Here is a 57,671-nt window from a genome sequence, read left to right as displayed (position 1 = left end):
CAGGGGGCGACCTGCATCGAGACCTGTCTGCGCCACCTTGCCGGGGCGAAGGAGATCACTCACGGTAAAGCCGGTGCCGGAGGCCTTCAGGCCGAGACCGGCGAAGCTTTCGAAGACGATACGGGCAAGGTTGTTCCAGTTGCCGATGATATAGGCGAAGACGCCGACGAAGAGTGTCTTCTTGACGAGCCGGGCGATGATGTCCTCGTCGGCGCCCCAGGACCAGAAGAGGGCTGCCAGCGTGACGTCGATGACGATCAAGGTGGTGGCGATGAAGCCCACCTCGGGACGGAGCAGTCCGAAACCGCCATCGATATAGCGGGTGAAGACCTCGAGAAAATGATCGATGACGCCAGTATTGCCCATGGTCAGCGCGCTCCATTCTCAGGCGACGACGGCTGCGGGCCTGGAGCTGCGGAGGCTGGCTGGCCGAGGAAGCGGCGGCGGTTCTCCGCCCATGCCTTCAGGCAAGCCGGATCGCGGCTTCCGGATTCGCCAATCCCGCTGCATCGGGCAAGCTCGCCATCGAGCGGGTCCGGCCTCGGGGCGGATGGCGGAAAGGTCACGGACGCATCTTGAGACACATCGCGGCGGTTCATCTCTATCGCTGTCGCGATGATGGCGACGGCCACGAAAATCACGGCCGCGAGACGCGCGAGGGTCTTGCCGTCCATCATGTCGCCCTCAATCGCCGTAGAACATCTGGGCACTGCCAGCCTGATAACCGGAGCCCGGCGTCAGGAAGCGGCGGCGTTGTTCCCGGCCTTGTTCGGCTGCGGCGGCTTGTTCGGCCGATTGCAACGCCTGTGCCCGCCCATTGGCGGCAACGACCGCCGTGAGATCGCTCAGTTGCTGGGCCTGAAGGGCGAGGAGCTGGTTTCCGGCCTGTGTCGCTTGCAAAGCGCCAGTGGCGGACTGGCTGGCGCCGACGAGAGATGACATCTCGGTGCGGTTGGTGTCGATATTGCCGACGACGGTGGCCTGCACGCGCATGGCGTCCTGAAGGCCGCCGACCGTGTTCTGCCAACGGGTCTTGGCATCTGAAACGAGTTGCGCATCGGAGGCCGACATGGAGACATTGGCGTACTGGGTCTGGAAGGCCTGATCGATCGCTTGCACATTGTAAGCAATGTTCTGGGCCTGGCCGAGAAGCTGTTGGGTGCGGCTCACCGATTGCTGGAGCTGTTGCAGCGACGAATATGGCAGGCTCGCCAGATTGCGCGCCTGGTTGATCAGCATCTGTGCTTCATTCTGAAGCGAGGTGATCTGATTGTTGATCTGTTGAAGCGCCCGCGTCGCGGAAAGCAGGTTCTGCGCATAATTGGTCGGATCGTAGACGATCCATTGCGCCGACGCCGGTGTTGTCAGGATGGGCGATGCCGAGAGCGGGATGGCTAGGGCGGCGGCGATCATCACCGCGCGGGTGTGGCCCGGGAAATGACGAAGCGTCATGGCAGTGTCTCCAGGTTGGTGAGGTTTGGGATGAGGTCGGCAGCCCAATCGACGCCACGATGGCGCAACCAGGCGTCGAGGAAGCCATCTGCGCCATGCTCGGCGACGATCTTCGCGATGGCCGCCTGATCGGTCTTGGAAGATGCGGCGCAAAGCGCCAGCGCCACGTCCGACAAGCCCAGCTCGAACAGCCGGTTGCCACGCCGCGACTGGCAGTAATAGTCGCGCTTCGGCATGGCGCGGGCGAGGATCTCGATTTGGCGATCGTTGAGGCCGAAGCGGCGATAGATGGCGGTGATCTGCGGCTCGATGGCGCGCTCGTTCGGCAGCAAAAGTCGGGTCTGGCAACTTTCGATGATCGCGGGTGCGATGGCCGAGCCATCGATGTCCGACAGGCTTTGCGTCGCGAAGATGACCGACGCGTTCTTCTTCCTGAGCGTCTTCAGCCATTCGCGGAGCTGGCTGGCGAAGCCCTCGTCGTCGAGCGCCAGCCAGCCTTCATCGACAATGATGAGGGTCGGCGAACCGTCGAGCCGGTCTTCAATCCGGTGGAAGAGATAGGCGAGCACAGCGGGTGCCGCGTCCGTGCCGATCAGCCCCTCGGTCTCGAACGCCTGGACCGTTCCGGTGCCCAGATGTTCGATTTCGGCATCGAGCAACCGGCCCCAGGCCCCGCCGATGCAGTAGGGGCGTAGCGCCTGCTTCAGGTCATTGGACTGCAAGAGAACGCACAGGCCGGTGATGGTGCGTTCCTCCAGAGGTGCAGAGGCCAGCGAGGTCAGCGCCGTCCAGAGATGTTCCTTCACCTCCGGCGTGATGGCGACGCTCTCGCGGGCGAGGATCACGGCGATCCAGTCGGCGGCCCAGGCACGTTCTGCGGCGTCATCGATGCGCGCAAGCGGTTGCAACAATACGCTGTCGGCGCTGCCCTCGGTTAGACTGCCGCCAAGATCGTGCCAGTCGCCGCGCATGGCGAGCGCCGCAGCACGAATGCTCCCGCCGAAATCGAAGGCGAAGACTTGTGACCGCCGGTAACGCCGAAATTGCAGTGCCATCAGGGCCAGCAGGACGGATTTGCCGGCGCCGGTCGGGCCGACAATCAGTGTATGGCCGACGTCGCCAACATGGAGAGAAAACCGGAACGGGGTCGAGCCCTCGGTCTTGCCGAACAGCAATGGGGGCGCTGCAAAATGCTCGTCCCGTTCCGGCCCCGCCCACACGGCACTAAGGGGGATCATGTGGGCGAGATTGAGCGTGGAGATCGGCGGCTGCCGGACGTTGGCATAGACATGCCCTGGCAACGATCCGAGCCAGGCATCCACGGCGTTGATGGTCTCTGCCATCGCCGTGAAGTCGCGGCCCTGAATGACCTTCTCCACGAGGCGTAGTTTTTCGTCGGCGATGCGCGGATCGGCGTCCCACACCGTCACGGTGGCGGTGACATAGGCGATCCCCGCATAGTCCGCGCCGAGTTCCTGAAGCGCGAGATCGGCATCCGCTGCCTTGTTCGACGCATCCGTGTCCACCAGCGCGGATTGCTCGTTGGTCATCACCTCCTTGAGGATCGCGGCGATGGACTTGCGCTTGGCGAACCATTGCCGCCGGATCTTCGTCAACAGCCTGGTCGCGTCGGTCTTGTCGAGCAGGATGGCGCGGGTGGACCAGCGATAGGGAAAGGCCAGCCGGTTCAACTCGTCGAGCAGGCCCGGCGTCGTCGCGGTCGGAAATCCGGTGATGGTGAGCACGCGCAGATGCTGATAGCCCAGGCGCGGCTCCAGCCCGCCGGTCAGCGGCTGATCGGCGAGCAGCGCGTCGAGATAGATCGGGGTTTCGGGGACGCGGACACGGTGCCGGTGGGTGGAAACGCAGCCGTGCAGATAGGTCAGCGTCTCGCCGTCATCAAGCCAGCGGCATTCCGGCATGAAGGCTTCGATCAAACGCAGCAGCCGGTCGGTGCGATCGGCGAAGCCGGTCATCACCTCATGGGGATCAATGCCGGTCTTCTCCCGGCCCTCGTAGAGCCAGGTTTCGGCGCGGGCGGCGTCCTCGGCGGGTGGCAAATAGGTGAAGGTCAGGAAATAGCTGGACTCGAAATGGCTGCCTGCTTCTTCAAAGTCTGCTTTCCGCTCGGCATCGACCAGTGCCGACGCAGAATCCGGGAACACGCTATCCGGATAATGCTGCGCCGCATGCCGAACGGCATCGACGAAGATCGCCCAGCCGGAGCCGAGACGGCGGAAGGCGTTGTTCAGCCGGCCCGCCACGGCGACCAGTTCGGCGGGTACGGCCGAATCCAGATCGGGACCACGAAACCGCGCCGAGCGCTGGAAGCTGCCGTCTTTGTTGAGCACGATGCCGGAACCGACCAGCGCCACCCAAGGCAGGAAGTCAGCGAGCCGGGTGTTTTTGTTGCGGTATTCGGCGAGGTTCATCATGGCCGTCTTCCCTCAGACCGTGAGATGTGCCGGGATGCGCAGATGGCGGCGACCGACCTCGACGAAGAGTGGGTCGCGCTTGGCTGCCCACACCGCCGCGAAATGCCCGATCGCCCAGATGAGGATGCCGACCAGCCAGAGGCGTAGACCAAGACCGACGGCGCCGGCGAGCGTGCCGTTCAGAATCGCGATGGCGCGTGGCGCGCCGCCGAGCAGGATCGGCTCGCTGAGCGCCCGGTGGACCGGCACGGTGAAGCCTGGAACATCGTCGCCAGCGGTCATCATCAGACCAGCGCTCCGCCGCCGAACGAGAAGAAAGACAGGAAGAAACTCGATGCCGCAAAAGCGATCGACAGGCCGAACACGATCTGAATGAGACGACGGAACCCGCCTGACGTGTCGCCGAAGGCCAGCGTCAGGCCCGTGGTGATAATAATGATGACGGCGATGATCTTGGCGACCGGGCCTTCGATCGATTGGAGGATGGATTGGAGCGGCGCTTCCCATGGCATGGACGAGCCGGAGGCGTGAGCGGGCGCGGCCATGATCACTGAGAGCGTAGCGACCGATACGGTCATGACGAAACGTTGGCGCAGCTGGCGCAGGCCCTCGAGGCGGGAAGGCTGAACAACAGGCATCATTGGGAGGTTCCTTCTTCTGGCTGGTGGAAAATAGTGGCGGAGACGATGCGGTAGTCGCCATCCGGGCCGAGGCCCTCGACGCGGGCGAGTTCGGTGAGCCGACGCGCGGACCCGCGGCCGGAGAGCACGGCCACGAGATCAATCGTTTCGGCGATCAGCGCGCGAGGGACTGTGACGACGGCTTCCTGGATGAGCTGTTCCATCCGTCTCAGTGCGCCAATGGCGCTGCCGGCGTGGATCGTGCCGACACCGCCTGGATGGCCTGTGCCCCAGGCCTTCAACAGGTCCAGCGCCTCGGCCCCACGCACTTCGCCGACCGGGATGCGGTCGGGGCGCAGGCGAAGCGAGGAGCGGACGAGATCGGAGAGCGATGCGACGCCATCCTTGGTGCGCATGGCGACGAGGTTCGACGCAGCGCATTGCAGTTCGCGCGTATCCTCGATGATGACCACGCGATCGGTGGTCTTGGCGACTTCCGCCAGCAGAGCGTTGGTCAGCGTGGTCTTGCCGGTCGAGGTGCCACCGGCAACGAGGATGTTGGCGCGAGAAGCCACGCCTTCGCGCAGCGTCTCTGCCTGTGCCGCCGACATGATCCCGGCGGCGACATAATCATCGAGCGTGAACACCGCCACGGCGGGCTTGCGGATGGCGAAGGCGGGGGCTGCGACCACGGGCGGTAACAATCCCTCGAACCGTTCGCCTGTCTCGGGCAGTTCGGCCGAGACGCGCGGGGCGCCTGAATGGACTTCGGAGCCGACGTGATGGGCGACTAGACGCACAATGCGCTCGCCGTCGGCGGGCGACAGGCGTTCCCCCGTATCTGATAACCCTTCAGAGAGACGGTCGATCCAGATGCGTCCATCAGGGTTCAGCATCACCTCGACGACGGAAGCGTCTTCCAGAAACCGGGCGATGGCCGAGCCAAGCGCCGTGCGCAGCATACGCGCGCCGCGTGCAAGACCTTCCGAGTTGTGATGTGAAGCGGCCATCCGATCCCCATTTCTGCCGGGAGCGAACAAACGCTTTCGGCACGGGGATGATTAAGAGAGCCAGATTTTGGGCGGGCTCAACAGATTTTCGTCGTCGTAGGGGTGTGGCGTGCAAATACAGGAGAACGGCGGACCTGTGTGCCTCTTGTTTTCGGGAGGCGCCTCATCAAGGATGAGCTATGGTCGCCTTCGGCTATCTCGTCCTCGCCATCTTGAGCCTTGCGAAGGCCGTACGTACAAAAATGTGCCCGATATAAACTTCATAAAGGCGTTTTGTGACGTCCATAGCGGTCATTCATTGAAAATTCGAAGATTATGTGTTATGTGCCTTTTATATCAGGCATGAAGGATATTCATGACCGGCATAAGAGGCAAAATTGATGGTTTCCACCATTCGAACCTATTCGCGCGCAACGCAGGAAGCGCTCGTCCTTATGGGCGGGCAGATCAAGCTTGCCCGCAAACAGCGCAAGATGTCCGAAGCCGATCTTGCTGAGCGCATCGGCATTGCCCGCAGCACCTTGCAGATGATTGAAAAGGGAAGCGCCAAAGCTGAAATCGGCCTGGTGTTCGAGGCGGCTCATCTGGTTGGCGTGCCGCTGTTTGTCAGTGAGCCATCAGCCCTTGCTGCTCAAGTTGCCCGCGTCGGGGACAAGCTTGCGCTGCTGCCGCAGTCTATCCGCCGCCCGCGAACGGAGGTGAAAGATGACTTCTGAGCGCAAGACAGGCGACCGGCAAAGGTCAAGACCGCTGCCGCGTGACGCCTATGTCTGGATCTGGTTGCCTGGAAGCACGGAACCTGTCGTCGCCGGACGTCTTGCCCGCGATGGCGACCTTCATGTTTTCAACTACGGCCGGTCCTATCTGGAACGCCCCGACGCCATCCCGATCTATCTGCCGGAATTGCCGTTGCAGCGCGGCGCGCTCGTCCCGCAGGCACCGCTCGACATGGCGGGCGCCTTGCGCGACGGATCGCCCGATGCCTGGGGGCGCAGGGTCATCATCAACCGGCTAACGGGCTTGAAGGGCGTTGACGCACAAGCGGTCGAATTCGATGAGTTGACCTACATGCTGAATTCCGGCTCCGACCGCATCGGTGCTCTGGATTTCCAGGTGTCGCCGGATCGCTATGAGCCACGCGAAGCCGAAAATGCAACGCTCGAAGAGTTGCTGGAAGCGGCCGAGCGTGTCGACCGGGGCGAGCCAATTCCGCCTGCTCTCGACAAGGCCTTGTTTCATGGCAGTTCCATCGGCGGCGCCCGCCCGAAGGCATTGATTGCCGATGGCGAAGACAAGTTCATCACCAAATTTTCCGCGACGAACGACACCTATGCCATCGTTAAGGCGGAATATGTGGCGATGCGTCTGGCCGATGTGGCAGCCGGACTCAATGTTGCCCCCGTCAGGCTGGTCAAGGCCAGTGGCAAGGACGTGCTGCTGGTCAAGCGCTTTGATCGCGCGCGTACAGAAAAAGGATGGACGCGGCGCGCGATGGTCTCGGCGCTAACCATGTTTGGCCTGTCCGAAATGCAGGCACGATATGCCAGCTATCGCGATCTTGCCGACATCATCCGCGCGCGCTTCACCGATCCAAAAGAAACGCTGAGGGAATTGTTTGGGCGTATGGTGTTCAACGTGCTCTCGGGCAACACCGACGATCATGCGCGCAATCACGCGGCCTTCTGGGATGGCACCTCGCTGTCGCTTACGCCCGCCTACGACATCTGCCCCCAGCCGCGCACCGGTCGCGAGGCCAGTCAGGCTATGCTGATAGGGGAGGAGGATCGGCGTAGCCGCCTGGAAACCTGCCGTGCCGCAGCATCCGCCTTCCTGTTGGGTGCCGCGGACGCCGATGAAATCATAGACGCACAGGTCGAAGGTATCCGAGCAGCTTGGGGCGACATTTGCAATGAAGCCGAACTCAGCGCTGTTGATCGGGCGTTTCTTTGGGAACGACAGTTCCTGAACAACTATGCCTTTGAAAGATAGAGATCGAAGATTGCTCGTTGACTTATGGTTGTAATTGCTGCTTTGATATAAACCAGACGAATGTCTCTAGAATGGCGAGAAGCAAACACGAGTTTGGGTTCGATGGGACGGTTGACCGTCGCGATAGTTTTGTGGAACTGATTCAATTGACGTTGCACTTTGCGCTTCTTAGGTAACGCAATGGAGTTGGGGGCAAAATGCGGATACGCCTCGACCAGATCACGGTCAGAAATTTCAAACGGATTGAAGAGCTCACCATAGATTTAAAGCCCGTCACAGCACTAGTCGGAGGGAACACAAGCGGAAAGAGCAGCGCGTTACAAGCAGCGCAACTCGGTGTGTCAATCCTGCAGGCTTCGTTGCGTAGGCTTCGTGGCGACGGTACGCCCGAATTCGCTAGTACAGTATCGAACGACGCAGTCTTGTTTCGGCCGACCGAAAATCTTTTGGATCTGCGCCGGGGTGATCCGGCAACGCAGAGTCTCGGATACTCCATCACCTATAGCGGGGTCGATCTAGACACGAACGTCATAAAAGAGATGACAATAGAGGTCAAACGGGGAAAGAACGCTAACATCGCGATCAACCGTGTCGGCAACGACGACTTGGCGGCTGTGCTTGCCGATTCCGACCGACCATTCTCGATCTTGACGCCTGGTCTTTCTGGCATACCGATGCGCGAGGAATGGCGCACAAAGGGCGCTATGGACGCTGCCGTCATGCACGGTGATGCGAATCTGTACCTTCGCACCGTGCTCGACCACTTGTTCACCCGTGACCTGGATGAAATGGCAAGGACCTCATGGACAAACACACGCAACATAGGGGGGCTTCCTGAGAGCGGTTGGAAGACGTTCTCTACCCTCCTTGACCGTTGCTATCCCGGTGCGCGCGTCATCGTGGCGCATGACCAACACCGCGACCGCTATGTAAGAGTCGAAGTCGAGGGTACGGATTCACGAGTGACGATCGACATGGCTTCCACGGGCATGTTGCAGGTGATCCAGATTATTGCCTACGCTTGCTTTTACGCGCCCCCGCTTTTGCTACTTGACGAGCCGGACGCCCATCTTCACGCTGACAGTCAGTCGAGATTGTACGAAGCGCTGCGTGGCGTTGCCGCGGAGACCCAAACGAGGGTCCTGTTTGCCAGCCATTCCCCGCAATTGATTCAGCGCCTTATGTACGACTCCGACGCCGCTGTCATCTGGATGAGCGGGGGCGTTCAAGTACCTGTCGACGATGCCCAACGGCCAGCGCTTCCGATTCTCATGACTCTTGGTGCGCTATCGGCCGGTGCCGACGCCTTTGACCCCGCCCGCCCCGTTCTTTTGATGACCGAGGATAAGCGCACCAAACCAGTCACCGCGTTGGCGCTAGCCAACGGGGCACCACAAAACCTCGCCGTCATCTCCTACAATGGATGCGGCAATCTGCCGGCCGCCCGTCTGCTCGCCAGCATGATTACTGACATGAGACCCGACGCCCGGATTATCCTCCATCGCGACCGCGACTTCCGCACTCAGCCCGAGATGGATTTCGAGATCGCGACCGCGGCTGCCGAACGGCAGCGGAATGGAGTCACTCGCGTCACTGAGGTGTTCACGCCTCTCAACGACGTGGAGCATTCCTTCGCCCAGGCGGAGCACCTGAAGGCTAAGTTCCAACAGATCGCGCCTGACGTGATTGATGCTGCGATTTCCGATGTGTCGGCTTTCAAGCGCGACCAACTCGTCGCCGCCGCGCACACGGCACGCGGCCAAATCCGGATGACAGTCTACGACAGCCCACGCAAGCGCGGGAAACCCGAATGGGCACAGTGCGGCATGCCTGCGGATCCGCCAGCGAATGCCAACTTCGTGCCCGCAAACGGCCTGATCCCAGTTGCCTTCGAGCACAGCCATGGCAAGATGCTAATGGATGGCATCCGTCCGCGCATACATGAACTCGTGGGCGGAGCGACACAGGATTGCGAGAATAGAATCTACTCTTCTTCAGAGCATCTCATCGCTCCAAGCTGGATAAATGCGTTTAATCCTCCTCCAGTGTAGTGGCCGTGGTTACGCTATTGCTGTTGGTCTACGTTAAATTATCGAAAGACCGCTTTCAAAATCTATTTTGGCTGAGAATATATCCAATGTGATGGTGTGGAACAGCCGCGGGGTGGGCGGTTATCCTGGCAATCACAACTGGCCATTAAAGACGATCATTCTTGGCCGCATAATCTCACTCACCCACATCCTCTGAAATCTCCTGCCGGAGTTGCGGCCCCTTGGCGAGCCGCCGTCCGAGCGCGGTGATAAAGGCATCGTAGCGTTCGCCAGTCTTGGCGCGGGCAGCTTGCGCAGCGGGTTCCGGCAGGGCCGGGGTTGTCGACAGCCAAAAGCGAACGAACACCGCAAGGGTTTCGACGGAAATCCCGACATCGCGTTCGAGGCGCGCGATGCGACGATCGATCTGATCGAGACGCTTGGTGAAGGCTGCTTCCTGACGCTCGGCCGCGTCAGGTGAGAGGAAGGATTCGATCGCCGCTTCGGCAATGAGAGACCGGGACTGGTCCCGTCGCGCCGCATGTTCGACGAGACGTTTCATGACAGCGGGTTCGACATAAACGGAAAGGCGTTGCTTGCGGGGTGATTTCGTCATGTGCGCCTCACAGGTCCATGCCGTCGTCGGGATCAAGCGAGACCTGACGCGCCACGCCCTGCATGACACGGGACAAGCGGCTATTGCGGACGGCGTCTTCATCCGTGTCATCCGGCAGGTCGATTTCAAATTCGTTGCTGATCGGGGCTTTCTTCTCGACCGGCGTGATGCGGTTGAGTTCAGGCTGATGCCGGCGTTCGGACTCGGTCGGATCTTCGTCGCCTTGATCGCCGTTTGGCAAATGAGGTGCGGAAAGCTCAGGCCTGTCAGGTACCGGCAGGCTGGTCCAGTCGTCGCGCCGTCCAACCGCTGAAGCGGTGAGCTTGGGCGGGGGCAGCAGGCGTTCCTTGAAGCGGGCGTCCTCGTAATACCGGGCCTTTTTCGCGCGGATCGGCGCTAGGCCCGCCGCCATGACGATCTCGTCGGTCGGCGGCAGTTGCATGATTTCGCCGGGGGTCAGAAGCGGGCGCGCCGTCTCGGAACGAGAGACCATCAGATGTCCGAGCCAGGGCGAGAGCCGGTGTCCGGCATAGTTCTTCATCGCCTTCATCTCGGTGGCGGTGCCGAGCGCATCGGAAACGCGCTTGGCAGTCCGTTCATCATTGGTGGCAAAGCTGACACGGACGTGGCAGTTGTCGAGAATCGAGTTGTTCGCGCCATAAGCCTTTTCGATCTGGTTCAGCGACTGGGCAATCAGGAAGCTCTTGAGGCCGTAGCCCGCCATGAAGGCCAGTGCGCTCTCGAAGAAATCGAGCCGCCCAAGCGCCGGAAACTCGTCGAGCATCAGAAGAAGGCGGTGCCGTCCGGCCTTGGCCTGCAAATCCTCGGTCAGGCGGCGCCCGACCTGATTGAGGATCAGACGGATGAGCGGTTTGGTGCGGGCGATGTCGGACGGCGGGACGACGAGATAGAGGGTAGCCGGATGTTTTGCGGCGACCAGGTCCATGATCCGCCAGTCGCAGCGGCGTGTGACCTCAGCGACGACCGGATCGCGGTAGAGGCCGAGAAACGACATGGCGGTGGAGAGCACGCCCGAGCGCTCGTTGTCGGACTTGTTGAGCAGTTCGCGTGCTGCGCTGGCAATGACGGGGTGCGGGCCGGCTTCACCCAGATGCGCGGTTTTCATCATGGCGGCGAGCGTCGACTCTATCGGGCGGCGCGGATCGGAGAGAAAAGCAGCGACGCCGGCCAGCGTCTTGTCGGGCTCGGCATAGAGGACATGGAGGATGGCGCCGACCAGCAAGGCGTGGCTGGTCTTTTCCCAATGGTTGCGCTTTTCAAGGGAGCCTTCGGGATCGACGAGGATATCGGCGATGTTCTGGACGTCGCGCACCTCCCATTCCCCGCGGCGAACCTCCAGCAGCGGATTGTAGGCTGAGGATTTGGCGTTGGTCGGATCGAAGAGCAGAACGCGGCCATGCCGGGCGCGGAAGCCGGCCGTGAGCTGCCAGTTTTCGCCCTTGATGTCATGAACGATGGCCGAGCCGGGCCAAGTCAGAAGCGAAGGCACGACGAGGCCGACACCCTTGCCGGATCGTGTCGGGGCAAAACACAGGATGTGTTCGGGGCCGTCGTGGCGCAGATAGTGCTCGTCATAGCGGCCGAGCACGACGCCATCGTGCCCCAATAGACCTGCCGCCTTCACCTCGTCGGGCTCAGCCCATCGGGCGGAGCCGTAAGTCTCAACCTTCTTGGCCTCACGCGCCCGCCAGACCGACATGCCGATGGCGACGGCTGCCGCGATCAGCCCGCCGGATGCGGCGATGTAGGCACCTTCCACAAATATCGATGGTGCATAGGCGTCATAGGCGTACCACCACCAGAAGAAGGCGGGCGGCAGGTAAAATGGAAAACCTAACAGCCGAAACCAGGGCTCACCTAGCTCCGGTTGGAAGGCCAGCCGCCAGGCCACCCATTCGGTCGCACCCCAAATGCAGATCAGAACAATCGAAAGAACGGTGAGGATCTGGCCCCAGAGAATTTTGGTTGCAGACATCGGTTTCGTCTTTCGTCAAAAGTTCAAAGGCCAATCCCGCGCTTGCGGGCAAAGCTCCAGTCGATGCCGCCATCGGCGCGGGCGATCCCGGAGACATGGCGGTCGAGATGCTTTTCGAGTGAGGGCGTCCAGGGCACGAGCTGGAAGCCAAGGCCGTCATCGATCATGGCGAAGCGGCCGGAGGCGAGCGTAAGTCGACGGCGATAATCGCCGGTCACATAATCGCCAGTCCCTGAAGCTTTGAGCGGTCGGCCGGTCTCGGCTGCGATCGCCTGACCTGCCTGTTCAAGTTCCTGGTTTCGCAGGGTCTCGATCAGGCCGCGCGGAAACATCACCTGGCTGCCACGACGCTCGGCAATGCCCTGCGCGACAAGATGATCGGCGCGCGCATGCAGGGCATGACGCACCTCCGCGCCGAAGCCGCCGTCAGAAAGCGCATGCTGATCACGGGCGATGTTTTGGCGATCCAGCCAGGTCGCGCCGGACGCGGTGATCTGTCGATCGAGGTCGTAGTCCGAGCGTACCGCGAGCGCCACGCGGCGCTGGCCGTTGGCGTCATCGAATTTGCGCAGTTCGACGATGGAACCGGGCGTGCTGTCACCAGCAGCGTCGAGGTTGGAAAGCTTGATGTGATGGGTGCGTCCATCAACGCCATCGACCACCGCATAGGCGGTGCCCTTCAGCTCGTCATCAAGGCCGCGGGCGACGAGTCGCCCGACAATAGTGTCATCAAGACTTTCACCAGCGAGGATGAAGCTCGCCGACCCGCGTTCAATGCCGTGATCTGTCAGCGCCTGGTGCATGCGCTTGATGATGTCGCCGCGCTCGCCAAGCGCTCGCAAGGTGGCTTCTGCCTTGTCGTCAATGATCCATTGCCCCGCGCCAACCTCATGGGCGAGGCCGAGGGTTTCGAGCTTGCGCAGTCGACCAACTTTCTGGGCGTGAAACTCGTCGGGCCGCTCGGCGTTGGCCGGCGCCACATCGACGATGCCATGGGCGTCACGATCACGGGACAGCTGGCGATCGAGCTGGGTCCAATGGTCGGCGTCAATCTGGGTGGTCAGGCTGCGGCGGATATCGAGGTCAGTGCGCGGCCCCAGCTCCTGGGTGACGAGGTCGGCCGCGCGGGCGCGCATCCCATCTTTGATATAGTCGCGTGCGATAACGAGGTCCCGGCCATCGTCAGCGCGTCCATGCAGAATGACATGTACATGCGGATTGTCGGTGTTCCAGTGATCGACGGCTGCCCAGTCGAGCTTGGTGCCGAGATCCTTTTCCATCTGGCCCATCAGATCGCGGGTGAAGGATCGCAGATCGGCCATGTCCGCAGCGTCCTCCGGCGATACGATGAAACGGAAGTGATGACGGTCGCCGTCCGCGCGTTCGGCAAAGGTCTGCCCATCCACCTCTGTCTCTCCAGGACCGAAGAGATGTGCCTTTTCCCCGTCTCGGGTCACGCCGTCGCGGCGCAGATAATTGAGGTGGGTGGTGAGTGGTGTTGCGCGAGCGCTTTGGCGGACTACGCGGGTCTTGATAACAACGACGCGGGAACGGCCGGTCAGAAGGTTATTGGCGCGCACGCTCGCCGTCCGGCCGCGGCCAAAGGTCGAGCGGGTGCCGGCGCTGATGCGGCCAGAGCGGGACACATGGCCGCCAGCCTTCTGGGCCGCTGCCAGGGCCTGCGCGATGAAGGGCCGCGTGGCTTGCGTGCCGGAACTGCGCACGCGGCCAGGACGGATACGAAAGTCCTCGTCGCCACTCATCGCAAAGCTCCAGCACATCGCGACAACGCATTGAATTTACGAAAATAATGGCAGGTCTGCGAGGTGCTACACTTCATCGCACCTCGCAAAAGTGATGCATAACCCACTGAAAATAAACGACCGACCAAGCCCGCACCTCGCGGCCTTTTATCTCGCCATCCTTCGGTCGTGTTGCCAGGCCTCAACCTCTGCGCACGCTTCTCTACGCCGGTGTCCGCTATCGTGCGATCAGGAACCCGAGTGCTCATGGTGTGCGTCCTGCACTGGCGCGGGCGACAAACAGGCCATCAGACTGTGGTTCGATGGCGGAGACATCGCGCACTTCCGTTGTCGCTTGAGCCTCCGAAGACGGGCGCTTTTCCGGTATGGGAATGGCGGTCTGGCGGGTGGCGTTCTGCGCGACGAACAGCGGCGCCTGTGTCCAGGTGACGGCATTCGAGGGAGCCGCCAAGACGCTGTCCGATGGTCCTTTGGCATCGAGCGATTGCGCTACAAGCGCGACATAGGCGCGGGTTTCACTGGGCAGCGTTCGGCCCTTGAGCGAGGCTTCATAGCGCCCTGGGCCAGCATTATAGGCGGCGATCCAGCCGGGCGAGCCGTAAAGGTCAAACAGTTCCCGGATATAGGCGGCGCCTGCGATGATGTTGTCATGCGGATCGTAAGGATCGGTGCCCAATCGGTGCCGCACACGCAGGTCTTTCCAAGTCGCGGGCATGATCTGCATCAGGCCCATTGCGCCCTTGGGCGAGCGCGCTCGGCGGTCGCCAGCGCTTTCTGCCTCCAGCACGGCACTGATCCAGCGCGCGGGAAGCTCAAACCGTGCAGCGGCCTCGGCGATATGATCGGCGTAGGCACCACCGGGCGATTGCGCAACCGGCGTCAGCGGATCGGCAATCGCAGGGCTTGGCGGTGGGCTCAGAAGAACGATGCCGGAAAGGAGAAGAGGGAGCAGGCGCATGGCGTCAGTCCCGTCCTTCGCGCTTTTGCGGACGGTTCCAGTGCAGAGACCAGGCGTGACCGGCGTCGTCGTCGCGGAAGAGATTGGCGCGGATCGGCTGCGGTAGCAGCGGGTCATCGAGAATCAAGGCGATGAATTCGCCAGCGCGTTCGCCGGTGCGTTTCCATCCGGCCCCGGCTTCCGGGCCATCCTGGGTATCGAGGTGGACACGGTAGTCCGGCGCGCCCCCCGTGTCGGACGGGGGAATGGCGACAATCACCAGCTCCGCGCTCAGCATGAGCGTGCGGATGTGACCGGAAAAGCCAGAAGGGTTGCGCGTAAACTGTCCGATCTGTGTCATGGAAACCTCCTTGGAATGGTGGAAGAAGACGGCAACGTGGGCGCTCACGGCGCTATTGCGCGCCAGGTGAAGTGGCCTGTTCCGGTCGTGTCGGTGTAGAGAGGCTGCGCCTTGCCGAGCACGTCCATGACCTGCATCGCGCCGAAATAGCGGCTATCGAGGCTGTCGCGGGCGGCGGGGTTGAGCAGAAAAACCGCGTTAGGAGCGATGTGCTGGCAGCCCTGCCAGACCGGCAGGTCTCGACCGCGCCTGTCGCGGTCGAGTGCGGCGGCGGCGAAACGTCCATCGATCATGATGTCGCGGCCGATCCGGCAGACCTGTTGCCCGGACAAGGCCGCGATGTGTTTCAGGAGGGGGACGCCACGACCGATATAGCCGCGCTCGACCATGAAACCTTCGAGCGCCTCGTCTGGTCTGACGACCACCAGATCGCCGATCTGAAGCTTGCTGGCCGGACCAACCGAATAGAGGCCAATGGGCGCACTGGCGGTGGCGTTCCAGAGCAGTTTCATCGGCATAGCGGAAAGGGTGGTGACGCCGAACCCTGCAAGGGCCGTGGCTGCCGCCAGAAGATAAAGGATGCGCTTCATTGGCTGACCTCGTGTCGTTTGAGCCATGCCCGATGACGCGCCAGCGTGTAGGGGCGTGGCGGTTCGCCGGTCGCGAGGCGATTGTGGAGATGACGCCAGTGATCGGGTGCGACGGCGCACGGGTCGATCCGCAAGGCCTCAATGGCGTCGATGTGGCTCAGAACCCGCTCGACCTTCGGCCAACTCGCCACGTGCAGCAGGATCTCGCCGCCGGGTGTCACGGAAGGCACAGTTTGGAATCCGCAGCCGGGTCGCACGGTGCGCACGACGTAGAGATGCGAACTCACCGTGCCGAACCTGTTCGCCGCCCAGCGGATGAGCGCGAAGACGCTCTCCGGCGCGAAGCTGACGCAGCGCCGGCGGCGGTCGATCAGGCGTTCGGAGGTCTCATGGCCGAAACGTATCCAGTGTTCGATCTGCTTTTCGATCCACACCAGCTCGACCTCGGTGAGTTCTGTGGCCTGCGCAGATGCTGGCCCAGCCTGGCGGATCGCTTGCTTGTCCGTCATCACGCTCATGACGGCTCTCCGGCGTCGGCTGGAAACTCCCGCGCGAGGAGATCGCGCAGCATGTCGGCAACGGTCATGCCCCGGCGGAAGGCGGCGATCTTGATGCGCCCGCGCATGTCCGGCGTAACGTCGATGGTCAGACGTGCGGTGTTGAGGGAGGTGTCAGCGCCGCGCGTTGGCGCATCAGGCGCCTTGATCCAGCTCTCCGGATCAGCTGGCCGGGCCGCGAAGCCGCGACGGGACGGGCGCTCAGTCATGACGATCCCTCCCGGCAGCAAGGCTCATGATGTCATCGGCGAGCCGGGCAATTTCTCGCGCGGCAGGTCCGTCGGGATCGAGTTCCTGCGCCAGCTGCCCGGATTGGGCGGCGGCGGCAAAGACGATGCGCTGGCCGATGGTTGCGCCGAGCACCGGCGGGTCATGGTCGGCAAGACCGTCAGCCGTTTCACGGGCGAGTATGGTGCGCGCCGCACAACGATTGAGGACGAAACGGGCGGCAAGGTCCGGACGATAGATGCGGGCTTCCTTGAGCAGGGCGAGCATTTCGGCGGAGGCCCAGCCGTCGAGCGGTGACGGCTGCACGGGGATAAGCACCAGGTCCGCAGCCAGAAGGGCCGAGCGCATCAAGCCGGCGACACGGGGCGGACCGTCGATGACGACGTGGTCGGCGCTGCGGGCGAGTTCCGGCGCTTCACGGTGGAGCGTATCGCGCGCCAGTCCAATCACACCGAAGAGCCGTGGCAGGCGTTCATGTTCGCGTTGCTGCGACCAGTCCAATGCCGAGCCCTGCGGGTCGGCGTCGATGAGGGTGACGCGCTGGCCCTGCCGCGCCCATTCACCTGCCAGATGCAGTGCCAGCGTCGTCTTGCCGACACCACCTTTTTGATTGAGGAGGGCCACGATCATCGCGCGCCTCCCGAACGCTCTGGAAACCGGCTCTTGGTGATCGGATTTCCGGGGTGTTCCTGGGCGTCAAAGGCACCGTCAGATGGGTTTTCCCCATCGCGCGCGCGCATCAAGAAGTTAGATTCTGAGTTAGATTCTAAGTTAAGGGGGCGATTTCCGGTTTTGCGTCTGTGGGTTACACCCTGTTTGGGTTCCTGATAGCACGAGGGGCCGGTTCCTGATGGCACGTGTCCGAGGGTTCCCGATGGCACAAGGCCGTCCACAGCTTGTCCACAGGCCGGATTAGGCTCGAAGGCGAGCAGCACGCGCCCGCCAACCTCGACCTCTAGAAACAGTGTGTATCCCGGCAAGGGCTGACGGCGCACGATGTCGCGCAGCTCAAAGGCGAAGCGCTTGAACGGCGATAGCGCGCCAGATTTCTGGTGCAGGTGACGGAAGTCGAATCGCCAACCGCTGCGCTGCCGTCCGCCATGCTTGCGCACAAGGCGATAGAGCCAGCGGTCAAGCCCGCCGGTCAGATCGAAATAGGCCCGGTCGATGGTCAGGATGAGGGCGTTGTCGAGGACAGCCTGATAGAACCAGTCGGGCACTATCAGCTCGATCCCATCCGGGCGACCAGTCCGATCCGTGCGCTCTTTCCATTCGTTGATCCAGGAGAAGCGATGGCGGCGGCCTTCCGCCGCCTGACGGATGGAGGTGCTGACCGTCGTCGATTGCAGGCGGTCGAGTGCTGCCTTGAGGCGCTGATAGTCGCGAAGCGATGTGCCGCGACCGATGAAGGTGAGAATTTCATAGGGCGTCGCCGCCATGAGCCGCGACGTGCGCAAGCCCGAGTCGCGAGCCTCAACGATCTGGCTTGCGGCCCAGATCAGGATGTCGGCATCCCAGATGGTGGCCATGCCGTGGTCGGGCACGGCCTCGACGCGGATCGAGACAGCGCCCGCGACGAAGTCGATGGGCGTGACGCGATGCGATTTCGACAGGGAGAAAAAGGGATAGGCCATGAGATCCTGCGCATCTCTTGGCGCGAAATCGCCAGGGAGCGCCCGAAAGAGATCGAGCTGCCCACGTTCCGAAAGGGTTCGATGCCGCGCCGACATGGAATAAGGACGCCGGGTCAGCGCGCGAAGTGGCTTGGCTGGCCGCCCGACGGGAAGCCATGGCGCTTGGCGGGGAGAACCTGACCGCGCGGATCGGTTGTCGATGTCACCGCGCCGCGCTCGGCCCAGGCTTGCAGGTCGTCGACGGCGTAGACGACGCGGCCACCGAGTTTCTTGTAGGCGGGGCCGGTGCCATAGGTGCGGTGTTTTTCGAGGGTCCGGGCGGAGAGGCTGAGAAATTCGGCGGCTTCCTTGGTGCGCAGAAAGCGCGGCGGCAAAACGGCGAGATCGGGTCGCATGGATCGGCCTTTCGTGGTGTGCGTTGGCACCGTCGGGAATAGACGGCGAATGCAGGCCACGATGGCGAAGGGAAGCAGGTTGGATGGAGGAGGAATTTGTGGGGTACGAATTTCCCACATCGCGTCAGTACAAGTGTTTTAGGGTTTGCGACGGTGGCGAAGGAGTTTGCGGTAGCCGCCGGAAACCATCGAGCGGGCGTCGCGGAGGAGCGACATCACCGAATGGCGGATCGGGGACACTTGCCATTCGCTACGGCCCAACCGTTTGATGCGGAAGAGGCTCTGGGCGATTTCCTGCTGGGTGGCGCCGGAGCGCAAGCCGTCGATGGCCTGTAGCATGCGCCGTGCCCGGGCGCGCTGCTGGCGCGTCAGACGTGCGTCGGGCGGCACGGAACGGCCATGAAGGTGAGCGAGGAGGCGATAGACGGCAGCAAGCCGGTCGAAGCCTTCCGGCGTCAGGGGAATGATCGCGGCAAGGGGTTCGGCGTCCAGGCTGAACACTTGCAGCCTTTGATCATCCAGCAGAGGCAAGAGCGCATGGAAGCCGTCAATGCCTTGCTGGTCCGCCGACAAGACGAGCGGCAAGGGACTGTCTTGCGAGGGCGCGTCTTGCAGCACCGGCGGCGGTGATGACAACAGAACCACGCTGGTATCGGCTTGCGGCAGCCAGAAGACAGGGGCGTCAGGCAGGTCGAGGGTTGGATCGACGGCGAAATCGCAACCCCCAGTGCTGGCGGATTTTTTCCGTCAGCTGTTCTCGGTCAGCGCCGGGGTCGCTCAGAGCTTCATAGTCCCTGTCGTAGCCTTCGTTGCGGCGCAACCACTCCCAGGCAAGGTCGGAGGCGCTCAGGGTGTCGACGTGTTCGTAGTTCGCGGCGGATCGCCAGCGAGACGCATCTGGCAGCATCAGAACCCTCCATCAATGTTGCCGAATTGAGGGAGGGTTAAGATTCCCGGATGGGTTGTCGCGCGGAAGACAGAGAGTCGGCATCGCCTGATGCCATAGAAGCATCACCCCGTTAAGCGGGCGGGTTCTTGCCGATCAGCTCCCGATAGCCGTGCTCGCTCATCCATTGGGCGCGAGCGAGATGGGTGGCATGAACGCGGCGACATCGTTCCGGATCGGCCTCGGGGTCAAGGTCGAACAGAACCCTCACGACATCGCGCCAGTCAGCGCCGTCGCGCTCGGCGTCCAGGAGGCGCAAGTAGAGCGTCATATGCTCCTGGTCGTAGACCGTGAGCGACGCCCCAGCCGGTGGCTCGTCCTGAAAATGTTGGGTTGATTGCGCCATTACCTGACACCGTAGCAGATGATTTCCACGCCGTTAACTCTATGCACCGTGTCAATGACCCGGGCATGATGAAGAACGGAGAAGACGGGCATGTTGTTCTCGGCGGTCAATCAACGATTATCTTTGCCGGGACTGTTCATGATGCAGAAGCACGCCTTCACCCTTGTCGGTCAGCAGGAGCACAATGCCGGCCGCCTCCAGTGCCCTGCGAACCTGATCGCGCGTGGTTTCATACACCTCGAGGCCGCTTTCGGATTCGAGGCGCTTGAGCGCGGTCAATGATACTCGGGCCTTGTCAGCGAGCGTCTCCTGCGTCCATCCCAGCAACGCGCGTGCGGCCCGTGATTGTCGGGCGGTGATCATGCATGATCACCTCCCACCGGCAGCAACGCATATGCCAGAACTACGACTATAATAGTCGTTCTGGGCGCGTGGTGCGAGTAAAAACCGTTGAAGATCGAGGCGCTAACCGGAATTGGCAAGCAACTGATTCGGTTGTCATAGGAAAGACCCCGGCCGGAGGGCCGGGGCCTTTGCGCCGGGGTCAGTCGCCGCGGCGGCCGTTGGGGCGGGACCAGATCAGCGAATAGGTCTCGCCGTCTTCGTCGTCGAAGAGGTTGGCGTAGATGGGGGCGTTGAAGCTCGGATCGTCGAGCTTGAGGCCGAGATAGGGCCGGTCGTCGTTGGAGCGCTTCGACCAGGCGGCTCCGATTTCTGCCCGGCCGACCATGACACGGTGGCTGGGGGCGTTTTCGCCGTTGGCGCGAAGGTCGGGGACGATGCGGACGCCCTTGGCCTGGACGCTCAGAGTGACGATCTCGCCGGTAAACTCGTTCGAGCCGGTTTTCTTGAAGGTGCCGATGGTAGCCATTTTGAAATCTCCGTTTTTCGTATTCGAGCCCGCTACCGCAGCGGCCTCGATGGCGATCGGGAGGCCGGAGGCGATCGACGCCGCATCGCCAAATCATTCATGATGGCGACCGGAGCGAAGCGGAGGATGGCGACAGAGCGGTTTTCTTGGCTCGCGAGGAATGGGTGAAACCCAGGGGAAGAAAATTGCGTCGCGTCATTGCGGCTTAGGCGGTCGAGGCGAAGCCGTCCTTCGGCCAGATCAGCCCATTGGAGAGGCCGTGCAGGTGGCGGACTCTCAACGAGTCCGAACGGAGATAGATGGCTGCCCTGGTTCCCCATGAACCGGCATAGGCAGTGACATCGAGATCAATAGCCTGTGCCAGGACCTTCGGCTTGCATCATCCTGACCAATGTCACCCGACGACCAGCCGCAGTCCAGTCTGGTTGGCGGCGTCAGTCTGCGGCTCTTCTGTCGAGTGGCGTATGGCTATCGTGTTTCATCGGCTTACATGATGATCGTTCACACCGCCCATCCCAAATACCTTGAGGCACAAGGCGGCGGAAGCCTTCGTTTGGCTGTCGACCTGCGTTGATCACGATGACTACGCCCGCGCCACGGTCCCGCTCGACGGCGGGGACGCCACCATGCCCGCCACCCTCAGAAACGCTGTGATCCCCACGGCGACCGCGCCGACGACGGAAAAGATGACCTGCCAGGTTTCGGACGGCATAGTGTGCTTGACGATGCCGTGTGTGGCGTGGAAGCCGGCGATTGCCGCCGGAAGCACAAAAGCCGCCGCAACAAGCAGCCTGATCCAGAGAGGGCGCACGACGATCAGCAGAAATTGACCGATACCAAGCGTCAGTGCCGCGCCGACAAGGCCGATGAGGATTGCGCCTGGCCATCCGGCGCCCGTGCCATAAGCCCACGTTCCGATTGAAACGCCGGCGAAAAGCGGTAACGCGAAGACCGCGAGCGTGAACAGCAGCCAGCACAGGAAGCCTATGGCGGCGATGGATGCGAGAATGCCGAGAAAGATCATGGTGGTGTCTCCGGGAGATGAACTCTGACGGTTGCGCCTCCACCACCACCACGGCGCAGTCAGTGTATAGCAAATCGATGATGATAAGAGGAGTGGAAACTGGCAGGTTTCCGCCATTTGAGGCGAGGCGTTCGCCCCGTTAAGGGGCGAAGGGATCGATTTCGCGCAGGATAGAGGCCTCGTCGCCGTCGAATTCGGCGGCCGGCGTGACCGAGAGCGTGCCGTCGCCGGCGCGGAATATGACAATGGCGACCATCAGGGTCGAGGCGAGGCTGAGAGCGAAGGCGTAAGCGTCGGTGGAGGACATTGATCCGGCTCCTGTTTGAAGCGGTGGACCATCCCCCGCTGACAGGCGCCCGACGTGTCCGGACAAGGGCCGCAATCACCGATGAAGGCGAAGCCGCAAGCGGCGGCACGCGCATGCGTAGTCCGACCCTTTACGGGTTGATGGCGTCAGGCCATTGGATGGATCAAGGATAAGCGCAAATGAAGCGGGGTGGTTCCTGTTCGAATATTCGCCGGAATCAATTGCGTTCGGTGATGCTATTGGCTTGTTATGTTCGTTGACTGCGCCTTGACGCATGGCCTTGGCTTCGGCATCGTCCTGGCTATGTCTTCAGCGCCTAACGCCGTTCGCCTTCGTGTATCGATTGAGGGTATCCAGCCAGCCATATGGCGGCGTCTGGTCATACCTGCACACTGGAATCTCGAACACCTCCACCTTGGAATTCAGGCCGCGTTCAATTGGTGGAACTACCATCTCCACGAATTCCACATCGGCGGACTGCGCTTTGGCGATGTCGCCCTTCTGGAAGATGGGGCGGGTCCAGATGATCCGCGCGTTTTCGATGAGCGGGAGGTTCAACTTAAGGATTTTTCGCGATCCGGAAGCACTTTTACTTACACATATGACTTCGGCGACAACTGGCGACATACGGTTGAACTGGAGGAATGGCTCTGGCTCGATATATTCCCTAAAAAGGCCATCTGCGAGGACGGTGCCTTTGCAAGGCCGCCTGAAGATGTCGGCGGGATCTCGGGATATGAGCATTTCCTCGAGGTGATGGGGGATACTGACGACCCTGAACATGCCGACATCAAGCGTTGGTGCGGTGGGCACTTCGATCCCGAGTGGTTTGATCTCGACATCGTCAACAAAGATGTCGGCAACGCGCTGAAACCAAATGTTCGCCGGAGGCTGCATCAGCCCAAGCCAAAGCGGGTGTAGGCGTTCTAGCGGCGCTCACGCGCCGCTCCCGCCAAATCGATATACCGGGATTCCCAGCTTGCGGGCCTTGTCGGCGAGATTGTCCTGTATGCCGGTGCCGGGAAAGACGATAACGCCGATCGGCATGACGGAGAGCATTTGGTCATTGCGTTTGAACGGGGCGGCCTTGGCGTGCTTCACCCAGTCGGGCTTAAAGGCGACCTGTGGCACCTTGCGATGGTCGGCCCAGCGCGCAGCGATCTTTTCTGCGCCTTTGGGAGAGCCGCCGTGCATCAACACCATATCGGGATGCTTGGCGTGGACCTGATCGAGCTTGGCCCAGATCAGCTTGTGGTCGGCAGTGTCGCCGCCGGTGAAGGCGATCTTCGGCCCGGCGGGCATCAGCACTTCGGTCTCAGTGCGACGTTTGGCTGCCAGAAAATCGCGGCTGTCGATCATCGCTGCGGTGAGATTGCGATGGTTGACCATCGATCCAATGCGGGGCCTCCAGCTTGATCCCGTATGGCGCTCGAAATGGTCGGCGGCCTGATCGCGCATCAGTTCGAAGGCGTCGCGGCGCTCCAGAAGCGTCTGGCCCTCGGCGGTGAGGCGCTCCAGTTCGACGGACTTCACCTCGCTGCCGTCCTGTTCGCGCTGAAGGCGGCGCTGTCCCTGCTCGTTGTCGTCCAATTCGCGTTCAATTCGGTCGGTGGCGCGGTGGAAGAGATTGACGGTTGACCAGAGAAGATCATCGAGATCGGGTTCGAGGCGGGTGTCCGTGAGGGTTGCGATCAGGGCGTCAAAGATGTCGGCGATAGCGCCGGTGACGCGGGTTGCTTCCGGCAGGGGGCGGGGGTCTGGCTCGTTTTCAAAGGGGCGATAGCCGTAAAGCTGAAGCTCCTGGAGTAGATGGTCTGTGGGAGAGGATGCGTGGTGGGGCTCGAAATCGTCGTGCTCGCTCATGGGATGCTCCATCGTTTGGACCGCGACCCTCGCGGCCTTCATGGCGACGAAGCGCATGGGCGGGACGGGACTGCACGCGGCGCGCAGCGCAGGGCCGAAGCGTGAGCGGAGGATGGCGACAAGCCGGCTATTTTGTTTCGCGATGGAAAGGCGGCCCATCTTCTCTTTTGGGCCGCCGCCGGAAAATAGTCGGCGCAGCCATTGCCGCCCCGGCACGCCTATGGGCCGATCGCCCTCTCGAAGGCCGAGGCGCGGTTCTCTTTCGATGCATCGGCATCCGCGCGGGCATATGGCGATGACCTCCCCACTTTTCTCCCTGCCGGTTATGCCGCCAGGCCCAAGAAGCGGGCGACGTCCTGTGGTGCGAGTTGGCCCCTGAGATTGGCCTGGAGTGTATCGAGGCCAAGGTGCCGGAGATCTTCGTTGAAGTCCTCCAGTACCGGCGAGAGTACGATTGCCTCGATCCCGACCGCGTTCGCCCGTTCGACCAAACTGTCCTGCGCACCGTCGCCCGCGGGGTCGTTGTCGCGGATGACATAGAGCCGACGCAGCGTTTCCGGAAACAGAATGGCGGCGAGATGGGCAGCTGACAATGCTGCCGCCATGGCCATGTCCGGTATCGCCTGTCGTACCGACAAGACGCTTTCGATGCCTTCGCCCGCGGCCATCACATCACCCGGCACACCAAAGCGAACGGCATGACCGAGCAGGTCGCCCATCGCCTTGCGCTGCGTTTCGATCGGCGCCTTGTCGGTACCGTCAGGGGCGAGCCATGTCCGGTGGGCACCAGTAATCCGGCCGTTGAGATCGGTGACGGCGGCGATCATCGCTGGCCAGGTTTCAAGCGGGCCATGGTCATCGGGCCGGTAATAACAGCGTGGATGGAAGCGGAGGTTTCCGGTTCCGTGCAAAGCCGTAATGCCGCGTGTGCGGAGATACGTCTCTACGGGGGTGCCGCTGATCGGCTTCGACATGGCGATCAATCTCTTTGCCGCCTCTGCCGAGCCTGACGGAGCTGGTTTGCCCATTCGTTTCTTGGGTGCGGGAGCGGGTTCAGGATGCGGCATACTGAGAAAGGAACGCGCCTCGTCGACGACATCGGCGAAGTCAATGAGGCCGCAACTCTCACGGATCACGTCGAGCAGGTCGCCATGTTCGCCGGTGGCCGCATCGGTCCATTTGCCGGCCGGTCCCTTCGTCGTCTCCTTGAGCCGCACGAACATCGAGCGGCCCGGCGTATTGCGGACATCGCCGACCTGCCAGTAATTGCCCTGGCGACGGCCGGCGTCGAGATAGTGGCGGCACACCGCCTCGGCCTCTTGGCCGAGACGGGTCGCCAAATCGGAAGCGTCGAGCCGGGTCATCATGCTGCCTCACGTTCGCCGATGCGTTGGAGCGGGTAGCGGCCCAACACGCGATCCAGCACCACGGGGCCGGCGGCATCGGTCGGCACGAACATCCTGAGCTTCCACGAGATGATCTCGTGAAACAGGCCGTAGGCGGTAAGCCGCTCGCGCATCGTGTCGGTGAACCCCGACAATTCGATGCGATCTGCGCCCATGACGCGGACGCGGCGAAGCTGAAGCCCCTCAGCGAGGTCGAGGATGGTGCGCCCATCCATCAGCGCCATGAAGGCATCGGCAGGCGTGAGCGTGGCTGCGCCGGTCGTGGTTGCGTTGGCCGCCCAGGCCGGCGAGACCTTGCGGCCAACGATCCGTTCGCCATCGTCGGTCTGGAGCCGATAGACACGTGTGGATTCGTTCGGCAGCCGCTTCCAGATCGGCAGCAACAGTCCAGAGACGATATGGATCGTGCTGTCGGAAAACTCCGGCACATCCGCAACCTCGGCGGCCCAGGCCGTGGCGAAGGCGCTGCGCTCCGTCTCGATCCAATGTGTCTCGCCCATCATCTTCAACGGAACGGTGTGCGATTCCATCGGCCGGACCAGCCGGACGCGGCGTTCGATCTCGCCATCGTCGAGCATGATCGAGGTGGCGGGGATCTGCACGGCGGCGCGGCCCGAACGCTCATTGACCAGCAGCCTGGCGCTGGATTCGCCCAGATGGGCGAGTGCGTCGTCCAACGTGACCGGGCAGTTGCGGGTCCGCTGCGCGATCGTGAGGAGCCGGGTCTCGGCGCCCGTGCCCGGATGCGTATAGATCGTCTGGCGATCAGTGACGGTGAAGCCTTCCGCCGTCAACGTTTCCAACCCGACATCGTAGACGCCGCTGGCGATGGCGCCCTCGATCTTGGCGGTGAGAAGCTGCTCGAAGGCGGTAAACAGCACGCCCTGAAGCTCGATCGTCAGCGCCAGCAGCCGGTTGAGGAATGTGGTGATGGGCGGTAGTTCGTCTTTGATGCCATTCGTGTCCATCAGCTTCAGGCCGGTGGCGGTTTCGAAGCGCTCGAGTGTGCAGCCTTCGACCTTGCCTCGCACCAGCAACAGGTAGAGTTGGCGCAGTGCATCGCGAGCATAGGGGCTTTCGAGATTGTCCTCGGGGCGGAACAGGCCTTGGCCGCCAGTCTGACGCTGGCCGCGCGTAATCGCCCCGAGCGTATCGAGCCGCCGGGCGATGGTGGAAAGAAAGCGCTTCTCCGCCTTCACATCCGTGGCGATCGGCCGGAACAGGGGCGGCTGTGCCTGGTTGGTCCGGTGCGTGCGGCCGAGGCCCTGGATAGCGGCGTCCGCCTTCCAACCGGGTTCGAGCAGATAGTGGACGCGCAGCCGCGTGTTCCGCGCCGACAGCTCGGCATGGTAGCTGCGGCCGGTGCCGCCCGCGTCCGAGAAGATCAAGATGCGCTTGGTGTCATCCATGAAGCCTTGAGTCTCGGCGAGATTGGCGTCGGCGGCGCGTGTCTCGACGACAAGGCGGTCGCCACCCGAAGGCGTGCTCTTGCGGACGATGCGCCGTGAACGGCCCGTCACCTCGGCCACCAGCTCCGTGCCGAAATGCTGGACGATCTGATCGAGCGCGCCGGGCACCGGCGGCAGCGAGGCGAGCTGCGCGATCAGCTCGTCGCGGCGCGCGACGGCTTCGCGGCTTTCGACGGGCTGACCGTCGCGATAGACCGGTCGCGATGACAGGTTGCCCTCGCTGTCGGTGACAGGCTCGTAGAGCTGCACCGGGAAGGAATGGGCGAGGTAGTCGAGAACGTATTCCCTGGGCGTGATGTCGATCCGAACGTCGTTCCATTCCTCGGTTGGCAGTTCGGCCAGACGGCGTTCCATCAGCGCTTCCCCGGTTGAAACGATCTGGATAACAGCGGCATGGCCGGCTTCGAGATCGCTGCCGATCGACCGGATCAGGGTCGGCGTTTTCATACTGGTGAGCAAATGGCCGAAGAAGCGCTGCTTGGCGCTCTCGAAGGCCGAGCGTGCGGCGGACTTGGCCTGTCTGTTCAATGTGCCGGAAGCGCTGGTGATATTGGCCGCTTCCATCGCAGCATCCAGGTGGTTGTGGATGATGGCGAAGGCCTCGGCATAGGCGTCGTAGATGCGGGTCTGCTCCGGCGTCAGCGCATGCTCGACCAGCTCATATTCCACGCCGTCGAAGGAGAGCGAGCGGGCGGTGTAAAGACCGAGCGCGCGCAAGTCGCGGGCCAGCACTTCCATCGCTGCAACGCCGCCGTCCTCGATCGCTTCGACGAATTCGGTCCTGGTCGAGAACGGAAAATCCTCGCCGCCCCAGAGTCCGAGGCGCTGAGCGTAGGCCAGGTTATGGACCGTGGTGGCGCCAGTCGCCGATACATAGACAACGCGGGCGTTCGGCAGGGCATGCTGAAGGCGCAGACCGGCGCGGCCCTGCTGTGAGGCGGCCACATCGCCGCGTTCTCCCTTGCCGCCACCGGCGTTTGCCATCGCGTGCGCCTCGTCGAAAATGATCGCTCCATCAAAATCGGAGCCCAACCATTCAACGATCTGCCGGACGCGCGAAACCTTGCTCCCGCGGTCGTCGGAGCGTAGCGTGGCATAGGTCGTAAATAGGACGCCTTCCGGCAATGTGATCGGGCGCCCTTGGGGGAAACGCGACAGCGGCGTGACCAGCAAGCGCTCCATGCCGAGCGCCGACCAGTCACGCTGCGCGTCCTCGATCAGCTTGTCGGATTTGCTAATCCAGACCGCTTTACGGCGACCCTGAAGCCAATTGTCGAGTATGATCGCGGCGGACTGACGGCCTTTGCCGACGCCGGTGCCGTCACCGATCATGAAGCCGCGCCGGAAGCGAACGGCATCTTTCGCATCCTCGCGGGCAGCACTGACCACGTCGAAGGTGGCGTCCACCGTCCAAGATCCGGCGAGATGGTCAGCGTGCGCTTCGCCCGCGTAGATGACGGTCTCGAGCTGGGCGTCCGACAACAATTCACGGATATTGGCGGGGAGGCGTGGCCGATAGCTTGGCTTGGGCGGTGCGACCGATGCCATCGCGGCGGATTGCACGAGCTTAGTCGGGTGCGCCTGAGAGCCGAGAATACGGATCGACTGCAATCCGTATTCTTCATAAATGCCGTCGGACAAACGGCCGCCTTCACCTGCTGGGCCGTCTTGGGTCTGGTAGGCAAGCGGCAGGCCCTCCGGCTCGGCCATCGGCACCGTCGCAGGGACGGTCTTGGCGGTGCGGTTGATGTAGCCGCGCACGCTGCGAGGGACAGAAGCCGCGACAGCCTGGACCGTGAGGGAGGGATCGACAGCGAGCCGTGTCGGCAGATGATCGTCGAGCCAGCCCAGCAGCGTGGCGGCGTTTGAGGCAACGCCGGGTGCGGTCGGGAACACGGCCGGATCGTCGGCGGGCCGCTTGTCGATAACGGTCAGCCGCGTCGGAAAGGTCGTGCCATGCTTGGCATAGACAGCGCCGTCGATGGCGGCGGAGAAGACGATGCGCCCGCGTTCCTGCAATCGCATGAAGATGTCTGTCCAGGCCGGATTGTCAGGAGCGAAACTGGCGCCGGTGATCGAGACCAGCCGCCCACCGGGAGCCAGGCGCGCCAAGGCTGAGGCGAGATGGCGGTAAGCGGCGTCTGCCACGCGGCCCTCGACATGGGCCATGACCGAAAAGGGCGGATTCATCAGCACGACGCTGGGCGTGACGGCGGCATTGAGATGATCGTCGATCTGTGCCGCGTCGAATTGGGTGACGGGAATGCCGGGGAAGAGAAGCGACAGCAGTCCGGCGCGGGTGTCGGCAAACTCGTTGAGGACGAGCGTACCGCCAGCGATCTCGGCCAGGATGGCCAGCAGGCCGGTGCCCGCCGAGGGTTCCAGCACTCTGTCGGCGGGGGTGATGGCCGCGGCATGGGCGGCGACCAGGCCAAGCGGGATAGGCGTCGAGAATTGCTGGAAGGTCTGGCTTTCGGTCGAGCGCCGTGTATGCGTCGGCAGAAGGTTGGCGATTTTCGTCAGCGCGGACAGCCTTGCCAAAGGCGTTCCGGCTTTGCGAAAAAGCGTATGGCCGTATTTACGGAGAAACAGGACGGTTGCGGCCTCGCAGGCATCATAGGCCGTCTTCCAGTCCCAGGCGCCTGCCGTATCCGACGCACCAAAGGTGGTTCCCATCGCCTCCCGCAAAACTGCGGCGTCGACCCGCTCGCCACGTTCGATATGCGGCAGCAGCAAGCCAGCTGCCGAGAACATGGCAGCAGCGGGCTCGGGATTGGAGACAAGCGGAAGCGTCGCGGCGGCGGTCGCCGTCGTGGATGCGGAGATCAGGGTCATCGTGGAACCTCACAGAGAGCGGGAAGGAACGAGCCTGCGCGGCGCTCTCTCTCGACCGCTCTGGCTCAAACCCGTCCCGGCAGCCCTCTCACTCTCACGACGTCCGCATGGAAAAAGCGCCCGACCGCGAGGTGGGGCGCTTTTCGAGGGGATCAGTTCCAGAGCCCGTCCGCGATCTCGGAGGCGACGAGTCTGCGGGCTTTGCGGACCAGGTCGTCGCCGCAGGTATCGACGTGGCCGAAGAAACGGGCGCGCGCGCCATTTTCGGTCCAGTCGGCATAGGTGCAATATTCCCGAGCGTCAGATCGAAACGCCCGCATGTCGCTGGCCCAAAGAGGCTTGGGCTCGACAACGACGGTGAGGCCGCCTCTGGTTTCCGGCCAGGGCAGAGACCGTTCATGCGGCGGATTTTGGCGATCCGCCGCGAAGATGGCGTCGATGTCGATCATGGCGCCTCTCCCGGCTCGGGGCGCACGAAGCCTTCGGGATCGCCGGGATCGGGCGGCAGATAGGCGTCATAGGGATTGCCGTCGGCGAGATGGCCGAAGGGCGTGAACACGTAATCACCATCGTCTCGCCCCACGGCGCAGATGGCGTAGCGCGGGCTGCCGGTCGCCGCGTCGAGGCACTCCATGAGGGCGAGATTGCCGTCACCCGCGGCGCGCAAAAGGGTCTGGAAATTGGTCCGGGCAGGGGCGGGGATGCTCATAGCGGACCTCCCGCTTTGGAGATGGTCTGGTTGAGCCAGCCATCGGTGTAGATCCAGTCCACGGTCTCGCCGGTGGCGAGATCGAGGACGTGAGCGCCGCCGCCGAAGCCGTCGAGACGCGGCCGCGAGCAGGTGTTGGCGTATTGGAAGCCCCATCTGCCAGCGAGGCCGAACTCGGCGGCGCAAAGCTTTACGAACTGGATCAAGCGCTCGGGGTCGCCGGTCACGTCGTCTCGCATCCAGAGTTGGCTGCCGCCGTGCTCGGGCTGGATCGAGAGAAGAAAGCCTTCGGAGGGCGGTTCCTCTGACGCGCCTTCCGCGGACAGCGTGTTGTAGAGGTCGAGCGCACGGGCGGCGTTCTCGGGCGTGCCGACGTCGAGCAGGCATGAGAAATGGGTGAAATAATCGGCCATGACAGGCTCCTGAAACGAGAAAGCCCAGCCCGCGTGGCATCACCGCGCAGACTTTGGATCTTGGGTCGGGCTGAATGGGTGGAGAAGGTAGGTGCAGGACGGCCGGAGCCGTCCCGCATTGCCCGCTATTCGGCGGCGACGGCGTGCGGAGCTTCGTCCTCTTCGTCGGAGAGCGTCTCGTCGTCATCGAGGAACGCGGGGAGGGCTTCGTCGCCTTCGCCGTTCATGGCCGGTTCGTCCAGATCGACCAGGCGAAGCGGCTCGGGTAGCCAGCCGGTGTCGGCCAACAGGCGTTCGGCTTCCTTGGCCATGTCGCCCTTTTTCAGATGGTCGATGAGCCCTGCTGCCCGCTCGCCCGCGCCCTCCCGAACGGCTTCGAGAATGCGGGGCTTGGTGACGCGGCCAAGATAGTTGCCAACGGTCGGCTTCCAGCCCGCCGTCACCATGTTGAGGCCAGTGGCTCGTGCCAGCCGGTCGGCCTGCGCCAGGCGTATGTCGAGCCCATGCTGGCTGACACCCGAACCGTAAGGGTTCGGTCGCTCGTACAGGGCGTTCACCCCGAAGCTGACGCAATGAGCCAGCAGATCGAGGCGTGTAGCATCGTCGAGGTGAGCCAACCAATCCCAGAGCGCCTGATCATCGGCGGGAACATGATCGCCCCAGCGCTCGTGCCGTTCGGCGACCTCACGCGCGGGTGCGCTGTCTTTCAACTCGTCGGACTGCGCCGAGAAGAAGACATGATTGACGCGGGCCTCGAGGCAGCCAGCGGGCGCGGTGCGCCGGAACGTGTCGCTGACCAGCTTGTGCAGCAGCATGGTCATGGCGACATCCGGATGTTCGGCGACCGCGTTGCGCAGAGCAAGGGTGCGATGCGCAGTCAATTCGATGACGAGGCGCTCGGGCAACGGCTTGATGCCTTCCTCTTCATCGTCTTCCGGCTCCACAGCCTGGCCGCCAATCGTGATGACGGCGCGCTGCACGGCAGGCGTGGCCAGATCGTCGGTATCACAGCCAGGCCCCGGTGCATCGCTGCCATCGCTCCCGGAGGATCGTTCATCCTCGGGACGGACATAGCCGCGATCCACCGACAGCGTGCCATCGGCGTTAAGGCTGACGAAGACGCCGGCGATGGCGATGTCGGCCGGATCGTAGATCGACGGGCGCTGCTCGAAGGCGTCGAGCGCTTGTTCGATCTCGCCGAGCCTCGCGTCGATATCGTCGGGCAACTCGTAGGCTTCAGAATAATCGGCTTCAAGTCGGTCATATTCCTCGCGAAGGGCCTCACGAGTGGCACGTTCATCTTCGGTCAGGTCGACCGTGACGCCGACAAGCGCCCGCAGTCCATGCTCGTGCCCATAAGGAAAGCTCAAGCTGGCTTCGACCCATTTCCAGCCTTCGCCCGCGATCTCGTCGGCGACGCTCTTCAGCTTTTCGGCCACCAAACGGTCGAGCAAGGCGGCATCTTGAAGCCAGCCGCCATCGTCGGACTGGAACAGGTCGCGCAGTACGCTGCCGCCGGCCGCCTCATAGGCTTCGATGCCCACAAAGACGGCGCGCTTGTCGGAGGCCCGTACCGTGGTTTCGGTCAGCATCCGGCGGATGTGATAGGGCTCTTTCTGCCATCCATCCTTGATCGCATCCCAGACCTGTTCCTGGCGGGCATGGTCGGAACTGACGGTGAAGGCCGTGAGCTGTTCGAGCGTCACGCCGTCGTCGGCGTAGATTTCCAGCAAGGTCGGCGAGACGGATGCGAGGCGCAGCCGCTGCTTGACGATATTGACGCCGATAAAGAAGGCGGCGGCGATGGCTTCCTCAGTCATGCCCTTATCCCGCATGGCTTGAAAGGCGCGAAACTGATCGAGCGGATGCAGAGGCGCGCGCTCCATGTTCTCGACGAGCGACACTTCCTCGACCAGAACGTCGCTATTGGCCTCGCCGACGATGCAGGGGACGGGCGCGGTCTTGGCCAGGCGCTTTTGCTTCGCCAGCAGGTCAAGGGCGCGATAGCGGCGGCCACCAGCGGGCACCTCGAACATCCCGGTCTCAGTGCCGTCGGCGTCGAGGACGGGACGGACATGCAGGGACTGGATGAGGCCGCGCCGGGCGATGGACTCGGCCAGCTCCTCGATCGAGACGCCGGCTTTGACACGCCGGACGTTGGACTGGCTGAGCACCAGCTTGTTGAAAGGAATGTCGCGCGCCGACGACAGGGTGATTTTCTGAACAGCTGTGACCATGTTCATGACTCCGCGACGGGCGGCCGGGAGCCTCTCTCTCGACCTCCAAACCCGTCACGAAGCGAAGCGCCGCCCTCTCACTCTATGAGGGCAGCGGCAGGCTGGCGGAAAAGCGTAAAGCCGGAAACCTGTGTCTGCGCCTTTCCGGTTTTCATGATCGTCACGCTGCGCGACGTCATCTCATTGATGGGACCGCATACAATCCGCACATATTGGAGTGCGGCTTGTTATCGTCGGCTAAGGTTCCACAAGCGCCCAGTCGATACGTAGACGGTGCCCCCTTACCTTGCCTTTTGGTAGGGCCTTGCGGTCGACCAACTTGCCCCGCACCTCAAAATCCGAGTTGATCTTCACGATCAGGATTTTGCTGAAGTTACGATCAAGATTGATCTCGACGACATCACAATTCTTGAATGGCGTGATAGTTTTCACTTCCACGAAGTCATTTCCAAGACGGCCGTCGGACCCCTTGGCGTAATTGCGGTGTAGCTTGATGCCATGGGTGATCGCGCCATACAGCTCGCCAATGTCACCATATACTTGGAGGTGTCTGCCAGTGAGTTGGTAGTATTCCTCGGCGGTGCTGATCAGCGACTCAAAGACCGATACGAGCGACAGGTCGGCATTGGGATAGCGTGCGCGCCACTCTTTATATTGAATTTGCTGATTGATTTCATCCCAACTGACCCAATCACCATCATCCCATATGGCGTTGTCTGGCCCCAAGGTGTTTTCCATCACGAGTTTGAATCCTACTGCGTCCTATTGCCTGCAAAGGCTGGGGAAACCTACAGCAAGGTTAGTAATAGACTGTAAAGCCTTGCGCAGGCCGATTTTGCCAAGTGCGCCTATCACGCTGCCTCTTGTCCATGGCGGGCCATGCTTACGTGGGCATCGGGTAAGAAGCTGAGCAGCCAGTCGGCTGCCTTGCTTGCCTGGGAGGCGGCGCGGACGATGGCGCGATTGTCCTCGCGCAAGACCTCGAGCCAGGAGCCGAGATAGTCGGCATGGCGGACGGTGGGCGTAATGCCGAGTGAGGCGCAGCAGAAGGCTGCGTTGATCTCAGCAATCAGTTCTTCGAAGGCGTATGTCTTCGAGCCGAAGGAACCGGAGAAATCGCGGTTCAGGCGGGAGGCGTGGCCTGTCGCGTGCCCCATCTCATGTAGGGCCGTCCTGTGCCAGTTGATTGGCTCGAAATACGCTTGGGGCGGCGGCACCTGCACATAATCGTGTGCGGGCACATAGAAGGCGCGGTCGCCGCCGATGCGGAAGTCGATGCCGGTCGCCCGGATCAGCGCCTCGACCTGTGGTTCGATGAGGCTGGGCGGAGGCGGTGGGGCCACGATGGAGACATCTTCCGGCAGGCCGTCGCATTGCGCCGTATTGAACACCGTGAATCGTTTGAGGAACGGGATCGCGGCCGCTTCCTTGCCGGATTCGCGGGCGCGGCGCTTTTCGTCCTCCGGGGTGAAGCGGTCTGCATAGACGATGGTGGTGCCGCGTTCACCTCTGCGGACGTTGCCGCCAAGCGACAGGGCCTGGCGGAAGGTGAGCCAGCTCTGGCCGGGAAATCCGTGCTGGATCACCGCGCCCCAGAGGATCAGGACATTGATCCCTGAATATTCTCGGCCGGTGGTCGCGTTCCTCGGCATGGCGAGGGGGGCCTTGGCCGTTGCCGATCCCCAAGGCTGGACCCAGGGCACGCGCTCGGCTTCCAGTTCGCCGATGATCTTGTTGGTGATTTCGTCGTAAAGGCTCGCCCGGTCATGGTTGGCGCGAGTGGGGGCGGTTCTTCTGGACATCGCGGATCTCCGCGACGGGCGCCGGGAGCCTCTCTCCCAGCCATCAACCCGTCACGGAAAACCCGTCCGGACTTTCACTCTCGGGGGCGTTGCGGGGGCTCCCCGCAGAAGGGGTCGGTCGAGACATTGGCTCGACCGCAGGGGAATGTCTTCCCCCCATATCCGGAGGCATTCCTACGAGCTTCCTTGAAAACTGTCAGAAACTTGCATATATTTCTGACAGGAAAAAATACGATGACACGGCTGACCGAACAGATTCTGAGCCATGCGACGGGATTGCCCGAAGGCGCCCCCTTCTCTGCTAAGGGTCTGCTTCACCTCGGAAACCGAGCGGCCGTGGATCAGGCATTGTCGCGCCTAGCCGAGCGCGGGCAACTTATCCGCGCTGGTCGTGGCGTCTATGTGCGTCCCACAGCCAGTCGGTTCGGTACGCGTGCCCCTTCCGTCGAGCAGGTAGTCGAGGCTCTTGCCAGCCAAAAAGGAGAGATCATCGTCTCGAACGGCGCTGCGGCGGCGAATGCCCTTGGCTTGACGACGCAGGTGCCTGTCCGCTCGGTCTATCTGACATCCGGGCGCAGCCGGAAAATGCATCTGGGTAAGCAGGTCGTTGAATTGCGGCACGCGCCGCGCTGGCAATTGGCGCTGGCCAACCGCCCGGCGGGGGAGGCTGTGCGAGCGCTGGCCTGGCTCGGCCCGGAAATGGCGGATGCCGCACTGGCGGCATTGAAGCGGAATATGCCGCCCGACGTTTTCGGCGAACTGGTTGCCGCCGCGCCGCAGTTTCCGACGTGGCTCGCGCAGAGTGTCGGAAAGGCGGCCTATGGCTGACGTCTTTCTCAAGCTTTCAGACGAAGATCGGCGCGATGCTCTAGGCGTCGTCGCCGACCGTTTGGGTCGTCCTACCCATCCTCTCGAAAAAGATACGTGGGGGTGTGGGCGTTGGCGACCCTTGTTGAAAATACGCCTTCACCAGGTTGCACTGGATTCGCACCCGTTGGGTAGCAGACCCTCTGGGAACTTCGGCGCACACCCCCTGGCATTCAGGGCACGACCGGATAAAAGGGCTTGCCCCAGTTTTGGTCGGGATTGTCCATCATCAGATCAGCGAAAATGGGCATAAGGAAGCCTAGGATGGCGGCGCCATCTTGGACCTGAGTGCGGTTTACGCTGCTGTTCCAGGTTGAGCCGCCATGGACGAGTTGATTTCGCAGTACATATAGCCGGTCGAAGACGAAGCTGAGTAGACGATGGGTGTCGCCGCTCTGAAACGCCTGCGCAAAAGCACGTGAGGACGCTTTGAAGCGCTCCTCCCAATCCTCAAAACCCGAAATTCCATTATGGTGCTGCCAGAATGGATGGAAGACGTAGCGGTTGTCCATCAGCAGCCGCACGGGGCCAGAAAAACGCTGCCAGATCGCGCCGTGGATCCGCCTCTGATTGTCGAGTGCGATCAGCCGGCCGAAAAAGTCGGTGAAGGCGGCGCGCTCGCCCGGCTGGATTGTTTGGAATTCGCCCTCGTCGGCGTATGCGGCGTTAAATGCTATCCACAGGAAGATAAAACGAGCATCGGCATCTGCTCCGCAGGCCTCAGCGCGTCCGATCCAGCTAATGGCGCGATGGACGCGCAAGCTCATTGTCTGGGGGAAAGCTTCGCGCACCGCACGCTGCTTGGTCTTCAGCTCAGCATGGGTGATGGCTGTCTTGGTCGTCATTCCGTTTTGTTCCCGTTGTCTCATGGCAGAGAGTCGAAATCGCTTCTGCGGTGGCTTTTGACCAAGGTGCGCAACCCCTCGGGCGCAATGACTTCCACCGCATCGCCCCATTGATAGAGGTGCCAAGCCATCTCAAGCCAGCCGGCTGCATGAAAGCGCACGATCAGACCGCCATCTTCCTGCACTTCCGCGACCTGTCTTGGGTGAAAGCAAAACTCGGCCGCCCGCGCTGCTGCATGGGGTGAGAAACGCCAAATGACCTCGTCATATTGCGCGGGATCTTGGTAAACGCCGAAGGACTGGGCGGCATATTCCTCCAGCGAAAAGCCGGGCTTCAGGGTGAAACTCTCGTCCAGGGTCTGGGCGCTCAGGATCTGGTCCATGCGGAAGTTCAGTATGTCTTCACCGCGCGCCGGCTGACGCGCCACCAAATAGCTGCGATGCCCCAGCAGAAGACCATGCGGCTCGATGATCCGTTCGGGTGAGTCCTCGCTTCTGTAGCGTAGCCGCAAGCGGAACGGGCCACGTAGTCCCTCGATCACAGCGTCCAGTACCGCCGGCGCCAGATTAACCCTCGGGCCTGGGCGGGTGACGGATCCCATCGCCAAAAGGACAGCTTCGACATCGGCTTCTGTGCGACGGGCGTCTCGCGGCGTCAGACGGGCCAGAAGTCCGTCGCGTAGGTCATCGAGCGCAGCGGCGTGGCGCAGGCGACCATCGCTTCGCGCCGTTCTACCGGCGATCTCCAACGCCTCGACCGCCGTCTCCAGACGGGGCTGGAGTCGTTCGAGCTTAGGGTCGGCGACGCGCCACCGCCGCCGACGGTCCGGGCCGTCCAGCGTGTCGACGTTGGTAAAGATAGTTTCCAGCGCGTCGGTCATGCGTTGCGCCGTGCGGTGGGAGACACCGAATTCTTCACAGATCTCATCGAGGGAAATTCCGGTCCGCCGTGTGGCAGCCAACCGCGCCAGCCTGACCAGGTCCTGAGCCTTGGCGAACGACATAAATCCGAGTCCCGATTGTGAGCCATGTCAGATATTGACACCCACACACAGTATGTCAGAGGTTGCAGTCTGTCGAGATGCATCTCTTGTTGGGACTGCGCTCGCGAAGGGGACCTTTATGCGAATTAGAGACGGAGGCCGGATACTATTGTCCGCATCAGATCTGATGCGGTTCATGGGGTGTACCCATGCGACTGCGCTCGACCTCGCATTTATGCAGGGCAAAGGCCCTGTGCCCCGCGATGACAGCGATGACGCAGTTCTGCTCCAGAAACAGGGCGATGCCCATGAGGCTGCCCATCTGGCTAGGCTGAAGGCTTCGGGCGTTTCTGTTGTCGAGATCGCTCGGTCGGACATTGCCGAAAACGCGGAGGCGACGCGTGTCGCACTGGCGGGAGGACCACAGATCGTTTTCCAGGGAGCGCTGCTCGGCGAGAATTGGGGTGGCTGGTCGGATTTTCTCGAGCGCGTCGAGCGCCCCTCGGAGCTTGGCCCCTTCAGCTATGAAGTCACCGACACCAAACTCAAGCGGCGTCCCCATCCCAAACATGTACTGCAACTGGTGCTTTACTCGGACCTCTTGGCCGAGATTCAGGGTGTCGCCCCCGAATATGCCCATGTCGAACTCGGAGATGGGAGTAGGGCGCAGTTGCGGCTCGCCGACTATCAAGCCTATGCGCGAATGGCGCGCCAGCGGCTTGAGGCATTTCTGAGCAACCCGATCCCGACCAGGCCGATTCCCTGTGCCGATTGCGGACTCTGCCGCTGGGGCGATCATTGCGACAACATTTGGAAGACAGAGGACAGCCTGTTCAACGTCGCCAATATCAGCCGCAGTCAGGTCAAAAAACTCGAGGCATCCGGCATTGCAACGATGGAAGCGCTGGCAGAACTGGATCGTCCGATCCGCGGCATGGCTGAAAACACACGGGCGCGTCTGGTGACTCAGGCCCGTCTGCAACATGCCCGCAAGACCGGGACGCCCGCTTTCGAGCTGCGATTGCGCGAGCCTGGCAAGGGTTTCGATCTGCTGCCTGAGCCGCAGCCGGGCGACATATTCTACGATATTGAGGGCGACCCACATTACGAAGGCGGACTTGAATATCTGCACGGCGTCTGGGTCGAAGGTCAGTTCAATACCTTCTGGGCGCATGACCATGCCGCAGAGGCCACGGCCTTGTCCAAGTTGCTGGATTTCTTTCGGGACAGGCTCAGCGCTTTTCCCCAAGCGCGCATCTATCACTATGCGTCCTACGAGATCACCGCCTTGCGGCGACTGACCGCCAAATACGGGATCGGAGAGGCCTTCTTAGACCGCCTGCTCCGTGAGCGGCGCTTTGTCGATCTTTTTGCCGTGGTGCGCGGCGCGCTCATCGGCTCGGAAGCCAACTACTCTATCAAGTCGATGGAAGCTTTCTATGGGCGCAAACGCGATGGGGAGGTGAAAACGGCGGGCGGATCGGTCGTGGCTTATGAGCACTGGCGTGAAACGGGCGAACAGCAGATTCTCGATGAGATCGAGGACTACAACCGCATCGATTGTCTCTCGACAGAGGAGTTGCGCGACTGGCTGGTCAGCATCCGGCCTGCTGCGCCGTGGCCGGTTCTGACCATGGATGCCGGCGATAAGGAGGTCGAGGAAGACGCCGAAACGCAGGCTCTGCGCGCGAAGCTCGCTGCGACCGACCTGCCACCAGACCGACAGGACATGTTGTTCAATCTCGGCCAGTTTCACAAACGCGAAGCCAAGCCGGCGCAATGGGCGGTTTTTGACAGCGCAGGCAAGGACGAGGATGACCTGATCGACGATCTCGATGCGTTGGCGGGTCTCGAAGCCATCGACCCCGCAGAACCGGTCAAACGCTCGACGATGCGTCGCTATCGCTTTCCGCAGCAGGAAACCAAGCTGCGTGCGGGTCGAAGTGCAACTGTCCCGGTCCTCGATGGGCCACCGGCCAGTGTTAGCATTGAGGAACTGGATCGAACCACGCGGATCGTCACGCTCAAGGTCGGTCCCCGTAAAGCCCATTTTTTGGCTGACCGTCTGACGTTGCATCCCGACTGGCCGTTGAATACGGACGTCATTGCCGCGGCGTTACATGACGTGATCGAGGATCAATGCGGTGCCCGCCGCCTGACAGCGATCGATGATCTTCTGGCGCGCGCCGCCCCGCGTCTTGTGACAGGCGCTCGCTCGGATCTACTGAATGGCGCTGATCCGCTAACGGGAACGATCGCGGCAATTGCAGCCATGGACGGCACTGTGCTGCCGATCCAGGGGCCACCGGGAACCGGCAAGACCTATGTCACCGCACGGGCAATCTTGTCGCTGGTGCGCCAGGGCTACCGCGTTGGTGTTACTTCGAACAGTCATGAGGCCATCCGCAATGTGCTGATGGGATGCGTCGCGGCGCAGGACGATGGCGACCCTGTCCGTGGTCTGTGCATCGCTCATAAGGTCGGGAGCGGCGAGGACGGCTATTCCGACGATTTTATCGATGTCATCCGCTCCACCGCCAATGACGATCCTATATGGCACCGCGCCCATGTGGTGGGCGGCACGGCCTTCTTCTTTGCCCGCCCCGAACAGGAGCAGGCGCTCGATTGGCTGTTCGTCGATGAGGCCGGGCAGGTTGGGTTGGCCAATATGGTCGCTATGGGTCGGTGTGCGCGCAACATCGTGCTGGTCGGCGATCCGCGTCAATTGCCGCAGGTTATCCAGGGTGCGCATCCTTATCCGGCAAACCTGTCTTGCCTGGAATGGATGCTGGGCGATCATGCCACGGTCCCGCCCGATCGCGGCATTTTCCTGCCGGTTTCGCGCCGGATGCATCCCGATGTCTGCGCGTTCATATCGCGGCAGGTCTATGAAGGCCGCCTCACCAGCGCGCCTGATACTGCCGTCCAAGCTATAGGCGGGACGGGCGGTCCCGAGGCCGGTGCTTTCTGGGTACCGGTCACGCATGAGGGCAACGCCCAGGTCGCGGCTGAGGAAGTCGCTGCCATTCAGGCGACGATCACAGATCTGCTGAGGGGAACCTGGACCGACAAAGATGGGACAACGCGCCCCGTATGTCCGGCCGACATCATCGTCGTCGCGCCTTACAATGCTCAGGTCAACGCCCTACAGGATGCCTTGCCCGCCGCTATCCGTGTCGGGACGGTCGACAAGTTTCAGGGGCAGGAGGCGCCAGTCTGCCTAGTTTCCATGACCGCGTCGACGGTCGAGGAAACGCCCCGCGGCATGGATTTCCTGTTTTCGCTCAACCGAATCAACGTCGCCGTCTCGCGGGCCAAAGGCCTGGCGCTCGTGTTCGGCTCACCTCGGCTGCGCGAAGCCAAATGCGACACTGTCGAACAAATGCGCCTCGTCAATACCCTGTGCGCATTGCCCGAGTTTGGAGTTCTTTGAATGTGGACGAATTTTGAGGCGCGCCTCGATGAAAATGAGCAGGAACGCCCCATAGCCCTGCGACGGGCGCTTTTCGATGTGCTCCGGGGTTCGGGGCTACGTCCCGGTCAGGGCGTCACCAAGAAAATGGCATCCTTTGAATTTGGAGCAGGCGAGCGTCTGCTCTGGGAAATTCAGAGTCCGGCTAATATCTTTCTTGATGTGAAGTGGCGCGATCTGGTCGAAGCAAACGGCTTTGCCACCGAAGTGCGCCCCTATCAAAGCGGTATGAAGGATGGCGGCCGGCATTCCGCCCTTAGCCGCGACTGGTCTTTTGGCGATGCTGACTGCTTTGTCGTGCGGATAGACAACGCTGAGTCATTGCGTCGGCTGATCGGCGTTCTGTTGCAGTCCGACGATGAACTGGTGCTCAATCCGGCAGCGGTCACGCGCTGGATCGAACAGTTGCGTCATTTCTTTCCCGCGCTCGACCGCTTCGATCGACCCGACCCGCAATTCGACGAGGCGGAACGGACCTACAAGCTGCAAATCGCAGCCGAGCTGAAGGCCGCGATCACACAGGCCGATTCCGATCAGGCGCTGGCGGACGCTGTCAACACCGCACTCGGCAAAAGCAATTTGCTGGATTGGCGCGTCTATTGGCCGATGTCGTCGAAAGGTGACGCTGATCGCGAAAAGCTCTGGCCGGCGTTGCGAACGCTGGTCGACGCCGCGCTCGGTAGGCCAGACGGCCACGCGGCTGCCCTGGAGGTTTTCGTCCAGGCATGGATCGCAGCGGTTCCAGACGGTAAGCCAGACCCGGCACGCCAGATCGCCGAATTCCTGTTCCTGCATCTCTCCCCCGAAGATGGAATTTATATCCGCCACTCCGTGCGTCAGGACCTCTGGCGAGAAGCGGTCGGTCGCCGGTTTCCTGATCATCCGTCGATGGCTGACACCTATCGCGACGAACGGCGCTTCATGCAGGCGGTTCGGCGCGCTTTCGCGGATCGAGGCCTGGCGCCGCGTGACATGATAGATGTGCAAGGCGCACTTTGGATCGTCCACAACTATAAGGAAGAGGACATGGCGGCCTTTTCACGCGAAGCCGTCGAGACGGCGATGGATGCCTACGACAGCTACCGCCAGTCGAAGGCGCATAGCTCCATTTTCGATGTATTTGGCGAGCCGCGTGACTATTGGGTCCGTTCGACACGTGACCGACCCAACCGGATTTACCCGTCCAAGCCGATTGTTGGGTTCCTGCGCGACAAGACACAGCTTAATGGGGGGTGGGGACAGAAGGCCGATGCCGCCGCCCAACTCCACAATGCCGGCTATATCATCGTCGATAGCGATGATGCGCCGGTCACGCCGCCAGAGCGGTACGCGCATCTGATCGGCGACGCCGACCGCATCCGGCTATGCGCACGCAACTATTATGTCGAACCTGCCCGTGAGAAGGGCGCCAGCGAGGTTGCGATCCGCGCCGGAGATCTCGGCCGCGACATGGGACTGTTCGACCGGCATCCAGCCATCTGTAGCGCGCTCGGGAGCGAGAAATTCCAGCAACTCGCTCAGGTCCCACCGCCGACTAACACCTTGCCCAATCCCAGCAGTTCCACCGTTTTCACGTATCAGCTCGCCTCGGCAAAAGGGCACCCGACCATGACGATTGTACCCGCCACAGCTATGTCCGCCTCCACCAATCTCATCCTTTACGGGCCGCCGGGAACCGGCAAGACCTATGCCACCGCTTGGGAAGCGGTGCGGCTCTGTTTGGGCGATGTGGTGGCCGATCCACTTCGCGAAAACCGCGATGCCGTGATGATGGAATATCGCCGTCTCGCCAGCGAAGGCCGGATCGAGTTCGTTACCTTCCATCAGTCCTTTTCTTACGAGGATTTCGTCGAGGGGCTGCGGCCAACGACCAGTTTGGAACAGGAAGGTGATGACGAGGTCGCCAGCACTTCGGGTGGCTTCAGTCTCAAGCCCCATGCGGGTGTTTTCAAGATCATCAGCGAGAGAGCGCGTCTCGACACCGGCGATGCGCCGGCCAAGCGGCTCGACCGCTCGCGCGCAATCTATAAGATCGCTCTCGGCCAGCGCGGCAGTCAGGAAGATCGGATCCGCGAAGGCCTCGATGGCGGGCTGATCCATCTCGGCTGGGGTGGTGACATTGACTGGTCCGACGAGCGCTTCGACGATTTCGAGGAAATTCGGAAGGCGTGGAACGACCAGAAGGACCCCGACGCATCCGGCAAGGACCCCAACATCGAGATGCTTTACGCTTTCCGGTCCGGCCTACAGGTAGGTGACTATGTTGTCATCTCTGATGGCCGCGACAGCTATCGCGCATTTGGCCGTGTGAGCGGCGAGTATTATTTCGATGCTGATGCAGCGGTCCACCCGCATCGGCGTCGAGTCGAATGGATATGGCGCGATGACAATGGTGCCGAGCGCGCGCCTTTCTACGCACGGAATTTTCGCCGCCAGGCGGCCTATAGGCTCGATCCAGACCGGATCGACTGGGATGCGCTTGAAGCCGTGGTAATCGACCCCAATGCCGAGCGCCCAGTAGCGGGAGCGCGACCGCATGTCCTTATCATCGACGAGATCAACAGAGCCAATATATCCAAGGTCTTCGGCGAGCTGATCACGTTGCTCGAAGTCGACAAGCGGCTCGGCTGCGAAAACGAGGTTAGGGTTCGGCTGCCCTATTCGGGTACCAGCTTCGGTGTGCCGGCCAACCTGCACATTATCGGCACAATGAATACGGCGGATCGCTCGATTGCGCTGCTCGATACCGCCTTGCGCCGCCGCTTCACCTTCTGCGAGCTGATGCCGGACGTGGAGAAACTGCGCCGGGCGCTAACGGCAAGACAGCTTGACGCCGAAAATCTCGATGGGATCAATCTGTGCAAGCTGCTGCACACGCTCAACGAGCGGATCGAATTTCTCTTCGATCGCGAACACCAGATAGGCCACGCTTATTTCACCGGCTGCCGCAACCGGGCTGATGTTGAGGACGTAATGCGCCACAAGATAATCCCGCTTCTGGCGGAGTATTTCTATGAGGATTGGTCGAAAGTCGCTGCTGTACTCGGCGATAACGATAGTACCAACGGTGCCAACGGCGCCCATTTCCTCGAAGCAAAAAGGCTAAAGGCACCGGCCGGCTTCGTCGAAGAGGAACTGGGCGGGGACAAATGGCGCTGGAGTGTTAAGGCCAGTTTCGACTTCTCGGATTTCGCAGCCTGATGCCCGCCTATACGGTTCGAGAATGGGACAAGCTCGCCTACGGGGACGGCGAGGGGCAGATCCCGGTCCACCATGCCGACCGGCTGGCGGGTCTGGCGGCGCGTTCGGTCTTTGCTGGCCGCGGCGGGAGCGGGGTGTTCGAACATGGTCGGCAGGCCCTACGCGCTCGTGGTGTGGTCGGGATTCTTGCCGCAGGCGATGCAAGCCTGGAGATACTGCCAAAGATCGACGTGGTGCCCGGTGAAACGCCCGATCATCAGAACGCAGCGATCCGTAAACGCTTGGTCCATATGCTGGCTGTCGCGTTTGATCTCAAGATTGACTTGGGCGTCATCACTGATCTTGCCTGGCAGCGCGAGACACTTCTCGAAATCCTGATCCGCATATTTTGCGAAAAGCTGACCGCGGCCCTGCGCAAGGGGATGCCGCGCCGATATATCGATCACGAGGAGGACTTGCCTAACTTGCGTGGCCAGCTCGATATTACCCGCCAGTTCACTCACCATGCGGTCAACCCCTCGCGCCTTGCCTGTCGGTTCGATCTGTTGTCCGAAGACATCGCGCTGAACCGGATCATGAAGGCGGCGGTGCTTCGCCTTCTTCGCGTCTCGCGACGCAGTGCCAACCAGCAACGCCTGCGCGAGTTGGCCTTCGTCTATGCCGACATCGTCGATGTGCCGGTTTCAGGGTTGCGCTGGGATGAGGTTGTCATCGATCGCACCAATCGGTCATGGCAGGACCTCTTCGCTATGGCCCGACTATTTTTGCAGGACCGCTATCAGACGACCACGGGTGGCGCAGGTCAAGGCACAGCGATGCTTTTCGAGATGAACGCGCTGTTCGAAGAGTATGTCGGGCGGTTGATTGCTCGAGCACTGGCGGGAACCGGGCTCACCGTCTCGTTGCAAGGCGGGCACCTGTTCTGCCTGAGCGCCCAGGATAACGAGAGAGGGCTCTTCCAGACCAAGCCCGACATCCTGATTCGCCGAGGCGGCGCGATCACCCACGTCATCGACACCAAGTGGAAGCGAATTTCCTCTCGGATCGATGACCCCAAGCAAGGGGTCTCGCAAGCGGACGTCTATCAGATGATGGCGTACGCGCAGCTCTATCGTGCTCCGCGCTTGACGTTGCTCTATCCCCATCACATGGGACTTGGCCCCGAAGATTTGGTTCATGCGCGTCATCGAATCACGGGACATCAAACCACCCTGGAGACTGCGAGCATCGACGTGGCGAACGGCACCGATATACTGACGCGGCTCAGGCGGCTGCTCTTGAGTGAAGAGCCGAAAGTGGACTACGCCTATGCCTGATTTTTACATTTCTCCGATCTCTATCGTTAACCAGATCAAGAGCAATCTGCAGGATCGGTACGATTCCGGGTATCCAATCCTCAAGGAGTTGCTGCAAAACGCCGACGACGCGCAAGCCCAACGATTCACGCTCGACGCACTGCCCGGCTGGCCAAACGCGGTGAATCCGCTGCTGCGTGGGCCGGGTCTCTTGGTTGCGAATGATGGCTTCTTCCGCAGGCAGGACGAGAGCGGAATTACGTCTTTTGGCGAGAGTAGCAAAGCCGCCGACAATGCCGCGATCGGCAAGTTTGGTTTCGGCCAGAAGGCCGTATTTCACCTCTGCGATGCGTTTATCGTCTACGCCCGAAGGGAACACGGCGATGCCTTCAGCACGGTCGTCAACCCGTTCCTGAAAGTGGATGTCGCAGGCAATATCAGTCGGCAGTGGGAGTCACTCGAGCCTGCCGATGTCGGATTTTTGGGAGGTAAGGTCGTCTCAGACTTCCCAGATCGGTGCCTCGTTCTTTGGCTGCCGCTGCGCCGGGATGGTATTCAGCCAGCCCCAGGGGTTGGCTTTTCCAGCAATATACCATCGGCAACAGAGACGATCAGGGAACTCATCCGACCTGACGATTTGCAGGCTGTCCTGACGACGCTGCGCCATCTGAAATTGATTGAAATTCTAGAAAACGGTGAACCTCGCAGTAGGTTGAAACTCAACGTTGCGCAGGGCCGTTTCCTTGGGCCGAACCGTTTGGGCGATGGTGTTCACGCCTTTGGCGGCGAGATCGAAGCCACGCCAGAGAGATCAACAGCGTCATTTGTCGGGCTTGAAACGGTGGGCATTGACGGCCGTCTTGCGGAACTGAGACGCACCCCGCATTGGCCGCAAACGATCACCGTTCTCAGCCCACAACCCGTTCCGGAAAAGGGAGAGCCGCACGGGGCCGCGACTCTGTTGCGTATCCCCCACAAGGGAACTGCGCACACTAAGCCGGCGCAGCTACGCATTTCTTGGGCCGTGTTCCTGCCCATCTCCGATGAGTCCAGCATCGTCATCCCGCTCGACGACGGTGGTGAGCTCGGCCAATTTCGCCTCCTTCTGCACGGCTATTTCTTCCTCGACAGTGGCCGTCGCCAGATCGAAGGGTTGAATGTTGTCGTCGAAACTGGCGTGCCTGCCGATGCTATGGCGCTGCGCCGCGCGTGGAATAGCGAACTTCGTGACTCCGTGGTTCTTCCACTCCTGCCGGCTCTGCTGAGAGACGCGCTTGGCAAGGCGATGGTGACATCGTCGGAACTCACTCAGGTTGTTTCGGCGCTCGCACGGCATGACTGGTTTCGGCGCAACCGCGACGCCATTTGCCGAGAACATGCGTTGGTGCGTGTGCTCGAAGGGTCGGCCATCGTTTGGCGTGTCGTTCCGTCGGGGGGCACCCTCCGGCCGCTGCCGGCCTCGGTGGCGGATACCCCTCAACGGATTGTGGAATTGTTTGGCCCCATCGGCGCATGGGCCGATTCAAATGATGCTCACCTCGTCGTTGATCCCCGCGCGGCGATGAGTGCGCAGCCGATACGCTGGACCGGGGCAGACCTCGGCACAGTATTTTCCGGGCTTTCGCCGCGTGCATTCCAATCGCGCGATCTCGCGCGACTTCTCGTCGATTTCCTCGATATGGCGATGCCAGGCGATGCCCTGCATTCCGCGATCGGGGCGCATATGGTCGCGGCCTTGCGCACGGCCATGGCGGGAACTCAGGCGCTCGCTCCGTCCGAACTTATTAAATTGGTTCTTGCCCATGTTCCACATGGCGCGTTGTTCCCGCTTCCCCCATCTGTCGAAAACCGGCAGGTCCTGCGCGCGCTGGTGTCTGCCCCTGCGAATATCCTGCCAGTTCGTGGCGAATGGCTCGATGATGGCCGGCGCCCTCCACGGCTATCCGACAACGATCTCAAGGCGTTGCTCACCGCACTTGAGCCGCTGATTGAAGGCGATCAGGCGGATCAAGCAGCGACCGCCGCGTTGGCGCTGCTCGCTCAGGCCGAGCGGAATATCTCCGAACTGGCGCGTGACCGTGATTTCGCATCCATCAAGGTTCTGCGGGTGCGGGATGTCCGTGTCCGGGGCCCAGTTGTGCTATCGCTCCAAACGCTCGTTGAATGCGCCGGAGCCGAACTCTTGTTCGCAAGCTCGCCTCAGGCGAACACATGGCTGCCATTGCTCGTGGAGGCATTACCGGACGTATCCCCACTGATCGTGGACAGCGGCGCGACGCCACTCCTTCGAGATGAAGCAAAGCTCGCACTTCAGTCGGCGGGCAAGGAGGCTGCTTTCTCGCTCATCAATAAAGCCATGAGCTTTGGCCCAGAAAACGCCCGCCAACGGCTACTCGATGAGATTGGAACCGACGATAAAGACGATCCAGCAGCCGCTAGGCGCCTCTGCGTCGGTATTCGTGAAGCGGGATACTCAGTATCGAAACTTTGGACGCTCGATCCGAATCAAAAAAGGATAGAGCGCATTGCCACGGCTTTGATTAGCCGGAGCCAAAACGAATTTCTTGTCCCGACCGGCATTGCTGACGGACTGTCTAGGACGCAACGAAACCATCTTCGTATTGAGGTGCTCGACGCGACCAATCTGGAAGCGTTGTTCGAGAAGCATATCGCCGCCTTTGAGCAACTTAGCCCTGATGTATCAGAGCGGGAAGCCGTCCTTGAGGCCGGACTGCCCGATGATCTGCTTATCCGGTTGCCTATCCATGAAAGGCAGGACGGGACAGTTGGGGCTGGAAAGGGCATCTTTCGCGAAACGAAAGAATGGCCTGTGCCTGAACCGTTGCGGGCTGTCGTTTCTATCGTCCGGCCATGCCAAAGCCAGAAGGCTCGGGAACGGCAAGGACAGCTTATTGCGGCATGGTCGCCGGAAAGCCAGATTGATGTTGCGCTAAGTTGCAGTGATCCACACAGCCTTCGTGGCGTGATACTGGACGCGCTCGCCGGGTTGCAATCTCCGCCCGATGGACACTTGCTCGAAAGACTGCGCGCCAAGTCTTGGCTTTTTGCCGATGGACACCCGGTCAAGCCCCAGGAGGTACTTGCTCTTCCATCAGCGGTCGATGAAGCGGCACGAGCGCTTCTCTTGAAGAATGGAGAGACGCCCCCGTTCTTGCCCGCTGCAAGGCTGGCCATCGACGTGCGCGAGCATCGCGGCTTCGATCATCTTGGAAGATGGGTTCTGCCGGACAGGCGCTCTTCATATGAAGCCTTGGCGCTGATGGTCGATGATGGGGGGATCATCGGCCGCCTTGGAACGGCTGATGACCTTCCAACAGACGATTTTGCGACATTGGCGAAAGACGGCGGCGATGTCGGGTTGCCGGGTTGGCCTCTGCTGGCGGCGGTACTGATCTCGGAAGCTGATCGCGGCGACTCGATGAAAGTTGTCGCCGCTTTCGCGGAGATGCACTCCTCCGGCGCTGAGTTGGCAGGAATCCACCTCGACCACCTCGCGGCGTTGGCGGAGGAAAACGGGCGGAGAGGCGAGGCGGCCCGCAGAGTCTATCGCCACGGATTCAATATCGTCACCCGTTGGCCGGAAGAAAGCCGCCGTCGAGTGTTCGGCGGAACGCTGGTTCCTACCGAGGCCGGAAATTGGCGCAGCGGTCGGGAGGTCGTCCAAGGCGGTGACGGGCTCGATCCGAATTATGTGTTGGCGCGGGACTACGCATCCACGCTTGGAAAGCGTGAGGCATCACCTGTCGAGAGGCGTGGCGCTGGATATGAAGTTCATGACTCATCTCCGACAGAATATCGCCGGGGGGAGATCGGGAATGTCGACCTGGCCGCATTGGACGCCCAGTGGGCAGACCAGCATCGGTCGTTCCTCGGCCCATGGCGGGGGCGCGTACCGTCTGACCTTGTGATCGTCTATCTCGGCCTGATCGGCCGGAGCGAGCCTTTCCGGCACCTGGCTAACGAATGGGTGATCGACGCGACCGCCGATGTCGATACACTTTGGGCCGACCTCGACGATCACTTTCCCAGAGAAATCCTCTATCCGAACGCGTTGGCGGACGAGGTTGATCAACGCCGTTTCTTGATCGAGCCGGTCGCGGGCGAGCATGTGCAAGCAGTGGCCCTGTCGGGGGACGTGTTCGACGCACCGTTGGGTGCTCCTGGCAACGGAATTCTCGTTGGGAATCTGCACAAGAGCCATGAGGGCATCCGGGCCGCCGACGGTAAAGTGCGGTCATTGATCACGCTGCCAGTCAGGCACGTGGATCCGAGCGTATACGGGCAGAAAGAGGCCAGCGGCATCTTCCGGCGGTTCGTCGAGACAGTCGCGGCAGACTGTCTGTGGCTCGGCATGGAAAGCCAGCGTGCGGCGTTGCGGAAAATGTTGGACAGGGCGGTTAAGGTAGATCAATCGACGATCGAGGAAACTGAACGCCTGCTTCGGGACCGGCTCCCAACGATTCTCGCTGAGTTGAAGCTCCCCACTAATTATCGCACACAGAAAGCGCTACGCGAATATCAAGCTGAGGAAAGCCACCTCCATCACCTTTCCGCGTCGGCGCAGAAGATGGAAGAATTGAAAGCGGAGCTATGGCGAAAAGTATCCGACAGCACGCTGGCAGCCGAGCTTCTGTCCGCGGTTCGCGCCAAGATCGGGGATTTCGGATATTCCGCCAGCCGGGTTCTATTCGAGCTTTTCCAGAACGCCGACGATGCCTATCGGCAGCATGGTGAACCTGCATCGGACGCCCGTTTCCGGGTGGAGCCTCTAACGGGCGACCCAGGCGGGTTTCGTGTCGTCCATTGGGGCCGCCCGATCAATCACATGGGGCATGACGCAGAGGAGGGGCGCCGCCTCGGTCATGACCGCGATCTGCTCAATATGCTGTTGATGAACTTTTCCGAGAAACGCCCCGGAGACGATCTGACCGGCAAGTTTGGGCTGGGCTTCAAGAGCGTCCATGTGCTGTCGGACGGCATCGGCATCGCCAGCGGCTTTATCGCCTTGCGCACGGCCGGCGGCTTTTTGCCGACGCCATGGCCGGAAGGCATCGACATAGCGGAGGCACGAAAGGCCCCAGGCGGCCGAAAGGCGACCGTTCTCGAAGTTCCCCTTTCAGCAGAGACGACTGACAAAGGCACTGATGCGATGGCGGCGTTTAAATCCGCCGTGACGTGGTTACCTGCTTTCGCCCGCACCATTCGCCGCATCGAGATCGAGGGCGATGTTCCCACGAGCGTAGATTGCTCGTCGTCGCCGCTTCTAGGCGAGAGCCAGATCAGGGTCATTTCCGTGTCAGGCGGGTGCCGCGAGCGTGCCCTGCGGTTCGATCTGTCGTTCGGGTTTGCCCTTCTGCTGCGTATTGGCGCTGGCGGACCAGGTAGATTTCCCGACGACCTGAATCGACTCTGGAACCTGACCCCGCTTGAGGTGCCGTCCCGCTCTGGCTGGTTGCTCAACGGTCCTTTCGCTGTCGATCCAGGACGGACAGGACTGGCCGGCTCGATTGCTTATCAGACGGATAGATTCCGAACACTAGGACGGACATTAGGGGACCGCCTTCTGAAATTGCACGATCTCGCGGACGCCGACTGGCGCGGGTTCGCGGAAAGCCTTGACCTGGATGCCTCGGACACTTCTAGAACGGCGGCGTGGAGCACCTTCTGGTCCCGCCTATTCGATGTCCTCGCGCCGGATTTCGACGACGGTCTCGCCCGGCACCTGCACGCCGATGGTCGGGGATATGGCCACCTCATAGACCAGCGCCAGGTCGTGCCGACCCGCCTGCCGCCTCCATTCGCTTTGTTGATAAAAGCGTCGGCCGCGGCCTGTTTCGTTGATGGCGCGTTATCGGATCTTCCCATGCTCGCCAAAGTTCAGGATTGGCCGGCCATCACGGAGCTACGAGACCGGACGGTATCATCCGATATAGCTGGGCAATTGCGAAAGCTCGGCTTTGGGAATATTCGTCCCCTTCGCTTTTCAAGCCTTCTCCGCCAGCAGATCGGCGAAGACAAGCATGTCAGTGCAGATTTGGCGAAAACCCTCGGCCTTGCCCTTACATCTCAATCTATTCGGGAAGCGCCGCTTGATAACGAGCTTCACGAGATTCTGGACGTTTCCAGGCAGGCATTGTTCCTCGCACAGGATGGGGCTTGGCGGATAGCTCAGCTTCCGAGTCCCGATGCGGCCGAGGACCCCGAAGAGCGCAGGTTATGCGCATTTGCGCCCGCGAAGCATCTGCTGGACAGGCAATATACAGGCGCGGCACTGGAGTTTTTCCGGGTCGCCCGCGAACGATCGGGCTTCGGCCCTCAAGCGCGTGACCTCGGGGGCTGGACAGCGGAAATCCCGGACGACGACCCAGACCGACAAGCGGCAGCGCTCCGATACGTCATTGAGGGGCGCCAAGGCCGAGAATTGGGTGATGAGATCGGCCGGCAGCGACCCGGATGGCTGCCTTGGCCTTCGTCGCAGTTGCGGATCAGCCCGCTGCTCTCCGGATGGACGGAGAAGGAAAAGGACGATCTCCTGTATGCCATCCAGGGCAGAGATGCCTTCTTGTCGCCAATGTCTATTCAGTCTCCCCCGCCTGAGCCTGCAACGGTCCTGACAGCAATCCACGCATGGTGGCGCGCCGAGGGCTCTAGCCTCCGCGCCTCATACGTGGAGAGGGCCTACCCGGGGGATTTCTCGCCGTCGCAGCTTCGGGGGTCACAGGATCGCACGGCATGGTTCACGATGTTCGCCTTGGCCTGCTTCCAGTCATTCGGCAGAGCGCAGGACGAGCAGCACAAGAGCTTTATCGAGGCCGGCTACAGAGAAGGCTGGTGGCAAGAACTGTCCGAGTCACGGCCGCCCGATGAGGTGCACTCATGGCTTGAACGGCTAGAACGATGGAGCGCACCCGATCATTTCGATCAGCAATATCTGACGTGGCGACGCACATTCGTCGATCTGTATTCCATTGCTCGCTGGTTGGACGAGTATCGCGAGGTTACGGTCAAGCTACCGAGAATTATCGAAGAGCATGGCGTCATTTCTCTCAATGGCGCCTTGCAGCCGAGCTACTGGCCACCGGCCATGCGTCTTTCCATCGACGCTGCCCCGATGAACCGTTCTCTTGGTATCGGTATGAACTGGATGATCCGTGAACTGGTGCGGCACGGCGCCTATGAGACGGGCGATGAGCATCTGATGATTCCTTATGTTTGGGCTCCATCCAAGCGTGTCCGCGTCCTGCTGAATGAATTGGGCGCTGACCTTCGTGAGCGGCCGGACAAGGAAGCTAGTCGGACGATCTGTGATTTCGTAACGAGACATCTCGGAGACAACCATCGGTTTGATGGCGACTTCGATCTTCCGCTTCAATTGATTGCCCGGCGCAGGCACCGGGATGATTTGGAAACGTGCTTCGCTGATGTTGGCGCTGCTCCGCCAGACCTCCTCACGGATGACGATGAGCGGGAGAGCGACGGCGAGTTAGGGGGGGATGGCGAATGACTGAAGCACGAAAATTGGCCGCCGGCGTTCCCGTACACCATCCTCGTCATGGCAATGGGCGCGTCGTGGTGGATATGGGAGCCACGGCCGTCGTTCGTTTCGGCGGGACTGTTGAGCAGGTTCTCGCAAGCGAAATTGCCGAGATACCTTCTCTCTATTCGGCTCTCCGCAAAGGCGCGGACGCAGATCCCATTGACGCGGTGATCCGTGCCCAGGCACTTGCGATTAGATCGGTCAATGACCAGTGGGGCGTGTTTTCTCGCTCGCGCGTGCAGTTGCTTCCGCACCAGCTATGGGTTTGCCGCAAAGTAACCCAGGAATGGCCATTCCGCTGGCTTGTCGCTGACGATGTGGGGCTGGGCAAGACGATCGAATGCGGCCTTGTCCTCATGCCGTTGATCGCATCCGGGCGCGTGCGCCGGGTGCTGATCCTCGCGCCCGCAAAGCTCGTCCCGCAGTGGCAATTTCGCCTCAAGGATATGTTCGACATCCGACTCCAACGCTATGTCACGGAAGCAGATACGGCGCGCGGCGATTTCTGGGCGACAGCTTCGATGGTGGCAGCATCCTTCCATACGCTGAGAGATGACCGTCGCGGCGCACGGGAAAGGCTACTCAACGCCGATCCCTGGGATTTGGTCATTGTCGATGAGGCTCACCACCTCAGCGTGGATGAACGCGCCGGAGAGACGCTGGCATACAGTCTTGTCTCCGACCTTCAGGAGCGGGGTAAGATCAACTCCCTTTTGTTTTTCACCGGAACTCCGCATCGCGGGAAAGACTACGGCTTCTTCGGCTTGATGCACCTCGTGCGGCCGGACCTCTTCGACCCGGAGCGTGACCCGGTGGAACAGCTCTCTCAGCTTTCCAAAGTCATGGTCCGAAACAACAAGGCGACTGTCACCGATCTCCAAGGGCAGAAACTCTTCAAGCCTGTTAATGTCTTCAACCGGGAATACCAATATAGCGACGATGAAACACAGTTCTATCGGACGTTAAGCGAGTTCGTCATCGACGGCCGGGCCTATGCCGCGACCCTTGACGGGCGTGCGCAGACAGCACGGATGCTCGTGCTGATCACGCTACAGAAGTTGGCTGCCAGTTCGATCGCGGCGATCCGCAATGCGCTCCGAAAACGTCGAACAATGCTTGCGAACCTCGTTGGCCGTTCAAATGAGTCCGTCCCACTTCCTAATGACGAGCAGGCGACTTTTGACGACTTGTCGGAAGCCGAAGAAGCGCTTCCCGGTTCTGCTGACGTCCTGCTTATGGAGGACGAGATACAGCGTCTCGACGAACTGATCGCTCTCGCCGACGCTATAATCCGAGAGACCAAGATCGAGCGCCTGCTTCAGATGATCGGAGAGGAATTTGGCCCTGACGAGCCGATCCTGCTCTTTACGGAATACAAGGCAACCCAAGCCCTTATCATCAACGCGCTGTGTCGCCGGTTCGGGTTTGGTTCGGCTACGTTCATCAACGGGGATGAACGGCTGGATGGCCTTGAGCAGGCTTCGGGCTCGGCAAAGACTGTCAGCCAGTCTCGCGAGCACGCTGCGGATGCCTTCAATGCGGGGAAAGTGCGGTTTCTTGTGTCCACCGAGGCTGGCGGCGAGGGCATAGACCTTCAAGAGTGCTGCGCCGTGCTGGTGCACGCGGATATGCCCTGGAATCCGATGCGGCTCCACCAGAGAGTCGGGCGTCTATCCCGCTATGGCCAGACGCGGCCGGTCTCGGTCTACATTTTGCGAAACCCACAGACAGTCGAGGCGCGCATCTGGGATTTGCTCAATGCGAAGCTGGAGCGCATTCAGGCCGCTCTCTCCTCGGTGATGGAGGAACAGGAGGATATTTCACAGTTGGTCATAGGCATGGTTGGCAACTCGCTCTTCAACGAGCTTTTCTCCGGGAGCGAAGGGCTTTCTGGCGAGCGATTGGGTGGCTGGTTTGATCGTGCCACCTCCACCCTCGGTGGGCGTGACGTGGTTGAAACCGTGCGCGAGCTTTTTGGCTCCGTGTCGAGGTTTGATTTTCAGCAAGTCGGAAAAGACTTGCCGAAGGTCGACCTTCCCGACCTAGAGCGGTTCTTCATCCAAACTGTCGGCAGGCATGGGCGCCGGATTTTCCGGCGGGATGATGGTCTTGAGATCAGAACCCCCGATGATTGGAAGGCGCGCAGCTACGCGCTCCGGGACAAGTACGAGGGACTGGTTTTCGACCGCAGCCTCCGGGGCGCCAATGCCGCCTCTAGGGTTTTAGGTATCGGCCATCCTCTGTTCGACATTGCGCTCGACGATGCGCAAGACATCCCAACGCGAGTCGCCTCGGTCGAGGGGCTCGACCGTCCGGTGCTGATCCTAGCTGTTGAAGACGAAGTTACCGGGACCGGTTCGCTCGTCCATAGGCTAATATTCGGTGTGACGGAGAAGGACGGGAAGATCGAAGTCTTGCGAGATTGGGAACTCTTAAAGGTGATGAACACGCTCACGGTCAAAAGTTCTCCTGGTACGGGGTCAGAGACTGATGGCGCTGAGGTGATGATGGAGCACCTTAAACAGGCATTTGACGCTAGCATCTCTTCTCATGCGTATACGCTCCGGCGGCCGATTTCCTGGCCAGAAATGCTCTTTATTCCGGGCGCAGCAGGGTAGTGCGAATAGGTAGCTCCGGAAGCGTCACCGCCTGCCTTTGTCGAACTCGTCCGGCTCGATGTCGCGAGGCGGGGGGCGTATAAATGCCGCTAATGGCCATCCTCACGCTTGGGCTAATTGTGTCCGTTGCCGCCCTCAACAATTCCGGCGCCTTTCAGCATATCTCCGATGGAGCACCCGCCGATCCGGCAGGTGGCGACCACCCGATCGTATGACCGGTGATTGGCGGTGCACTCGGCATTCCGGCCTGTCGCGATGCGTTCCAACGCGGTTTTGGCTGCGGGGCCGGACGGGGAGTGGAGTTCCGGCGCATAAAAATCCTCCAGCCGAATCTCTACCCAGTTGGCTGGCCCTTCGCCGACAGCCACGCACAACGAGTCGCCGTCACCGACATATACTACGGGACCGGAGAAGTGCGCGCCGCGGTATAGATAGGACGGCGTCGGACCATGGTCCGGAATGGCCTTGCAGGGATCGGCTTTGGCGCCTGTCGCTGTAGGCAGCACGGCCAGCATTGCCAACCCTATTTTGAGATGTTTATGGTTCATGCTGCTGCTTTCACCCGCTTTTTGGCGAGCATGGCGCGGACGAACTTGTCCCATTTGGCCATACCAGCGCGCTTCTCAACCATGTAGTTCCAGCGGTCGTAATGCTTGGAGCTTACATCCTGTAAGGCGTGGTTTTGGAGGCGGTCGCGTATTTCCTTGGGGATGCCAGCCTTGCCTGCCAGGGTTTTGAAGGTTCGACGAAGGTCGCGGTTGGTCGCATGGGGGATTACGCCGCGATCTCGCTGGCGCCAGATGAAGCTGTAGAGCGTGCCATGGCTGACGGGCTTTGATGGGTCTTTGGCGGACGGGAAAAACCACCCGTACTCGTTTGGGATGATCGATTCGATCAGCTCAGCGGCCAACGAGGGCACTGGAACAGCGTGCGGCTGAAGATTCTTGGTTTTGGTCCAGTCTATGATCCGTTCCTTGGCGTCCCATTGATCAATATGCAGGCGAGCGATTTCCTCAACTCGTTGGCCGGTCAACATAATGATCTGAACGGCGCGTGCATAGGAGGGATGAACCGGGGTGTCGGGGCATTCGAGCCAGCGATAGAGGCGAACGAACTCGTCCTCGCTTAACCAGCGCGTCCCAATTGTCTTGGGTTCCGTCGGTATGCCCGCAGCGGGATTGTAGGTCAGACGGAAGCGTCGCGCTGCCGTGGACCGATAATCGTGCTCAGATTTCAGGCCCCAGCTGAAAGCGGATCTAATATAGCTGCGTACATGATCGGCCATTGAACGTTTGCCGCGCTCATAGATTGGTCGAATGATCGCCGTGATCTCATCCGGCTCGATGTCGCGGGCCGGGCGGTTACGGCCGAGCGTATCCGCGATTTTGTTGAGGCCCTTCTCAGCTTCCTTCCAGGACGATTTTCCGCCCTCCTTGAGGTACGCTACATACGCCTCGAACAGGTCAGCAACCGTCCCCGGTCGAGTGTCGCCAGCTATTTTTATACTTCGGCCTTTCTGGATCATATCAGCGAAGTCGCGATTGAATAATTCGCGCGCCTTGCTGAGGGGCATCGATGGATAGGAGCCGAGTTTCTTCTTGAGGCGCTTAGCGTCGCGCCATTGCTGCGCCATCCAGTCCGCGGTGACGCGGGTCGGCATGGGCTTCATTACGAGGATCAGGCGGCCGGTCCCGTGACCCTCGCCGTCGACCAAGGTAAGCTGCTTGCCTGTCGTCTCCACCTGCTTCAAGGCGCGGCGAATTTCTCCATCTGTAAGGCTTGGCATTGGGGTTCTCCGTCGGCTTCCAACTGGGGTCGCTCGACGGGTTCGTGGGGTCGGCGACTGGGGGCAAAAAGGGCTCCGATCCCCTTAAAACCGACCCCAATATGCCACAGTGACCGACTCTACGACAAGTCAAAAATGTGTTGTGTTTCAGTGTGATGGTGCGTGATTGAGCGTGATTTAAAAGGCCCAGTGGGATGGTTGCGGA

At 61.4% G+C, this 57,671-nt stretch carries 47 protein-coding genes and 1 pseudogene (1 of these 48 running past the window's edge); 10 read left to right on the top strand and 38 right to left on the bottom strand.

Features of this window, described 5'->3' with window-relative positions; translation table 11 throughout:
• The 7 genes in view from trbL to trbB are tightly spaced (at most 12 nt apart) and all read right to left on the bottom strand, a layout consistent with a single transcriptional unit that may run on beyond the window.
• A protein-coding gene (trbL, locus tag ACK8OE_RS16820) for a P-type conjugative transfer protein TrbL (RefSeq protein WP_410273510.1) crosses the window boundary here: on the bottom strand, positions 1-366 show its 5' end (the start). The gene continues 990 nt to the left of window position 1, outside the view; the window shows 366 of its 1,356 coding nt (coding positions 1-366); its start codon is at positions 364-366; its stop codon lies off the left edge, out of view.
• Between the two features lie 2 nt (positions 367-368).
• On the bottom strand, positions 369-677 hold the full coding sequence (gene trbK-alt, locus ACK8OE_RS16815) for a putative entry exclusion protein TrbK-alt (protein WP_410273509.1): 309 nt from the start codon (positions 675-677) through the stop codon (positions 369-371).
• A gap of 7 nt (positions 678-684) precedes the next feature.
• Complete coding sequence (gene trbJ, locus ACK8OE_RS16810) at positions 685-1,452, bottom strand: P-type conjugative transfer protein TrbJ (protein ID WP_410273508.1); 768 nt, start codon at positions 1,450-1,452, stop codon at positions 685-687.
• Positions 1,449-3,887, bottom strand: a complete 2,439-nt coding sequence (gene trbE / locus ACK8OE_RS16805; protein WP_410273507.1) for a conjugal transfer protein TrbE — start codon at positions 3,885-3,887, stop codon at positions 1,449-1,451. Before trbE ends, trbJ begins: the two co-directional genes overlap by 4 nt.
• A gap of 12 nt (positions 3,888-3,899) precedes the next feature.
• Positions 3,900-4,169, bottom strand: a complete 270-nt coding sequence (locus ACK8OE_RS16800; protein ID WP_410273530.1) for a VirB3 family type IV secretion system protein — start codon at positions 4,167-4,169, stop codon at positions 3,900-3,902.
• A 2-nt stretch (positions 4,170-4,171) separates the two neighbouring features.
• Positions 4,172-4,528, bottom strand: a complete 357-nt coding sequence (locus tag ACK8OE_RS16795) for a TrbC/VirB2 family protein (protein WP_410273506.1) — start codon at positions 4,526-4,528, stop codon at positions 4,172-4,174.
• Positions 4,525-5,517, bottom strand: coding sequence for a P-type conjugative transfer ATPase TrbB (gene trbB, locus ACK8OE_RS16790; RefSeq protein ID WP_410273505.1), 993 nt, complete (start codon positions 5,515-5,517; stop codon positions 4,525-4,527). Before trbB ends, ACK8OE_RS16795 begins: the two co-directional genes overlap by 4 nt.
• A 380-nt stretch (positions 5,518-5,897) precedes the next feature.
• Between trbB and ACK8OE_RS16785 the strand changes: the two genes are divergently transcribed.
• From ACK8OE_RS16785 to ACK8OE_RS16775, 3 genes are all read left to right on the top strand, one after another.
• Positions 5,898-6,233, top strand: coding sequence for a helix-turn-helix transcriptional regulator (locus ACK8OE_RS16785; RefSeq protein WP_410273504.1), 336 nt, complete (start codon positions 5,898-5,900; stop codon positions 6,231-6,233).
• Positions 6,223-7,506, top strand: coding sequence for a type II toxin-antitoxin system HipA family toxin (locus tag ACK8OE_RS16780; protein ID WP_410273503.1), 1,284 nt, complete (start codon positions 6,223-6,225; stop codon positions 7,504-7,506). Before ACK8OE_RS16785 ends, ACK8OE_RS16780 begins: the two co-directional genes overlap by 11 nt.
• 197 nt (positions 7,507-7,703) lie before the next feature.
• Complete coding sequence (locus tag ACK8OE_RS16775; protein ID WP_410273502.1) at positions 7,704-9,557, top strand: AAA family ATPase; 1,854 nt, start codon at positions 7,704-7,706, stop codon at positions 9,555-9,557.
• A 175-nt stretch (positions 9,558-9,732) separates the two neighbouring features.
• Here ACK8OE_RS16775 and ACK8OE_RS16770 read toward each other — a convergent pair whose 3' ends face one another.
• The 18 genes and pseudogenes from ACK8OE_RS16770 to ACK8OE_RS16685 form a co-directional block, all read right to left on the bottom strand.
• Positions 9,733-10,152, bottom strand: coding sequence for a ribbon-helix-helix protein, CopG family (locus tag ACK8OE_RS16770; protein ID WP_410273501.1), 420 nt, complete (start codon positions 10,150-10,152; stop codon positions 9,733-9,735).
• A gap of 7 nt (positions 10,153-10,159) precedes the next feature.
• Complete coding sequence (locus tag ACK8OE_RS16765) at positions 10,160-12,148, bottom strand: conjugal transfer protein TraG (RefSeq protein WP_410273500.1); 1,989 nt, start codon at positions 12,146-12,148, stop codon at positions 10,160-10,162.
• Positions 12,149-12,171: 23 nt separating this feature from the next.
• Complete coding sequence (locus tag ACK8OE_RS16760) at positions 12,172-13,911, bottom strand: relaxase/mobilization nuclease domain-containing protein (RefSeq protein ID WP_410273499.1); 1,740 nt, start codon at positions 13,909-13,911, stop codon at positions 12,172-12,174.
• A 244-nt stretch (positions 13,912-14,155) separates the two neighbouring features.
• Positions 14,156-14,869: a lytic transglycosylase domain-containing protein gene (locus ACK8OE_RS16755; protein ID WP_410273498.1), complete on the bottom strand. Its 714-nt coding sequence runs from the start codon at positions 14,867-14,869 to the stop codon at positions 14,156-14,158.
• A 4-nt stretch (positions 14,870-14,873) separates the two neighbouring features.
• Positions 14,874-15,209 (bottom strand): DUF736 domain-containing protein, encoded by a 336-nt coding sequence (locus ACK8OE_RS16750; RefSeq protein WP_410273497.1) that lies wholly within the window; start codon positions 15,207-15,209, stop codon positions 14,874-14,876.
• A gap of 44 nt (positions 15,210-15,253) precedes the next feature.
• The gene (locus ACK8OE_RS16745; protein ID WP_410273496.1) at positions 15,254-15,826 is read right to left on the bottom strand and encodes a S26 family signal peptidase; all 573 of its coding nucleotides are present in this window, start codon (positions 15,824-15,826) and stop codon (positions 15,254-15,256) included.
• The gene (locus tag ACK8OE_RS16740) at positions 15,796-16,308 is read right to left on the bottom strand and encodes a DUF2840 domain-containing protein (protein WP_410273529.1); all 513 of its coding nucleotides are present in this window, start codon (positions 16,306-16,308) and stop codon (positions 15,796-15,798) included. The genes ACK8OE_RS16745 and ACK8OE_RS16740 overlap by 31 nt, the downstream gene beginning before the upstream one ends.
• 5 nt (positions 16,309-16,313) lie before the next feature.
• Positions 16,314-16,565: a hypothetical protein gene (locus tag ACK8OE_RS16735; protein ID WP_410273495.1), complete on the bottom strand. Its 252-nt coding sequence runs from the start codon at positions 16,563-16,565 to the stop codon at positions 16,314-16,316.
• Complete coding sequence (parA, locus tag ACK8OE_RS16730; protein WP_410273494.1) at positions 16,558-17,214, bottom strand: ParA family partition ATPase; 657 nt, start codon at positions 17,212-17,214, stop codon at positions 16,558-16,560. The genes ACK8OE_RS16735 and parA overlap by 8 nt, the downstream gene beginning before the upstream one ends.
• 278 nt (positions 17,215-17,492) lie before the next feature.
• Positions 17,493-18,314 (bottom strand): annotated as a pseudogene (locus tag ACK8OE_RS16725) (replication initiator protein A); the annotation flags it as partial.
• A 17-nt stretch (positions 18,315-18,331) separates the two neighbouring features.
• Positions 18,332-18,613, bottom strand: coding sequence for a helix-turn-helix transcriptional regulator (locus ACK8OE_RS16720; RefSeq protein ID WP_410273493.1), 282 nt, complete (start codon positions 18,611-18,613; stop codon positions 18,332-18,334).
• Between the two features lie 138 nt (positions 18,614-18,751).
• Complete coding sequence (locus ACK8OE_RS16715) at positions 18,752-19,198, bottom strand: DUF2285 domain-containing protein (protein ID WP_410273492.1); 447 nt, start codon at positions 19,196-19,198, stop codon at positions 18,752-18,754.
• Positions 19,199-19,295: 97 nt separating this feature from the next.
• Positions 19,296-19,520 (bottom strand): transcriptional regulator domain-containing protein, encoded by a 225-nt coding sequence (locus ACK8OE_RS16710; RefSeq protein ID WP_410273491.1) that lies wholly within the window; start codon positions 19,518-19,520, stop codon positions 19,296-19,298.
• Positions 19,521-19,632: 112 nt separating this feature from the next.
• Entirely contained in the window at positions 19,633-19,923 is a 291-nt protein-coding gene (locus ACK8OE_RS16705; RefSeq protein WP_410273528.1) for a DNA -binding domain-containing protein, read from the bottom strand.
• A 99-nt stretch (positions 19,924-20,022) separates the two neighbouring features.
• Complete coding sequence (locus tag ACK8OE_RS16700; protein WP_113372415.1) at positions 20,023-20,268, bottom strand: helix-turn-helix domain-containing protein; 246 nt, start codon at positions 20,266-20,268, stop codon at positions 20,023-20,025.
• 181 nt (positions 20,269-20,449) lie between these two features.
• Positions 20,450-20,776, bottom strand: a complete 327-nt coding sequence (locus ACK8OE_RS16695) for a DUF736 domain-containing protein (protein WP_112796495.1) — start codon at positions 20,774-20,776, stop codon at positions 20,450-20,452.
• A 583-nt stretch (positions 20,777-21,359) separates the two neighbouring features.
• On the bottom strand, positions 21,360-21,800 hold the full coding sequence (locus tag ACK8OE_RS16690; protein WP_410273490.1) for a hypothetical protein: 441 nt from the start codon (positions 21,798-21,800) through the stop codon (positions 21,360-21,362).
• 139 nt (positions 21,801-21,939) lie between these two features.
• Positions 21,940-22,107 (bottom strand): hypothetical protein, encoded by a 168-nt coding sequence (locus ACK8OE_RS16685; RefSeq protein ID WP_247261271.1) that lies wholly within the window; start codon positions 22,105-22,107, stop codon positions 21,940-21,942.
• Between the two features lie 267 nt (positions 22,108-22,374).
• Here ACK8OE_RS16685 and ACK8OE_RS16680 point away from each other — a divergent pair, with 267 nt between their 5' ends.
• Positions 22,375-23,028 (top strand): plasmid pRiA4b ORF-3 family protein, encoded by a 654-nt coding sequence (locus ACK8OE_RS16680; protein ID WP_410273489.1) that lies wholly within the window; start codon positions 22,375-22,377, stop codon positions 23,026-23,028.
• Positions 23,029-23,043: 15 nt separating this feature from the next.
• Here the strand turns inward: ACK8OE_RS16680 and ACK8OE_RS16675 are convergent, their stop codons facing one another.
• From ACK8OE_RS16675 to ACK8OE_RS16635, 9 genes are all read right to left on the bottom strand, one after another.
• Positions 23,044-23,970, bottom strand: a complete 927-nt coding sequence (locus tag ACK8OE_RS16675) for a DUF2493 domain-containing protein (protein WP_410273527.1) — start codon at positions 23,968-23,970, stop codon at positions 23,044-23,046.
• Positions 23,971-24,293: 323 nt separating this feature from the next.
• Positions 24,294-25,334 (bottom strand): toprim domain-containing protein, encoded by a 1,041-nt coding sequence (locus tag ACK8OE_RS16670; RefSeq protein ID WP_410273526.1) that lies wholly within the window; start codon positions 25,332-25,334, stop codon positions 24,294-24,296.
• Positions 25,334-29,680 carry a strawberry notch-like NTP hydrolase domain-containing protein gene (locus tag ACK8OE_RS16665; RefSeq protein ID WP_410273488.1) on the bottom strand — a complete coding sequence of 1,449 codons (4,347 nt, stop codon included), beginning with the start codon at positions 29,678-29,680 and terminating at the stop codon, positions 25,334-25,336. The genes ACK8OE_RS16670 and ACK8OE_RS16665 overlap by 1 nt, the downstream gene beginning before the upstream one ends.
• A gap of 152 nt (positions 29,681-29,832) precedes the next feature.
• Positions 29,833-30,129, bottom strand: a complete 297-nt coding sequence (locus ACK8OE_RS16660; RefSeq protein ID WP_410273487.1) for a hypothetical protein — start codon at positions 30,127-30,129, stop codon at positions 29,833-29,835.
• Positions 30,126-30,389: a DUF6117 family protein gene (locus ACK8OE_RS16655; protein WP_410273486.1), complete on the bottom strand. Its 264-nt coding sequence runs from the start codon at positions 30,387-30,389 to the stop codon at positions 30,126-30,128. The genes ACK8OE_RS16660 and ACK8OE_RS16655 overlap by 4 nt, the downstream gene beginning before the upstream one ends.
• Positions 30,386-30,802 carry a hypothetical protein gene (locus tag ACK8OE_RS16650; RefSeq protein ID WP_410273485.1) on the bottom strand — a complete coding sequence of 139 codons (417 nt, stop codon included), beginning with the start codon at positions 30,800-30,802 and terminating at the stop codon, positions 30,386-30,388. Before ACK8OE_RS16650 ends, ACK8OE_RS16655 begins: the two co-directional genes overlap by 4 nt.
• A gap of 125 nt (positions 30,803-30,927) precedes the next feature.
• Entirely contained in the window at positions 30,928-33,039 is a 2,112-nt protein-coding gene (locus ACK8OE_RS16645) for a ParB/RepB/Spo0J family partition protein (protein WP_410273484.1), read from the bottom strand.
• Between the two features lie 237 nt (positions 33,040-33,276).
• Positions 33,277-33,777: a hypothetical protein gene (locus ACK8OE_RS16640; RefSeq protein WP_410273525.1), complete on the bottom strand. Its 501-nt coding sequence runs from the start codon at positions 33,775-33,777 to the stop codon at positions 33,277-33,279.
• Between the two features lie 113 nt (positions 33,778-33,890).
• On the bottom strand, positions 33,891-34,841 hold the full coding sequence (locus tag ACK8OE_RS16635) for an ArdC family protein (protein WP_410273483.1): 951 nt from the start codon (positions 34,839-34,841) through the stop codon (positions 33,891-33,893).
• 234 nt (positions 34,842-35,075) lie between these two features.
• Between ACK8OE_RS16635 and ACK8OE_RS16630 the strand changes: the two genes are divergently transcribed.
• The gene (locus ACK8OE_RS16630) at positions 35,076-35,669 is read left to right on the top strand and encodes a DUF6088 family protein (protein WP_410273482.1); all 594 of its coding nucleotides are present in this window, start codon (positions 35,076-35,078) and stop codon (positions 35,667-35,669) included.
• Positions 35,670-35,881: 212 nt separating this feature from the next.
• Here the strand turns inward: ACK8OE_RS16630 and ACK8OE_RS16625 are convergent, their stop codons facing one another.
• Complete coding sequence (locus ACK8OE_RS16625; protein WP_410273481.1) at positions 35,882-36,553, bottom strand: hypothetical protein; 672 nt, start codon at positions 36,551-36,553, stop codon at positions 35,882-35,884.
• Between the two features lie 20 nt (positions 36,554-36,573).
• Positions 36,574-37,557 (bottom strand): helix-turn-helix transcriptional regulator, encoded by a 984-nt coding sequence (locus ACK8OE_RS16620; protein WP_410273480.1) that lies wholly within the window; start codon positions 37,555-37,557, stop codon positions 36,574-36,576.
• 148 nt (positions 37,558-37,705) lie between these two features.
• On the opposite strand from ACK8OE_RS16620, the gene ACK8OE_RS16615 reads away from it, so the two are divergent.
• From ACK8OE_RS16615 to ACK8OE_RS16595, 5 genes are read left to right on the top strand one after another with little or no spacing between them, the layout of a single operon-like run.
• Entirely contained in the window at positions 37,706-40,969 is a 3,264-nt protein-coding gene (locus ACK8OE_RS16615; protein ID WP_410273479.1) for a TM0106 family RecB-like putative nuclease, read from the top strand.
• Positions 40,970-44,209, top strand: coding sequence for an AAA family ATPase (locus ACK8OE_RS16610; RefSeq protein WP_410273478.1), 3,240 nt, complete (start codon positions 40,970-40,972; stop codon positions 44,207-44,209).
• Positions 44,209-45,525, top strand: coding sequence for an McrC family protein (locus ACK8OE_RS16605; protein WP_410273477.1), 1,317 nt, complete (start codon positions 44,209-44,211; stop codon positions 45,523-45,525). Before ACK8OE_RS16610 ends, ACK8OE_RS16605 begins: the two co-directional genes overlap by 1 nt.
• Positions 45,518-53,029 (top strand): sacsin N-terminal ATP-binding-like domain-containing protein, encoded by a 7,512-nt coding sequence (locus tag ACK8OE_RS16600; protein ID WP_410273476.1) that lies wholly within the window; start codon positions 45,518-45,520, stop codon positions 53,027-53,029. Before ACK8OE_RS16605 ends, ACK8OE_RS16600 begins: the two co-directional genes overlap by 8 nt.
• Positions 53,026-55,680 carry a DEAD/DEAH box helicase gene (locus ACK8OE_RS16595; protein ID WP_410273475.1) on the top strand — a complete coding sequence of 885 codons (2,655 nt, stop codon included), beginning with the start codon at positions 53,026-53,028 and terminating at the stop codon, positions 55,678-55,680. The genes ACK8OE_RS16600 and ACK8OE_RS16595 overlap by 4 nt, the downstream gene beginning before the upstream one ends.
• Before the next feature lie 113 nt (positions 55,681-55,793).
• Here ACK8OE_RS16595 and ACK8OE_RS16590 read toward each other — a convergent pair whose 3' ends face one another.
• On the bottom strand, positions 55,794-56,228 hold the full coding sequence (locus ACK8OE_RS16590) for a thermonuclease family protein (RefSeq protein WP_410273474.1): 435 nt from the start codon (positions 56,226-56,228) through the stop codon (positions 55,794-55,796).
• Entirely contained in the window at positions 56,225-57,466 is a 1,242-nt protein-coding gene (locus ACK8OE_RS16585; RefSeq protein ID WP_410273473.1) for a tyrosine-type recombinase/integrase, read from the bottom strand. The genes ACK8OE_RS16590 and ACK8OE_RS16585 overlap by 4 nt, the downstream gene beginning before the upstream one ends.
• Positions 57,467-57,671 lie beyond the last annotated feature (205 nt).

Origin of the sequence: Asticcacaulis sp. W401b (genome assembly GCF_046503825.1) — a bacterium.
Classification (GTDB): Bacteria; Pseudomonadota; Alphaproteobacteria; order Caulobacterales; family Caulobacteraceae; genus Asticcacaulis.
Note: the sequence above shows the minus strand (reverse complement) of the source record. Positions and strands in the feature narration are given on the sequence as shown.

What these genes read in the sequence shown, in the direction of transcription:
- trbK-alt (WP_410273509.1), bottom strand. Translation starts at nt 677, where the DNA reads ATGATGGACGGCAAGACCCTCGCGCGTCTCGCGGCCGTGATTTTCGTG.
- trbJ (WP_410273508.1), bottom strand. Translation starts at nt 1,452, where the DNA reads ATGACGCTTCGTCATTTCCCGGGCCACACCCGCGCGGTGATGATCGCC.
- trbE (WP_410273507.1), bottom strand. Translation starts at nt 3,887, where the DNA reads ATGATGAACCTCGCCGAATACCGCAACAAAAACACCCGGCTCGCTGAC.
- ACK8OE_RS16800 (WP_410273530.1), bottom strand. Translation starts at nt 4,169, where the DNA reads ATGACCGCTGGCGACGATGTTCCAGGCTTCACCGTGCCGGTCCACCGG.
- ACK8OE_RS16795 (WP_410273506.1), bottom strand. Translation starts at nt 4,528, where the DNA reads ATGATGCCTGTTGTTCAGCCTTCCCGCCTCGAGGGCCTGCGCCAGCTG.
- trbB (WP_410273505.1), bottom strand. Translation starts at nt 5,517, where the DNA reads ATGGCCGCTTCACATCACAACTCGGAAGGTCTTGCACGCGGCGCGCGT.
- ACK8OE_RS16785 (WP_410273504.1), top strand. Translation starts at nt 5,898, where the DNA reads ATGGTTTCCACCATTCGAACCTATTCGCGCGCAACGCAGGAAGCGCTC.
- ACK8OE_RS16780 (WP_410273503.1), top strand. Translation starts at nt 6,223, where the DNA reads ATGACTTCTGAGCGCAAGACAGGCGACCGGCAAAGGTCAAGACCGCTG.
- ACK8OE_RS16775 (WP_410273502.1), top strand. Translation starts at nt 7,704, where the DNA reads ATGCGGATACGCCTCGACCAGATCACGGTCAGAAATTTCAAACGGATT.
- ACK8OE_RS16770 (WP_410273501.1), bottom strand. Translation starts at nt 10,152, where the DNA reads ATGACGAAATCACCCCGCAAGCAACGCCTTTCCGTTTATGTCGAACCC.
- ACK8OE_RS16765 (WP_410273500.1), bottom strand. Translation starts at nt 12,148, where the DNA reads ATGTCTGCAACCAAAATTCTCTGGGGCCAGATCCTCACCGTTCTTTCG.
- ACK8OE_RS16760 (WP_410273499.1), bottom strand. Translation starts at nt 13,911, where the DNA reads ATGAGTGGCGACGAGGACTTTCGTATCCGTCCTGGCCGCGTGCGCAGT.
- ACK8OE_RS16755 (WP_410273498.1), bottom strand. Translation starts at nt 14,869, where the DNA reads ATGCGCCTGCTCCCTCTTCTCCTTTCCGGCATCGTTCTTCTGAGCCCA.
- ACK8OE_RS16750 (WP_410273497.1), bottom strand. Translation starts at nt 15,209, where the DNA reads ATGACACAGATCGGACAGTTTACGCGCAACCCTTCTGGCTTTTCCGGT.
- ACK8OE_RS16745 (WP_410273496.1), bottom strand. Translation starts at nt 15,826, where the DNA reads ATGGCTCAAACGACACGAGGTCAGCCAATGAAGCGCATCCTTTATCTT.
- ACK8OE_RS16740 (WP_410273529.1), bottom strand. Translation starts at nt 16,308, where the DNA reads ATGACGGACAAGCAAGCGATCCGCCAGGCTGGGCCAGCATCTGCGCAG.
- ACK8OE_RS16735 (WP_410273495.1), bottom strand. Translation starts at nt 16,565, where the DNA reads ATGACTGAGCGCCCGTCCCGTCGCGGCTTCGCGGCCCGGCCAGCTGAT.
- parA (WP_410273494.1), bottom strand. Translation starts at nt 17,214, where the DNA reads ATGATCGTGGCCCTCCTCAATCAAAAAGGTGGTGTCGGCAAGACGACG.
- ACK8OE_RS16720 (WP_410273493.1), bottom strand. Translation starts at nt 18,613, where the DNA reads ATGCGACCCGATCTCGCCGTTTTGCCGCCGCGCTTTCTGCGCACCAAG.
- ACK8OE_RS16710 (WP_410273491.1), bottom strand. Translation starts at nt 19,520, where the DNA reads ATGCTGCCAGATGCGTCTCGCTGGCGATCCGCCGCGAACTACGAACAC.
- ACK8OE_RS16700 (WP_113372415.1), bottom strand. Translation starts at nt 20,268, where the DNA reads ATGATCACCGCCCGACAATCACGGGCCGCACGCGCGTTGCTGGGATGG.
- ACK8OE_RS16695 (WP_112796495.1), bottom strand. Translation starts at nt 20,776, where the DNA reads ATGGCTACCATCGGCACCTTCAAGAAAACCGGCTCGAACGAGTTTACC.
- ACK8OE_RS16690 (WP_410273490.1), bottom strand. Translation starts at nt 21,800, where the DNA reads ATGATCTTTCTCGGCATTCTCGCATCCATCGCCGCCATAGGCTTCCTG.
- ACK8OE_RS16685 (WP_247261271.1), bottom strand. Translation starts at nt 22,107, where the DNA reads ATGTCCTCCACCGACGCTTACGCCTTCGCTCTCAGCCTCGCCTCGACC.
- ACK8OE_RS16675 (WP_410273527.1), bottom strand. Translation starts at nt 23,970, where the DNA reads ATGAGCGAGCACGACGATTTCGAGCCCCACCACGCATCCTCTCCCACA.
- ACK8OE_RS16670 (WP_410273526.1), bottom strand. Translation starts at nt 25,334, where the DNA reads ATGACCCGGCTCGACGCTTCCGATTTGGCGACCCGTCTCGGCCAAGAG.
- ACK8OE_RS16665 (WP_410273488.1), bottom strand. Translation starts at nt 29,680, where the DNA reads ATGACCCTGATCTCCGCATCCACGACGGCGACCGCCGCCGCGACGCTT.
- ACK8OE_RS16660 (WP_410273487.1), bottom strand. Translation starts at nt 30,129, where the DNA reads ATGATCGACATCGACGCCATCTTCGCGGCGGATCGCCAAAATCCGCCG.
- ACK8OE_RS16655 (WP_410273486.1), bottom strand. Translation starts at nt 30,389, where the DNA reads ATGAGCATCCCCGCCCCTGCCCGGACCAATTTCCAGACCCTTTTGCGC.
- ACK8OE_RS16650 (WP_410273485.1), bottom strand. Translation starts at nt 30,802, where the DNA reads ATGGCCGATTATTTCACCCATTTCTCATGCCTGCTCGACGTCGGCACG.
- ACK8OE_RS16645 (WP_410273484.1), bottom strand. Translation starts at nt 33,039, where the DNA reads ATGGTCACAGCTGTTCAGAAAATCACCCTGTCGTCGGCGCGCGACATT.
- ACK8OE_RS16640 (WP_410273525.1), bottom strand. Translation starts at nt 33,777, where the DNA reads ATGGAAAACACCTTGGGGCCAGACAACGCCATATGGGATGATGGTGAT.
- ACK8OE_RS16635 (WP_410273483.1), bottom strand. Translation starts at nt 34,841, where the DNA reads ATGTCCAGAAGAACCGCCCCCACTCGCGCCAACCATGACCGGGCGAGC.
- ACK8OE_RS16630 (WP_410273482.1), top strand. Translation starts at nt 35,076, where the DNA reads ATGACACGGCTGACCGAACAGATTCTGAGCCATGCGACGGGATTGCCC.
- ACK8OE_RS16625 (WP_410273481.1), bottom strand. Translation starts at nt 36,553, where the DNA reads ATGACGACCAAGACAGCCATCACCCATGCTGAGCTGAAGACCAAGCAG.
- ACK8OE_RS16620 (WP_410273480.1), bottom strand. Translation starts at nt 37,557, where the DNA reads ATGTCGTTCGCCAAGGCTCAGGACCTGGTCAGGCTGGCGCGGTTGGCT.
- ACK8OE_RS16610 (WP_410273478.1), top strand. Translation starts at nt 40,970, where the DNA reads ATGTGGACGAATTTTGAGGCGCGCCTCGATGAAAATGAGCAGGAACGC.
- ACK8OE_RS16605 (WP_410273477.1), top strand. Translation starts at nt 44,209, where the DNA reads ATGCCCGCCTATACGGTTCGAGAATGGGACAAGCTCGCCTACGGGGAC.
- ACK8OE_RS16600 (WP_410273476.1), top strand. Translation starts at nt 45,518, where the DNA reads ATGCCTGATTTTTACATTTCTCCGATCTCTATCGTTAACCAGATCAAG.
- ACK8OE_RS16595 (WP_410273475.1), top strand. Translation starts at nt 53,026, where the DNA reads ATGACTGAAGCACGAAAATTGGCCGCCGGCGTTCCCGTACACCATCCT.
- ACK8OE_RS16590 (WP_410273474.1), bottom strand. Translation starts at nt 56,228, where the DNA reads ATGAACCATAAACATCTCAAAATAGGGTTGGCAATGCTGGCCGTGCTG.
- ACK8OE_RS16585 (WP_410273473.1), bottom strand. Translation starts at nt 57,466, where the DNA reads ATGCCAAGCCTTACAGATGGAGAAATTCGCCGCGCCTTGAAGCAGGTG.